The sequence below is a fragment of the Bartonella sp. MU37NMGALS genome (genome assembly GCF_042194015.1).
GTDB classification, from domain to species: domain Bacteria; phylum Pseudomonadota; class Alphaproteobacteria; order Rhizobiales; family Rhizobiaceae; genus Bartonella; species Bartonella grahamii.
Genome location: NZ_JBHIML010000003.1, coordinates 173,015 through 230,685, shown reverse-complemented (window position 1 = coordinate 230,685; position 57,671 = coordinate 173,015). Strand labels below are relative to the sequence as shown.

Sequence of the window (57,671 nt, the reverse complement as noted above, 5' to 3'; positions counted from 1 at the left end):
GATCAGCCAGCTTCAATATCCCCTTGTAAAAGATCTTTCCTTCTATCCTTTTTGCTATCAAATTCTGATTTTACAATTCCTAGCTCTCTTTTTTATACTCAAAATTGCCTCTGAAACAGGATACATTAATCGTAAAAAATATATAAAAGAGACGCATTATAACATTTTTTCTCATCGGTCTTAATACAAAATAACTGTTAACATACAATGCGCTAATACTTATCAGTCATACGTCCAAAACAGCATATAATTACGAAACAAATTCATAAAGTGAAGATTTTTCACAATCAATTGTTGTATTAATCTTTCCATAATGCATAAAAATGATGAAGCGGCCCTCGCCCTTTCCCCACTTTTAAAGCATTTGAAGCAGTTAAAGCGCCATGCAAATAATCTTTTGCTTGTTTAACAGCGCAATCCAGAGGTTGGGTAGGTAACAGAGCTGCAATAGCGGCAGAAATGGTACACCCTGTCCCGTGATCATGAGTGGCTGAAAGGCGAGAAGCTCCAAGCATAACAAGGTTTTCACGATCACAATAAAGATCTGGACTAGAACAATCGTAATTTTCTGTACTATTCTTGGTAAATGTATTCAAATGTCCCCCTTTTAACAGAACTGCATGGCACCCTAGCGCCAAAAGTCGTGGAGCATATTGATACATAGTCTCTAAAGACCATTGCACTTCACCTCCCAATAACAGTGCAGCTTCAGGCAAATTTGGCGTGATCAAAGTTGACATCGGCACAAGAACATCACGCATAATTTCAATTGCATCAGATTTTAAAAGAACATCACCACTTTTTGCAACCATAACCGGATCAAAAACAATGAACCGCGCTTTATGATAAGCAAGACGTTGTGCAATAACCTGTGCAATCTGAGCATTTGCAACCATACCAATTTTAACGGCATCAACATGGATATCCTCAAAAACAGAATCAATTTGATCTGCAACAAAAGAAGCATCTAATGTCTGAAAAGAACGCACACCCTGAGTATTTTGTGCAACAACAGCTGTAACCACACTCATACCATAAGTTTTCATAGCTGAAAAAACCTTCAAATCCGCCTGCATTCCAGCGCCACCAGAAGGATCTGTTCCCGCAATAGATAAAATCCGTGGAATAAAAAGTTTATCTTTTTGTAATTCCATCAACCTCTTTCCTTCTGTTTTTAAATATCGGAAAATAAGTTACCGAAAAAATAGATGTTTGAAAAAACATAAAGAAGATGTTTTCTCATGTGAGTTATATTATATATGAAGTCTTCTTATAGATATAAAATGGAAAATGTAGTGCTTATCCTTCGTTCTATTCTTTTTACGTTCGCTTTTTATACAACAACTCTCATACAAATGATTCTTTACGCTCCCGTTTATTTTTTAATGCCCCGCAAAAAGGCATGGATTGTCCCTAAAACATGGGCGCGCATTACACTCTTTTTGCAAAAATACATCGCAGGCACAAGTTATGAGATTGAAGGTTTAGAAAATCTTCCCAAAGGGGCCTATATCATTGCTCCAAAGCATCAATCGGCTTGGGAAACTTTCAGTCTTGTTCCCTATTTAGATGATCCCACTCTCATTTTAAAACGTGAATTGATGTGGATTCCATTGTTTGGCTGGTATATGGCAAAAACACAAATTATCCCCATTAACCGTACAACGCCCATCAAAGCCTTAAAAATGGTTATACAAAAAGCAAAAGAGAAAGTAAAACAAGGGCGCCAAATCTTGATTTTTCCGGAAGGAACACGCCGACAACCCGGTCAAGAACCAGATTATAAGTCAGGAATTGTCGCGCTCTATAATGAACTAGGACTTCAAGTTGTCCCTATTGCACACAATGCGGGTTTATACTGGCCACGCAATAATTTTCGACGCTATCCCGGAACAATTCGTGTCCGTATTCTTCCCCCGATAGAGGCTGGTTTAAGCAAACGTGATTTTCTAGATCAACTTGTCCAAAAAACTGAAAAAGCGTGTGATGAACTGCTTCTCCTAGCAGCTCAAGATCCTACCCCTCCCCCTATGCCACCATACGCTGTTCAGAAGCTTCAAAAACTAAATCATCATGAAACAATGCACTAATTGGTCAGAATAACGTATCACTTTGTATATTGAACGCAGCATATGGAAAAAAATAAGAAAGATACTTCAAACTTTCTAATTCAAAATTATAAAACACATGTACATTACAAGAAATGATCAATGTGTAAATTTTTTTTGAGAAAGAATTCTTCCTCTCTTTAAAATCATTAAAAAACATACATCACATTGATCTACAATGATCTTTTATAGCCATTCAACTTGAATGAGAACCCTGAATACCGTAAGATTCTCTCATTTCAAATCTATTCCATTTTGAATCAATTAAAACCATTTGCTTGCACATTACAAGCGAGGATGCCTCGTGTGAATAAAATGATATAAGAAAAGATTAAAATTCTTTTTACGAACCGTCTCAATCTCAAGTGCCAAGGGCTGTCCTAACAGGAGGACAAGAAAAATTTATGATTATGCCGATTTGTTTCTTCCTGAGAAACATAAATACCCCCAAATATCGGAAATCTTGTACAATCTTCATTATTTAAAAAGTATTTCTTGAAATACTGTAAGTCATCAAACCAGATTCAAGGGGAAAATAAAAATGAGTATTGGTTTTTATCTCCGAGACACAACGGATACAGCAATTAACCATCTTTCCTTCCTAACCTAGACTTAAAAGCTTTGTGTGCTACATTAAAACAATTCTAAATAACGAATAAGAGGGAACTCGATTTAAATTAATGCAACGTCTCTTCTATAATTTATTTTTTTCTGTGATTTTGAGTTTATTCAGCGCTGTTGCTCTAGCGCAGCCTTTTATTTCTGTTGATGTTACAACGGGGCATATCTTAAAACATAATCAAGCTTTTGAGCGTTGGTATCCTGCTTCCTTGACAAAATTAATGACCGCTTATGTTATTTTTCGTGCCATGAGCCGAGGGGAAATTTCACCAAACAAACATATCACCATCAGCGAATACGCCGCAAAAGCTCCCTCATATCGTTCAGGCTATAAAGCTGGTTCTGTACTCACACTTGATACAGCCTTAAGTATCACCATGGTTAAATCTACCAATGATTTAGCCATTGCCATGAGTGAAGCTGTTTCAGGTTCACAGAAAGATTTTGTACGTAAAATGAATAGCGAAGCTAAACGTTTAGGCATGTTTGGAACGCATTTTGCGAACGCAAGTGGTTTACCAGACCCTCAAAACTACTCCACGGCGCGCGATATTGCTCTTTTAGCCGTTCAAATACGTCGAGAATTTCCACAATATGCTCATTATTTTTCTATTCCAGCCATTGATTTTGGTAATAATCGAAAAATCCAGCATAACTCAAACAACCTCATTGGCCGTTTTTATGGAATAGACGGAATGAAAACAGGCTTTATTTGTGCCTCCGGTTTTAATCTTGTTGCCTCAGCCACCCGCAATAAACGTACAATTATTGCTGTCATTCTAGGTGCTAACAACATAAGTGAAAGAGAAGAAAAAGCTGCACAACTTCTTGAAACAGGATTTTTGCACCAAGGAAGACCGCAATTAACACTAGCAACATTAAAACCTTATGGGAGAAACATAACACAAGCCAACAATATGAGACAACAAACATGCACACCTGAAGCCATAAAAATGCATGCAAATTCATATGATGATCAAGGAAATATTATTCTCACTTCTCCTTTTATCACTGCTCCACCTTCTTTTTCTCATCCTTTATCAGTACACCTCATTCGTATGCCACAAACACCTAAAATAACAGTAAAGCCTCTAAGAAAACCTCATAGTTCGTATAAAAGACGCACAAATCATTCTATAAAAAAGCCATAAATCATAATCTACGATTAATTATAACACCTTGATTTATAATGATAATTAATTATTTTCACCTCATGTCATAACCACAAATATTGTAAGATTCTCTCATTTCAAATCTGTATTTGTTGAATCAATAAAAAACAGTCTCTTGCACATCACAAGGTGGATGAACATGTAGATAAAATAATTAAAATAAGGAATAAAAATTCCTCCTATAAGTCCTTTCAAGAACCAAGAATTATCATAACATTGACGCTAAAAAAGTGTATGATATACCATGTGCACTTAACCTTATAAGCGTAAAGATAGTGGTACAATGGATTCATAGGAGATTGACCATTATATCCCTCTTGGATACCATTATAAATTGATTAGACGTACTAAGATATGTTTTTTAAACAAAACCACGGTTGATGATTAATATGAAAATAAAGCGCATCCCTCTCACGCTTATTACTGGTTTTTTAGGCTCTGGCAAAACAACTTTGCTCAACCGTATGCTACAAGACCCGCTCTTAACAGAATGTGCTGTTATTATCAATGAATTCGGCGAAATCAGCATTGATCACCTTCTGGTTGAAAAAACGACAGAAGGAATTATTGAGCTTGCCAATGGTTGCTTATGCTGCAATTTACGCAGTGATCTCATCGATACATTAATTGATTTAATAAATAGCGTTCAGACAGGACAGATCAAACAACTCCATCATATTATCATTGAAACCACAGGGATGGCTGATCCCGCCCCTATTTTACAAATACTTTTAAGCCACCCGTTGTTTATTCAAACATTGTCTATAAATGCTGTTCTTGCAACATTTGATACATTAAGCACACTTTCCATATGTGAGCGCTACCCTGAAATATATAAACAATTAATATTTGCTGATAAAATTATTCTCACCAAAACAGACCTTATAGCCCAACAAACACCTTCAGATACGCTCCTTAACACACTTAAAACGATTAATCCTACAGCACAAATCATTGACGCCCATTCTGAAGATTTCTGTTCAAAGCTATTAATAAATAACACATTATGGGATAAAAAAGTAGAAAATACAAAACTTAAACAAAATCTTACGACTACCCCACATGATCATACCCCCCATAAAACCATTCGTACCTTTTCACTCAACTGTGAGGGTCCTGTTGATTACGCCACAATTGAAGCTTTTTTAGATATCCTACAAGAGCGTTATGGTACAAAACTATTACGTATTAAAGCAATTATCGCATTGCATGATAACCCTCATCGCCCACTTGTATTACATGGCGTACAAACATTTTTTCATCCTCCCATAAGATTGCCAGCATGGCCAAAAGGAATAAAACAAACACGTTTTGTCATCATTGCCGATGGTGTTGAAAAAGAAGCAATACAAAAACTCCTTAATGCTTTTTTTAATAAACCAGCAATAGATACTGCAGACAAAACAGCTCTCTTAGAAAATCCTCTAGTCATTCCAGGAATAAAATTTTAATTTTTTCTCCCCTTCAATGATATAACATTAAATTCATTGGTACCACCATCTTTATGCTTTTAAAGGAACAAACCGGCATCATCACACACTTTGCTAATCCCCAATATCGAACAACTCTTGGCACTTTAAATGGTTCATAAAAAGCGTTTTAGTCTTTTCTTGCACAGTTTTACCCCCGCGGCTATCCCCGTTTGTAATACGCAAGCAAATGGTTTTAATTGATTCAACATGGAACAGCTTTTAAATGTGAGAATCTTACGGTATCCAAGATTCTAATTCAAGTTGAATAACGCTAAAATCATTATAAATCAATACGTTATAAATTTACAAACATTCCTATTCAAGTTTATTCACATAATGGAATAAAAAAATAAGAGAATACACATTTTTAACAATGCTTGCTACACAATAATGACTCCCATAAAATTATTCGTACCTTTTCACTGGACAGCAAAATTCCCATAGACTACCACAATTAAAATTTTTAGCTCTCTTACAAAACCGCATGACGCAAAATGACCACGTAGTAAAACACTCCAGCGATATTACCCTTATCTGTAAAATAGTCGCCCTCACACAAAATAGAACATCATTGTATCGCGAACTCACGCTTTCGTTAAAAAAACCGTCTCTCAATACGCATCATCCCTATTTCAAAACGCTACCCACAAATAATATAATACAAAATTCTCCATAAAATGTATCAGCCCCATTCTTCATCTTTACTCCATAAATATGCAAGCTGGTAGCCTCATGCTCTTGCCAGTTGAAAATGCTTTGGAAAACCTTGGTACTTTAGAGTACTCATGAGAAATATCTGTACTCCTTTCTTTAAGGGTTTTATTCACATGCCAATTCAATTTTATGACGTGCAAAAAATGGTTTCGATTAATTCATCATAAACAGATTTTAAGATAAAAGAATCTGATGATATTGAGTCCCTCAACTCAAATTGCAAAATGATAAATTATTATAAATCAAATTGTTATGATGAAAAATTTAATATCCATCAATCTGTAATCAGATTGTTTTCTCTCTAAATGCGCTTCATCTGCAAACCACTTCATGTGATTCATTTCACAAACCGATTGGACAAATTCTTGGTTCTAAAATATTCTGCTCAACTCTATATTTACTCCAGTTAATTGAAATCAAAATCCCTGTTAAGGCAAAAAACCAAAATCAGACAAAGGCAATATCGCATTTTAAAATATGTGAATGTATCTTATATAACAGCATGATAAGACAATATTTTACAGCATGAAAGAATAAAACTCTTTGAAAGAAATAAAAAGAGAGGTACATTTTATGTTAACTTACTCTTCACTAAAAACGAAGATTGGCACCAGTACCGATGTGCAAACAATCCAACTTCTTTGAGAAAATTCCTCTTGGTTTCCCACTTCATCTGATTTACTTGCATAAGGCTCTATGAAAAAACTCTGCACTTTAAAAGATTGACTACCCACTTAGACACCTTATGCGTAAAGTTTTTGCATATCCTGTATCGCCATTTATAAGTAATAGTACGGTGCAGCAGGATACAATAACACTCACTGTATTAGAGAAACTGAAGTTTTATCAATGTCGCGATTAAAAACGTAACGTTTTCCATAAACTTCAACAGTTGGAGGCTGACGATTTTTTTCAAAAAAATCATAACCTTTCTTAAGCATAACCCAGAATTGATAATGAGGATCACTGCTATGACGTAACATATTATCCTCGGTCATGCGGAAAGGAAAAGCCTGCAACTGAAACTCTCTTTGTCCTCCTTTAAAAGCATCCCGTGCAAACGCATAAATCTGAGCCATGTTCTTATCACTCATAGAATAACAACCTGCGGAAAAGCAAGAACCATGCACCATAAGATTGCTTCCTGTACGACCATTTTCCTGATCATAAAGGTTAGGAAATCCTATATTAAAAGAAAGATAATATTTTGAATAAGGATTCATTTGGTTTGCGCTAATAGTGTAAAACCCCTCTGGTGTCTGAAAATCTCCTTCTTTATATTTAGGTCCAAGCTTACCAGACCATTTGCAAATGCCATAGCGAGCAACCAAGATAAAAGGCCCTGAACGAGATTGCTTCCAAACTTCAGCAAGATTTTCTTCCTTGAAAAATCGCATTACAATTGGTGCATAAGGATCAATATCGTATAAAGCCATTCTATTCTGGATTTCTTGTGGCAACGGCTGCTCAACTTTGGCACGAATAGAAGCTGGCAATCTTCCCCCACATGCCGTCAATATTCCCATTAAAAACAACACACACACAGCGAGGAATCTTCTAAATGTCATCGAATAAAACTCCAATCAATCCCCTCACAAAAAATAACCTATGTTAGAGATCGACCAATTTGAAGGTATTTTTCCCTTCGCTCTTGTTTAAGAGCTTCACCATCTTTTCCAGCCATAGCTTTTAACGCCTCTGAAATAACATCACCCGTTGCATCAATGACAATCTCTTTGCCACGATGCGCCCCCCCTAAAGGTTCCGAAATAATGCCATCAATAATCTTTAAGCGATACAAGTCTTGAGCGGTAATACGCATATTCATTGCAGCATCTTTTGCACGAGCTGGATCACGCCATAAGATAGAAGCTGCTCCTTCTGGTGAAATAACAGAGTAAATCGCGTGCTCCAACATATAAACTTTGTTGGCTGCAGCAATTGCTATCGCCCCTCCAGAACCGCCTTCTCCAATAACAACGGAAACCACAGGGACTTTCAAACGCAAAGTTGCAGCTGTTGATTGAGCGATTGCTTCCGCTTGCCCACGTTCTTCAGCGCTTACCCCAGGATAAGCACCTGCTGTATCAATAAAAGTGAGGAGTGGCAAACCAAAGCGGTCAGCCATTTCCATAATACGTACAGCTTTACGATATCCTTCTGGGCGTGCAGAACCAAAATTATAGCGCAAACGTGTTTGTGTATCGTGACCTTTCTCTTGACCGATATAAGCAACTGCTTCTCCCCTAAAACGTGCAAACCCAGCTTGAATAGCCTCATCTTCAGCAAACTTGCGATCTCCTGCCAAAGGTGTAACATCACTCAATAGGCGTTTAGAATAGTCCATAAAATGGGGACGATCAGGATGACGAGCCACTTGTGTTTTTTGCCACGGCGATAATTTTTTATAAATATCGCGCAACGCTGTTTGAGATCGCGCTTCAAGACGAACAATCTCATCGCTCATATCAAGACTGCCTTTTTCCTGAGAAATTTTTTTTAATTCAAGAATTTTCCCATCAAGATCAGCAACTGGTTTTTCAAAATCAAGATAATTATACATTTGTACCAACTCATTCAGTGTCACTTATACACTTATAATTTGCTTTATAAAGTCTTTTTCAAAAACATCACCTTATTCTTTAACGAGCCTTTTACTCATCGGCAAGTGGATGATGCTCATTAACTAAACGATAAAGTCCCTCTTCCAACACATGGGTATAAATCTGAGTGGTAGCAATATCAGAGTGACCTAACAAATGTTGAACTGCACGCAAATCGGCACCATTTTGCAAAAGATGACTAGCAAAAGCATGGCGCAACACATGGGGAGAAAAGTGTTTACTTTCTATTCCTGCTCTTCTAGCGAGATTTTTCAACTCCCGCGCAACAACTTGACGAGCAATATATCCTGTCTCGGAATTCGCAGGAAAAAGATAAGGACTTGCGACATCCTTTCCCTGATCACGTAAATTTAACCACTGCAAAAGAACTTGATATGCTTTTTTTGATAACAGCACCATTCGTTCTTTTTTGCCCTTACCACGAACCAAAATGCTGTATGCTTTCCCCCGAACAGCCTGCACAGGCAAACTCACCAATTCACTAATACGCAATCCTGTTGCATAAAGCATTTCACTCAATAGCTGAAGACGCAATGCACGCAGATAATCCTTAGACCCATAATCTGCTTGATTGACTTCTAACTGTGCTAAATCAAGCAATTTTATCACTGCATCTTCACTCATGATTTTGGGCAAAGGGCGCCCCTGACGAGGTGCATCAATATCATGAGAGGGATCATCTGCTCTCAACCCTTCAGCATAAAGGAATTGATAAAACTGACGCAAAGTCGATAAACGGCGTGCTTGTGACGATGCCGCAAAACCAAAAGTATGCATAAGCGACAAAAGGGCAATTAAATCTTCTTTTTGTGCTGAAAAAAGCGAAACAGAGTGTGAAGACAATTCGTCTTGTGCCCACTGCAAATCATGCTGATAAGCCGCAAGCGTATGAGGTGAAGCTCCTCTCTCCGCGCTCATCATCTCAAGAAAATGATCTATCACAGCACCACTTTTCATTTCATTGATTCGCTTCCGTAGAAAGATTCCATGAATCCAAGGGAACATCGATGTACATATCCACAGTTACTGGTTCAACCCAAACCACAAGAGCACCCATTATAATGAAAAGAACAGAAAGCAAAATGAAAAGAATCATCAAAAATCTGGTCAATGTTGGCATAAGATAATAACCTACCCAAAAATATTCTATCTCGTATTATGCCTCACAAAGATTAACAGGAATTGACTTTAAGATGGATAAATGCCGAAATAAAGTTATGAAAAGCAATCGACCAAAACGCGTCCCTATAACACAAATAAAGAATCAGCTCTTATCGTCCCTTGATAAAAAAGCACTTGTCCTTGTTGGTCTTATGGGAGCAGGCAAATCAGTGATCGGAAAACGCGTCGCCACCATGCTCCGTTTACCCTTTTATGATTCTGACCAAGAAATTGAAAAAGCTGCGCAAATGACAATCACTGAACTCTTTGAAATTTATGGTGAATCAGAATTTCGTGCTCTTGAACAGCGTGTTATTCTAAACCTCATGAAAAAAAGTCCCCTTGTTTTAGCAACAGGTGGTGGTGCCTACATAAACGAAAATATCCGAAAAACCATTCATCAAAATGGTATATCCATATGGCTAAAAGTCGATCTTGATATCCTCATGCAACGTGTCTCAAAGCACCCAACACGCCCCCTGCTTCAAACAGCCAATCCTAAAGAAACCATGCAAAAACTCATGGAACAGCGTTATCCTATCTATGCAAAGGCAAACTTAACAATTAACAGTCATAAAGAAAGCCGTCATACCGTAGCACAAAATGTTATACGATCTGTACAGCACTACCTATACACAGAAATTAACAATAGGGAAAATCAGCATGCAAACAAAGACCGTCACTGTTAAACTGGACAAACACTGTTATGATATCATCATTGGTCCGAGTCTGATTGCCCAAGCTGCTTCACAGATTAAACATGCTCTTAACAAAAAAGATCCTCATCCAACGCGCTTGGCACTTGTTACAGATACAAATGTTGCTTCCCTTCATTTGGAGATATTACAAGCAGAGTTAACAAAAAATAAAATTCATACTGTCCCTATTATTGTAGAAGCGGGAGAACAATCAAAATCATTTTCAACCCTGCAAGTTGTCATCGATCAAATTCTTGCTGCGCGTTTAGAAAGAGGCGACTGTGTTATTGCTTTTGGCGGTGGTGTCATTGGCGATCTAGCAGGATTTGCGGCAAGTATAATCCGCCGTGGTATGAACTTCATTCAAATGCCCACAACGCTTCTTGCACAAATTGATTCCTCCGTTGGTGGAAAAACTGGAATCAATAGCCAATATGGTAAAAATCTTATTGGTACTTTTTATCAACCGCAATGCGTTATTGCTGACACATGTCTTCTTGATACCCTACCACCGCGCGAATTTCGTGCTGGTTACGCAGAAATGGTCAAATATGGACTCATTAACCAGCCTAATTTCTTTGAATGGCTTGAAAAAAATGGACAAGAAGTCTTTTCTAATGGCCCTATGCGAACAGAAGCCATTGTCCGCTCATGCCAATTTAAAACCGCCATTGTAGCACGTGACGAACAAGAAACAGGAGAGCGCGCGCTCTTAAATCTCGGCCATACATTTGGACACATGCTTGAAACAGCAACGGCTTATGAATCAAAGCGTTTAATTCACGGTGAAGCTGTAGCAATTGGAATGATTCTAGCGCATCAATTTTCTGCTCAACTAAATTTGATAAACCCCACACTTACACAACGCATTGAAGCACACTTCAAATCTATAGGTTTGCCTACACAATTAAAGGATATCCCAGGGAAGTTACCAGATGCTGAAAGTTTAATAACTCTCATTGCCCAAGATAAAAAAGTTTCGCAAAACAATTTGACCTTCATCTTAACACGCGGACTTGGTCAATCATTTATTGCAAAAAATGTCTCTCCGGAAGCAGTTTTGACTTTTCTGGAACAAAAATTAGCAGAAATTCGTTAATTTATATTGAATATAATTGATTCGTTTTTATACTTCTATTAAAGGAATAAGTATGATGATGTCTGCGTAGCTCAGTAGGATAGAGCACAGGATTCCTAAAGAAATTGGGCATTTTGAGGAGAAATCCTCAAAGTGAATCTGCTCAAATTCGGGGAAAGCTTCATGGGAGACTATATGCCAATCCCGAGCCAAGTCTCTCTTCAAATGAGAGAAAGGTGTAGAGACTGAACGGGCAGCACCTAAAGAGCAAAAGCTTCAAGGTGAAGAGACAGTCCAGACCACAAACAGCCGTGAAAAGCTGGCGGTGAAAATCGAAGTGGTATGAATCCTGGGGTCGCAGGTTCGAATCCTGCCGTAGGCACCATCGTATCAATCAAATTATTCTTTGTGCGCAATATAGGAATATAGGGAAGCATCATGAAAAAAACTTTACATATTTTAGGATTTTTCACCGCTTTAAGTTTATCAATCTTCAGCTCAAACAATAGCTTAGCTGGTTCTTTTATCATTGAGGTACCAGACAATCCAGAGCCAAAAACAGAGACCATTACCTACCAGTGTGATACTGAAACAGGTAAAGAGCGCGTTGAGGCAGTCTATCTTAATGCTGACAATATTTCGTTGGTTGATTTCAAATGGAACGGTGATCGTGTCATTGCTGCTAATGTCATCGCGGCGACAGGAGCAAAATTTGCAGGAGCTCAGTATATCTGGTGGGAGAAGAACAAAGAAGTCATGCTTTATGACCTTTCTCAGGATCCAGAAGAAAAAAAACCTATCCTCTGTAAAGATGAGTCAACATTATTATTTTAAATAACACGGGAAATATTATGAAAAAAATTTCTTTTACTAAACAATTTTTCATTACTTTAAGTGTGTTCCTCCTAGGTTCAATTAATGCATTAGCAAGTTCTTTAGTCATTGAAGTACCAGATGATCCAGAACCAACAACAGAGACCGTCTCCTATCAATGCGATATGAGAACAAGCAAAGAGCATGTTGAGGCAACTTATCATAATGCTGGCAATATTGCGCTTGTTGATTTAAAATGGAACGGTAAGCGCATCATTGGTTCTAATGTAATTGCCGCTTCTGGAGGAAAATATGTAGGTGGTCAATACATTTGGTGGATAACTAAAAATGAAGCCATATTTTACGATCTTATTGATGATCCAAAAGAAGAAAAGCCCATCCACTGTGTAGAAGAAAAAAGCATAGAATAAGGAAGGTTCTTACATTTCAAGAACCGCGCTGGCTCTCATCGCTTGATGTTCCTTCTGACGTGGGTAACTTTTCCTCCGTCTGGTTTAATAAAAGAGCCAGCGGTTTTTCTGACTGTTCTTCTGAATGATGTCGATAAGCTGCTGTATGTGAGAGCAACATAGAAGCTACCGGTGCTGTTAAAAACAAAAAAAACATCAGCAACACTTCATGAAAAACAAAATAATGGTCCACAAATATTGAATAAAGAAATGAAGAAATAAGAATGCTACCAACGCCCCAACTCGTACATACTGAAAGCATATGCAAACGCTGATAAAAACTGGAAAAACGCAACAAACCTATCGTTGCGATCAGTGTCAATCCAGACCCTAATATTAAGAAAACCGTGATAGCAATAGCCACCACAAGCGATACGTCATCTTTCATTCAATAATCTCCCCCCGCATAAGAAACTTCGCTAAAGCGATGCTTGATACACACCCCAACAACCCAATAATGAGAGCAGCAACAAAATAAATGGTTGTTCCTGAACGGATATCGAATGTAAGAAACAAAAGAACAGTGGTTATATAAAGAGCATCCAAACCAACAATTCTATCCTGTGCCCGTGGACCACGAATCAACCGAAACAATGCGAAGATCACCGCCAAACTTAAAAAAAACTGTGAAAAGAAAAGCCCCCAATAAAGGATCACCATACTCATAAGAAAATCTCCAAAAGTAATTGCTCATACCGTTGTTTTATCAATCGTTGATAATTATATCCTTTTTTTAAATTTAAGACATGGAGCAAAAGCTCACCCTTTTTACTATTATAGGCAACCCAAGCCGTTCCAGGAGTTGCCGAAAGGATGCACGCTAAAATAGCCAAAGCAGTGCGATTATGAAGCAGAAGAGGCACTACAATAAAGCCAGATCGCTGTTTTCGAGACCTTTTTGTTAAAACAAACCAAGCGACCGAGATATTTGAGGATATAGAATCTATTAAGACTCGAAAAATAAGACGAAAAACCGCACTCCAACTTTTAATAGCAACCTTCTCCGGTTCAAGGAGCCGTATCATCCAACCACAAAACAAAGCGGTTATAATGGCTAAAAGCAATTGCCCTAAACTAAAACCATTTAAAATAAGCCACATAAGGACAATGACACCACTGAAAAAAAGAGAAGGACAAAAACGATTCATTTATTCATCTCCCTCTTTTCGAGAGAAAAATCCGTTAAAACGCTCCCAATATAATTCTGAGGTTCATACAAAGTCTTAGCAGTTTCAGACATATAATGACTAACAGGACCGGCTACAATTGTTATAAGAAAACACAAAGCAAGAAGAACAGCAATAGGTGCAAATTCTATCACCTGCACACGGGGAACGCGACCTTCAAGAGAAACCCAAAAAGTTCGAATCCCCGTTCGTGTCAGTGCAATCAAAGCTGCAAAACCAGAGAGGGTAACAAAAACCACAAAAAGCCAATCGTGATAAACCGGAAGAGAGGCAAAAAAATCCTCTCTACTATGGTTTAAAACTGCCATGAACATCATAAGTTTAGCAACAAAACCAGAAAAAGGTGGCAATCCAATAATCAAAATGGCACAAATACCAAAACAAGCCCCAAGAATTGCCAAGGTTACAGGGAAATATGTGCCAACTTCATCTTCTTCCTCCTCTTCATCATCACCATAAACCTCCATTGTGACAGCCAGAACATTAGCAGCCACATCTTGACAGCGTTCAACCAACTCTACCAAAAGAAAAAAAGCTCCCAGTGCTAAAGTTGAAGAAACAATATAAAAAAGAGCACCTGCTGTCAGTGCTGCATTGCCGATCCCTATTGCTGCCAACAATGTACCAGAAGAGACAAGAACACTATAAGCTACCAAACGCACTAAAACTTGACTCGCCAATACCCCAATAAAACCAAAAATCATAGTGGCCAACCCACCATAAAACAAAACGGTATGACCAAAATGGTTAAAATATTCACTTTCAGGACCAAACCACAGCAGCGTTAAACGTAAAATAATATAAATACCCACCTTGCTCAAAAGCGCAAAAGAAGCTCCAACAGGCGCTACTGCTGCACTATAAGTTGGCACCAACCAAAAATTAAGCGGCCACATACCAGCCTTAAGCAAAAAAGCAATACCTAGAAGTGCAACACCTATTTCGAACAAAACAATATCTGTAGAAGATATATATTTTATTTTAACAGCCAAATCGGCCATATTAAGAGTACCAGCGACTCCATAAATGAGTGCTGTACCAACTAAAAAAAGTAATGAAGCAACAAGATTAACCACGACATAATGCAACCCTGCGCGTACGCGTGCCTGACTAGAACCATGCAAAGCAAGCCCATAGGAAGCCGTTAACATAACTTCAAAAAATACAAATAAATTAAATAAATCACCGGTCAAAAAAGCGCCATTTATCCCCACCATAAAAAATTGCATCAGTGACTGAAAATGAGAACCCGCTTTGTACCAATAAGCCCGCGCAAAAACCAGTACGCTAGTCACCAACAAGCTTGAAAGTAAAAGCATCATGGCGCTTAAACGATCAAGGACCAAAACAATTCCGAAGGAAGAGGGCCAATTGCCAAGCCGATAAACATCACAAGCCGGCGCTATTTCAAGAGTACGTATAATTAATAAAACAGCAATAACGACCGACAATCCCGCCGAAAAAAGACTAATCAATGATTTAAATTTCGAACGCCGTTCATCATAGAAAAGTAGAGCAGCTCCAGTGATTAACGGCAAAAGAATAGGCAAAATAAGGAGATGATGCGCCCCTACTTCCATCACTGCACCTCACGTCCATCAACGTGATCTGAACCCGTTAAACCGCGTGAAACCAAGAGAATAACTAAAAATAAAGCTGTCGTTGCAAAACCAATCACAATTGCAGTTAAAACCAAGGCTTGAGGGAGAGGATCGACATAATTAGCTGGATTAATAACAGTAGTAGGATCAACAATTGGCGCGGCATTACTACGCGGTCTACTCATTGAAAACATAAAAAGATTGACACCATAGGAAATCAAAGACAAACCAAGAATGACTTGAAAAGTGCGTGGACGTAAAATAAGCCAAATTCCTGATCCAACAAGAATACCAATACCTAAAGAAAGAACAATTTCCATTAATTTTCCTTCTCTCTCAAAACAGGTTTCTTACCGATTCGGTAACTCCGAATTGACTGGTGTGCAAGCGCAATTAAAATGAGGACAGTTGCTCCTAACACAAGGGAAAGAACACCAAAATCAAACAAAAAAGCAGATGCTATGGGAACTTTTCCAATTAACGGAAAATGAATATATCGAAAAAAGGATGTTAAAAAAGGATATCCCAAAAACCAAGAGCCAATCCCCGTTACGACTGACAACAATAAGCCAAAGCCCATCCAACGCAAAGGTAAAACTCTCAAATGCGTTTCCACCCACCGAATATCGCGTGCAAGATATTGTAAAATAAACCCTATCGCCAAAGTAATACCACCGACGAATCCACCTCCTGGCAGATCATGCCCTCGCATGAATAAATAAACAGCAAAAGCGATAATAATCGGAAAGAGCCAACCCATGATAACAGCAGGAACAGCTAAATAATTCAATACTGTATCTCCCACATTTCGATTAGGCTGTGCCATATCAAAGGCTTTCTGGACACGTTGCTGAAAAGGTGCATCAATACTTTCAGGGGCAGGACGAAACCGTCGTAAAAGGGCAAAAACAGTGAGTGATACAACACCCAAAACGACAACTTCTCCCATAGTATCAAAACCACGGAAATCAACCAACAACACATTCACAACATTGCGACCACCAGCATCAGAGTAAGCCTTGGTGAGAAAAAAATCAGAAATCGTCGTACTTTGAGGACGTGTCATCACTGCAAAAGAGAGCCATGCTACACCAGCACCTCCCACAAGGGCTATGATAAAATCACGGATACGACGCAAGCGCACAAAAAAACGAACAGGCGTTGGAGTAGGATTATGTAAGCGTTTAGGCAACCACCGCAAACCAAGCAATAATAAGACGACTGTAACAACCTCAATAACTAATTGTGTTATTGCTAAATCAGGAGCAGAAAGCCATAAAAAGGTTGCACAAGTCATCAAACCGGCTCCCCCCGATAACATGAGTGACGCAAGACGATGAAACTTTGCTTGCCAAGCAACTAAAAGCGCACATAATCCGCCAACTAACCAAAGAGCGAGAAAAGGAATATCAACTGGAAAAAGCGGTAACGACCCCGCTGAAATGAAACCATCACACCAAAGTAAAAAACCAACAAATGCAAAACACACCCAAAAAATCCAGTGCAACTGTATCTGCAAACGGCGTGTTGACAAAATAGATTCCACCGCACGTGCCCATTTCCAAGAAATAATCACGAGAATGCGTTCAAAAATACGCGGTCCATTCAAGTGACGAAAAAAAGGCGCCCCATCATCACAGGATAAAAAATAACGATGCCCGACAGCATAAAGCAATCCGCCTCCTAATAGCGCAACAAAACTCATCACTAATGGAGTATTAAGCCCATGCCAAACAGCTAAACTATAAGGGATTGTCATTGGTCCTAAAACAGACACGACCGCGTTATCTAAAATAGGTCCTATTGTTAAATTAGGAAAAATACCAACTGCTAAACAAATAAACACCAAAAGCTCCATTGGTAAACGCATGAAATGCGGTGGTTCATGGGGAGTTTTGGATAAATTGACAGGTTTTGGTCCTAAAAAAACACCATGAATAAAGCGTATAGAATAGGTTACACTAAACAAACTAGCCAGTGTTGCTACATAAGGTGCAATCCAGTCGAGCCATGATTCCATATGCGTTTCAACAGCTTCAGCAAAAAACATCTCTTTCGATAAAAAACCATTCAACAAAGGAACTCCAGCCATCGCTGCACTTGCAACTAGAGCGAGAGTTGCTGTAACAGGCATAGAGCGATAAAGCCCTGACAATTTACGCATATCACGTGTTCCTGTCTCGTGATCAATAATACCAGCAGCCATAAATAAAGAAGCTTTAAAAGTAGCATGGTTAGCCATATGGAAGATCGCTGCAACACATGCAAGTGGACTACCAAGGCTTAAAAGCGTGGTAATCAATCCAAGATGACTAATAGTTGAGTAAGCAAGCAGTCCTTTCAAGTCTTGCTGAAACATGGAAAAATAGGCACCAAGCAGCAATGTAGAGATTCCTGAAAAGCCAACCAGCCAAAACCAAGATTCTGTCCCAGAAAGCACAGGCCATAAACGCACAAGCAAAAACAATCCCGCCTTTACCATTGTTGCTGAATGCAAATAAGCCGATACGGGGGTTGGAGCAGCCATCGCATTGGGCAGCCAAAAATGAAAGGGAAACTGCGCACTTTTTGTTAATCCCCCCAATAAAATACAAATAAGGACAGGACTATAAAGAGAACTTGACCGGATCATATCTCCAGACTGCAGCACCTTATCCAAATCAAAACTGCCAACAATATACCCAATCAATAAAACCCCAATAAAAAGGGCAAAACCACCAAAACCTGTGATTGTTAGAGCCATACGTGCACCCTCACGCGCACTTGCATTATGGTACCAATAGCCGATCAACAAAAAAGAAAAAATACTAGTGAGTTCCCAAAAAATAACCAAAAATACGAGATTGCCTGATAAGACTATTCCCGTCATTGATCCCATAAAGGCCAAAAAAAAGGAAAAAAAACGCGGTACAGAATCTGCTGGATCCATGTAATAACGTGAATAAATGACAACAAGCAGCCCAATTCCTGTAATGAGCAAGCAAAAAAGCCACGACAAACCGTCTATACGGAGAATCAAATCGCTCCCCCATTCTGGAAGCCAAGAAATATCTAAACGCACTACGTGGTTTCCGCTAACTTCCGGATAAAGCATTATTGTAAAAATAAGACAGAAAAGTGCAACAATCCCAGCAAACCACGCTTCATTATTTTTTGCTGTCGAACGAAAAAAGCCAATGATAGCACTTCCACCAAAGGGAAGCAAAACGAGCAATACCAACATTGCTTCCCGTGTTGTCATTCTTTCAACTCCATCCTGTCCTTAATATTTTGTCATCGACAAAACAAAAACTTATATTCTCACCCCCCATTCCACACTTAATGATAATAAGATTTAATAAAACTTAAAAGCATTTAAATTTAAAAAAACAATGCTTGCATGAAAATGCTGTACACCACACAAATTCTCTCTTTATTGTAAGAACAATAACGCCCACGACAAGAAGCAATTAAAATTTTATTTAATAATTTCTATCCTTTAAAAAAGCGTGATAAACACTGTTTACGCCCCCCGTGAAAAGGCTGAAAACTATTATCATTTTTATTATAAGAGCGATAACGCGCACGGCAAGATTCAATATGTTGTTTAAGCATCCATGGCTCTTTTTTTTCTAATTTTTCCGAAGAAGACGTTAAAAACACTTTTTTAGCATCTGGTACAACTTTTAATGATGCGCCTTTTGTGCTTAAGTGCCGTGATGTAACAAATGCCACTTCAGGATACCACCAATTATCACTATATTTACGATAACCACGCCGATAATGACGATAACCTTTAAAACCATTAAGTTCTCTACGCCCCGTAAAAATCAAAGGCACCGAACTATCTTGGACAGAAGTCTGAGTAACCAGTTTGGCTTTAGCATAACTCCTATTTTTCCCCCAATTAACAAGAGTAGTTGTTATAATGAAAAAACTGCTAACCAATACAAAAGCTAAAGCATAATATAATTTTTTTTTCATACTCATAACGCAAAACTCAAAATAATAAACAACAGTAATTACAGAAAGCCTTTCTCTTGCTAGACAGAAACAGATTCTTTTCTTAAGACTCTTTTTTCTTGAGACATTCTGTTACTCTTTGTACTAAACGTTGATCTTGGTAATAAGATCCTTCAAAAAAGAATGAATAAATGATGATAAAAACCCCCTACTATCTTATAGACAAATCGAAACTCATCAAAAACATGCAAACAATTTCTCGTTTACGGGAAATGTCTGGAGCTAAAATTTTACTTGCTTTGAAATGTTTTGCCACATGGAGTGTTTTTGATTTAATGTCTGAGTTCATGGATGGAACCACATCATCATCCCTTTATGAGCTGCGTTTAGGAAGAGAAAAATTTGGCAAAGAAACACATGCTTATTCGGTTGCTTGGGCCGATCATGAAATTGATGAAGCCTGTAGCTATGCAGACAAAATTATCTTTAACTCAATCCAACAGCTTCAACGTTTTGCCAACGCTACCAAAACCATCCAACGGGGTTTGAGGTTAAATCCAGGAATCAGCGCATCCAATTTTGATCTTGCTAATCCCTCCCGCCCTTTTAGCCGCTTAGGCGAAACCAATCAAAGCGCTATAAAAGAAGTTCTACCCCTCATCAATGGCCTGATGATCCACAACAATTGCGAAAATGCTGATTTTAATCTTTTTAATCAAATGCTTGGGTATATGGAAGAAAAATTTGCAGAACTTTTTTCTGCTGTTGACTGGATAAGCCTTGGTGGTGGTATCCATTTTACCGCTGAAAATTATCCTTTAGAATCTTTCGCAAAACGTTTAAAACAATTTTCTAAAACCCATGGTGTTACTATTTTTCTAGAACCAGGAGAAGCTGCTATCACCAAAAGCACCACATTAGAAGTCAGTGTTCTTGACACATTGTATAATGAAAAGAATCTTGCCATCGTTGACAGCTCAATTGAAGCACATATGCTTGATCTTCTCATTTATCGTGAAAATGCCAAATTAGAACCCAATCAAGGTCCCCATGAAATCATGGTTTGTGGAAAATCTTGTCTTGCTGGTGATATTTTTGGAACATTTCAATTTCAACAACCTCTTAAAATAGGCGATCGGCTGTCTTTTCAGGATGCAGCAGGTTATACAATGGTCAAGAAAAACTGGTTTAATGGCGTTACAATGCCTGCTATTGTTCTCAAAGAATGCGATGGTACACTAACACTTCAACGCCAATTCAGCTATAACGACTATCAGAAAAGCCTTTCATAAAGATCAACCATAAAAACGTCATACAACAGTATTAAAAAGGAGATGAACCTACAATGAAAAAAAATGTTCTCATTATTGGTGCTGGAGGTGTTGCACAAGTTGTTGCACACAAATGTGCTCAAAACAACGATATTCTTGGTGAAATTCACATTGCTTCACGAACACTCAAAAAATGTGAAGCCATCATTGCTTCCATTAAAGAAAAAAACACAATGAAAGAACAGGGTGTTCTCAAAAGCCATTCGCTCAATGCCATGAATGTAGAAGAAACTATAAAGCTCATCCAAAAGACCAAATGCGAAATTGTCATTAATGTTGGTTCTGCCTTTCTTAATATGTCTGTTCTTTCAGCTTGTATTGAAACCAAATGCGCTTATATAGATACAGCGATTCATGAAGACCCGTTGAAAATCTGTGAAACACCTCCTTGGTATGGCAATTATGAATGGCCTCGGCGTCAAGAATGTGAAAAAGCTGGTATAACCGCTATTTTAGGAGCAGGTTTTGACCCAGGTGTAGTGAATGCTTACGCAGCATTAGCGCGTGATAATTATTTTGATAAAATCACAGATATTGATATTATTGATATTAATGCCGGAAATCATGGGCGTTGGTTTGCTACAAATTTTGATCCAGAAATTAACTTCCGTGAGTTTACAGGACAAGTATGGTCATGGCAAAATAAAAAATGGACTTCCAATAAAATGTTTGAAGTCAGCCATGAATGGGATCTTCCCGTTGTTGGAAAACAAAAAGCCTATATGACGGGACATGATGAAATTCATTCATTATCAAAAAATCTCGATGTGGAGAATGTCCGTTTCTGGATGGGATTTGGTGAACGTTATATCACTGTTTTTACGGTTCTAAAAAACCTCGGACTCTTATCCGAACAACCAATTAAAACGGCAGAAGGTCAAGAAGTCGTGCCCTTGAAAGTCGTGAAAGCCGTCTTACCCGACCCTTCCTCTCTCGCCCCAGACTACACAGGAAAAACCTGTATCGGAGATCTTATTAAAGGCGAAAAAGATGGACACCTGCGAGAAATTTTTATCTATAATATAGCCGATCACAAACAAGCTTTTCATGAAACTGGAGCACAAGGCATTTCCTATACCGCTGGCGTACCAGCCGCTGCTACAGCCCTTCTCATTGCTACAGGCGAATGGGATGTTAAGACTATGGTCAATGTAGAGGAATTACCACCCCGCCCTTTCCTTAAATATCTTGATCGTATGGGGCTTCCCACTTTTATAAGAGAACAACAAGAGGATAAAAAATTAGAATTTTAAATTTATACCTATAGAAAGCATATGCTTGATTTTTTAAGTTATCAGAAAACTGCCCAATGAAAACAAACTTAATATTCTCATGTAATTATGGTTTTCAAAAAAATTTTAGCTATTCGTTATATTTTGGCAACATTACGATTTCTTAACAACCTTAAAGAAGAGACATATCATCTTTCTAAGACATAACAAGCAATGATCAAGAAAAACAGAGAAGCAAAAACTAATTTAATCACACTGTATAACTTGTCATTATCATCAAAAAGATAGTGTGATAAAGAAAAGATATAAAAATACCGCTCTTTTAAAAAAGAGTGGTATTTTGTAGAATATTCAATCCCTCCCCTCTTTATCTTAAATGACAAAGATCCTTAACCCACTCCAATCATTAAACAATTAAATTTCTTTGAGCGAATTCCTCTTGGCTTCCCTCTTCATATGATTCATTTTCATATATAAAACATTGATTTATAACAATAAATATCATTTTCAACTTGATTAATAACGCTGAAAACTGTAATATTCTCTTATAAAAACTCTCAAATAATAAAGAGCTTTAGCAATATTGAGAACTGAAAAAGTGCATTCTAACGTCAGCGTATACGTTTACTAAACATAAAGATGATGATGCACAAATAGGTCTTATAACAATTTGAATGAATTTTATATATTTCAAGAGGAACTTTACAGCTATACCATTCACGAGCACCATCGTGAAGTAGGTTTGCGCATTTTGAGAGATGTGTTCTTAAAACAAAGCACGCAAATAGGCTCAGAACCCTATCCTAAATATTTTATAATAGTATAAAAAACCACCCCATATGTAAAACTTTACATAAACCAAACAAACACCACCGCTCTAAACGATAATGCACAACAGGATAATCAATAAAAACTACACAACTGAATTTTAAAACAGTAATTATCGAAAAGCATACAACAAACGGAATATTTCAATATAATTGGTTGTATTCCTTTTTAAAGTTTTAAAATGTTGTTGTATGCTTCACAAATATTTTCTGCCTCCTATGCCTTTTAAAATGTACTTTTTAAAAGCTTTTTAAATATGAAGTGGTTTAGCAAATGTTGCCAAAGCTGCCTCACGCACGGCTTCTGATAAAGTAGGATGTGCGTGGCAACAACGCCCCAGATCTTCTGATGAACCACCAAATTCCATTAAAACTGCAATTTCATGGATCATTTCACCAGCACCAAATCCAAGAATATGCCCCCCTAATACCCGATCTGTTTTTTTATCAGAAAGGATTTTAACGAACCCATCACTCTTTTGCATTGCACGTGCACGACCATTAGCCATAAAAGGAAATTTGCCAACATTATATTCAATACCAGCAGTTTTTAGCTCTTCTTCTGTCCTTCCTACACTCGCAATTTCCGGCTGCGTATAAACAACACTAGGAATGACATCAAAATTAACATGCCCTTTTTGACCTGCCAAAATTTCTGCCACAGCAACGCCTTCTTCCTCTGCTTTATGCGCTAACATTGGCCCTTTTACGACATCACCAATCGCATAAATTCCTGGAACATTCGTCTGCCAATGAGCATCAATTGCAATAAATCCGCGTTCATCTAACTGAACACCAGCCTCTTGTAAGCCAAGCCCCTCCGTATACGGAGAACGTCCAGTAGCAATAAGCACAACATCAGCCTCTAAAGTTTCAGCTGCGCCACCTTTGACGGCTTCAAAAGTCACCTGAGCAGTTGAGCCGGATTGTGTAACAGCTGTTACTTTTGTTCCCGTTTTATATTCTATCCCCTGTTTTTCCATTAATTTCTGAAATTGCCGTGAAACTTCACCATCCATTGAGCCCAAAATTTTATTAAGATACTCAATAATGGTAACTTTAGCACCTAAACGGCTCCAAACTGATCCAAGTTCTGAACCAATAACACCAGCACCCACTACAATCATATGCTCTGGTACTTTTTCAAGTGAAAGAGCTCCCGTAGAAGAAACAATAGTCTTTTCATCAATTTCAACATTCACCCCTGGAATGCCTGAACTCTCTGAACCGGTAGCAATAATAATATTTTTTGTTTCAATTGTTTGTTTATTACCATCTCTGGCAACAACCTCCACATGACCCGCACTCAAAATTTTGGCTGTCCCAAAAAAAGTATCAACTTTATTTTTTTTCATCAAAAAAGAAACACCACTTGTATTGGCTGTCACCACAGCTTTCTTATGAACCATCATTTGTTCAAGATTAAGCTTAGATTTACCAATAGAAATACCAAGCGTTTCAAAACCATGCTGGGTTTCAGAAAACACTTCTGAAGCATGCAACAATGCTTTAGAAGGAATACAACCAACATTGAGACATGTTCCTCCTAATGTTGTACGCTTTTCAATAATCGCTACTTTAAGCCCCAGTTGTGCAGCCTTTATTGCTGCTACATAACCTCCTGGACCTGCTCCGATCACAGCCACATCATAAGACATCCGTTTCTCCTTTCATCCTGAAAACTGTATTTTACAAATCAAGAACAAGGCGTTCCGGATCCTCTAAGCTTTCCTTAACACGTACAAGGAAAGTTACAGCTTCTTGCCCATCCACAATACGGTGATCGTAAGAAAGCGCTAAATACATCATGGGGCGGATCACAACTTGGCCCTCAACAACCATTGCTCGCTCTTTAATCGCATGCATTCCCAAAATACCAGATTGTGGTGCATTCAAAATCGGTGTTGACATCAACGATCCATACACACCACCATTGGTAATGGTAAAAGTTCCGCCCTGCATATCAGAAACGGCTAATTTTCCATCACGCGCAAGACGCCCCAAACGCCCAATCTCTTTTTCAATCTCTGCCAATGACATTTGATCTGCATCTCGCACCACTGGAACAACAAGCCCTTTATCCGTTCCAACAGCAATTCCGACATTGACATAGTTTTTGTAAACAATATCTGTCCCATCAATCTCGGCATTAACAGCGGGAAGTTCTTTTAATGCATGACAAACAGCCTTGGTAAAAAAACCCATAAAACCAAGTTTAACACCATGTTTCTTTTCAAAAAGATCCTTATAACGCTTGCGCAAATCCATCACCGCTGACATATCAACCTCATTAAATGTGGTTAACATTGCTGCTATATTTTGTGCATCTTTAAGACGGCGAGCAATTGTTTGACGCAATTTCGTCATACGAACCCGCTCTTCACGTGTTTCTTGAACAGGAGTTGCCGAAGAACTCGTCGCAGAAGAAGAGGGTGTAGGAGCATTTGTACTTTGTTTTAATCCACCAAGAACATCTTCTTTAAGAATTTGTCCACGTTTTCCAGAACCTGAAATATCGCTTTTTGCAACATTATTTTCAGCCATCAATTTTGCTGCTGAAGGAGAAGGAGGCATTGTACTGCTCGAAGCAGGCTTCTCCGATTCAGATGAAGCTGCTGGAACAAGTGTAGCAGAAGGTGAAGATGATTGGGAGACACCAGCTTCTCCAGCTTCCACCACTCCTAAAAGAGCATTTACTTCAACCGTATCGCCTTCTTTTGCAATGATTTCAGATAATTTTCCCGCAACAGGAGAAGGAACTTCAACGGTTACCTTATCAGTTTCTAATTCAACCAAAGGCTCATCCATAGCGACAGCTTCGCCAAGTTTTTTAAACCATTTGCCAATCGTTGCTTCGGTAACCGATTCGCCCAAAGTAGGAACACGAATTTCAGTAGTCATAATATTTTTCCATACATCAGAGTAGTAATAAATTAAGAACCTAACGCGTCTTTAAGAAACGCAGCCAGTTGTTCAAGGTGTTTCACCATTAACCCAGAGGCCGGTGACGCACTCGCAGGACGTCCTGCATAACGAGCACGTGAATATTGCGCATTAATATGCGTCAAAACCCATTCCAAATAAGGCTCAATAAATGACCAAGCCCCCATGTTTTTTGGTTCCTCTTGGCACCAAAAAACTTCCGCCTGCAAAAAGCGCGACAACACATTCACCAAAACTTTAGCAGGGAAAGGATAAAGTTGTTCAACACGAAGGAGGTAAACATCATCAATACCCTTTTTTTCACGTTCTTCATAAAGGTCGTAATAAACCTTACCAGTACAAAGAACGACACGGCGAATTTTATTATCTTTTTGCAACTTAATGACAGAATCTTTGAGACATTCTGCATCATCAAGCAAAACACGACAGAAACTTGTTTCTGGCCCCATTTCATTGAGAAGAGAAACAGCTCGCTTATGACGTAAAAGTGATTTCGGTGTCATCAAAATCAATGGCTTACGGAAATCACGCTTAATTTGTCGACGCAAAATATGAAAATAATTTGCAGGGGTTGTACAATTAGCAACCTGCATATTATCTTCCGCACAAAGTTGAAGAAACCGTTCTAAACGTGCAGAAGAATGCTCCGGCCCTTGCCCTTCAAAACCATGAGGCAATAAACACACAAGACCAGACATACGAAGCCACTTACGCTCCGCAGAAGAAATAAATTGGTCAAAAATGACCTGTGCACCATTGGAGAAATCACCAAATTGCGCTTCCCAAAGCGTTAAACCACGTGGTTCAGCAAGAGAATATCCATATTCAAAACCAAGAACAGCTTCTTCAGAAAGCATAGAATTAACAACTTCATAAAGCGCTTGCCCTTTTTGTAAATGATTCAAAGGAATATAACGCGCCTCATTTTCTTGGTCATAAAGAACTGAATGACGTTGCGAAAAAGTTCCCCGTTCAACATCCTCACCGGAAAGACGAACCGGTGCTCCTTCCAAACAAAGCGAACCAAAAGCTAGAGCTTCAGCGGTTGCCCAGTCAACACCCTCACCGGTTTCAAAAATTTTAGCACGATTATTTAAAAAACGTTGAATGGTTTTGTGAACGTGAAAACCTGCCGGAATTTCGACAATTTTTTGACCAATTTCCTTTAAAATTTTTAATTCAACACCGGTTGTTCTAGAATGTTGCTCATCAGAACTACTAAAAGCTTTGAGTCCCGTCCAGCTTCCATCAAGCCAATCAGCCTTATTAGGCTTATAAGAAGCACTTGCTTCAAATTCACCTTCAAGCTTATCGCGCCATAATTTTTTTTGTTGCTCAATCTCTTCTAGAGAAATCACCCCTTCTGCTACCAATTGGTCACTATAAAGTTGAAGTGTTGTTTTATGATTACGAATTGCCTTGTACATAAGTGGCTGCGTAAAGGAAGGCTCATCACCTTCATTATGCCCATAACGGCGATAACAAAACATATCAATAACCGCTGGTTTATGGAAAATTTGGCGAAACTCTGTTGCTATTTTTGCAACAAAAACAACTGCCTCAGGATCATCACCATTCACATGGAAAATTGGTGCATCAATCATTTTTGCAACATCTGATGGATAAGGCGAAGAACGTGAAAAACGCGGAGATGTTGTAAAACCAATCTGATTATTGATAATCACATGAAGTGAGCCTGCAACACGATAACCTTTAAGACCTGAAAGACCAAAAGTTTCTTGGATAACGCCTTGTCCTGCAAAAGCAGCATCACCATGAATAAGCAGTGGCATCACTTTTGAACGCTCACTTAATGAGAGTAAATCAGTATGTGCAGGTCCCATAAGTTGATCTTGTTTAGCGCGTGCTTTTCCTATAACAACCGGATCAACAATCTCAAGATGAGATGGATTGGCCAACAGCGATAAATGAACTTTTTTACCATCAAATTCAAGATCAGCTGAAGTTCCCAAATGATATTTGACATCACCGGATCCCTCCACATCATCAGGCTTATAAGATCCCCCTTTGAACTCATGAAAAATAGCCCTATGCGGCTTGGCAAGAACTTGTGAAAGAACATTTAAACGACCACGATGTGCCATTCCTAAAATAACTTCCCTAACCCCTAAAGCACTACCACATTTGATAATCTGTTCAAGAGCGGGAATCAGCGCTTCACCACCATCGAGTCCAAAACGCTTTGTACCTTTATATTTAGTGTCTAAAAACTGTTCGAAACCTTCCGCCTGAATAAGCTTATTAAGGATAGCTTTCTTGTCTTGTTGTGTGAAAGAAGTTTTTTCATCTCGCCCTTCAATGCGTTCTTGAAGCCATGCTTTCTGAACCGGATCAGAAACATGCATATATTCCACACCGATTGTTGAACAATAAGTACGGTTGAGAATTTCAAGCATTTGTGGAATAGTTGCATATTCCAACCCTAAAACATTATCAATAAAAATGGGACGCTCATAATCAGCTGGAGTAAAACCATAAGCTTCTGGAGAAAGTTCCTTATAATCTTCTTGTTTTTCGGCCAATTGAAGAGGGTCAAGCCGCGCACGAAGATGCCCCCGTGCTCGAAAAGCACGAATCATTATAATTGCATGAACGGAATCACGTGTTGCACGAATAACATCTTGCTCACTGGAAGTTTTTCCCTTTTGTGCAGCACCTGTTATTGCTTTTTCCTTTAATTTATCACCAATATATTTTTCAAGAGAAGACCAATCACCATCAAGAGCAGAAACCAATTCTCCATTTGCCTTTACTGGCCAATGATCACTTTGCCATGTCGCCCCTTCAGCATTTCTGAGAACATCTTCTTTATTATCATGAAGTCCTTCAAAAAAAGCACGCCACTGTGAATCAACACTGGTAGGATCTTTTTCATATTGAGCATAAAGCTGATCTATATAATCCGCATTGCCACCATAAAGAAATGATGTCTGTGCAAAAAGGCTCTTTATTTCGTCCTGCCTTGCCATATACCTCTCCGGAACATCTATTCCGTCTCCTTATATCTCTTTTCGACCTTTTAATGCTTACAAAACAAGCAATGATTCAAACATTCAAAAAAATTTTACCTTTTTATACTCAAGTTTTTTCACCTGAATCTAAGAACTTTTTCTTATTCAGATGAAATTTTCTTTTAGCCCTTCAAAACTGACATCAAAGTCTTACCTATCTGTGATGGTGAAGGAGACACTCGAATCCCTGCTGATTCCATTGCCGCAATTTTATCTTCTGCTCCACCTTTACCACCAGAAATAACAGCACCAGCATGTCCCATTGTACGTCCTGGAGGAGCTGTACGGCCAGCAATAAAGCCAACAACTGGTTTTTTACGACCTTTTTTTGCTTCATCTTGCAGAAACTGTGCTGCTTCTTCTTCAGCAGAACCACCAATCTCCCCAATCATAACAATAGACTGAGTTTCATCATCCGCTAAAAACATTTCCAACACATCAATAAATTCAGTGCCCTTAACAGGGTCGCCACCAATCCCTATCGCAGTTGTTTGCCCGAGACCTTCCTGACTCGTTTGAAAAACGGCTTCATAAGTTAAAGTTCCCGACCTCGAAACAACCCCAACAGAACCTTTTCTAAAAATAGAACCAGGCATAATACCAATTTTACATTCATTTGGTGTAAGAATACCAGGACAATTAGGACCGATAAGACGAGACTTTGAGTTTTCTAACCGCGCCTTCACTTTAACCATATCCATAACGGGAATACCTTCCGTAATACAGATAATTAAACGAACTTCAGCTTCAATAGCCTCTATAATAGCTGCCGCAGCCCCTGCAGGCGGAACATAAATAACAGAAGCATCCGCGCCTGTTTTTTCCTTTGCTTCTGCAACATTAGCAAAGATAGGAAGAGTTTCGCCTTTTGAACCTTCCCATGTTTCTCCACCCTTTTTAGGATTAACACCCCCAACCATTTGCGTACCATGATAAGCAAGCGCCTGTTCTGTATGAAATGTTCCTGTTTTTCCTGTAAGCCCTTGAACTAGAACTTTTGTCTCTTTATTCACAAGAATCGACACGGCTTAAGCTCCCTTCACGGCTGCAACAATTTTTTGAGCAGCATCATCTAAATCATCAGCAGGAATAACATTCAAACCACTTTCATTGATAATTGCTTTACCCTGCTCAACATTAGTGCCTTCAAGACGAACAACTAAGGGAACCTTTAAACCAACCTCACGAACAGCAGCAACCACACCTTCAGCAATGACATCACAACGCATAATACCACCAAAAATGTTAACCAAAATGCCCTTAACATTTGGATCGGCCGTAATAATTTTAAAAGCAGCTGTCACCTTTTCTTTTGACGCTCCACCACCAACGTCAAGAAAATTTGCAGGCTCAGCTCCATAGAGTTTGATAATATCCATTGTTGCCATAGCAAGACCCGCACCATTAACCATGCAGCCAATTGTACCCTCAAGAGCAACATAAGCAAGATCATGCTTTGATGCTTCAATTTCTTTTGGATCCTCTTCTGAAAGATCGCGTAATTCTAAAATATCTGGATGACGAAATAGAGCATTATTATCAAAAGAAACTTTTGCATCAAGAACACGTAAACGACCATCTTTCATCACAATAAGCGGATTGATTTCTAAAAGGCTCATATCTTTTTCACAAAATGCCTTATAGAGAATCGGAAAAAGCTTTTCACCATCTTCTCGCGCACTACTTTGTAGTTTCAATGCATCACAAAGTCTTGCACAATCAACCGAAGTAACACCCTCTACAGCATCAATGGGAAGCGTGAATATTTTTTCTGGTGTCTCTTCAGCAACCGTTTCAATATCCATTCCACCTTCTGTTGAAACAACAAAAGCAATTCGACCAACGCCACGATCAACCAAAAGTGAAAGATAAAGCTCCCTTTCAATATCGGCACCATCCTCAATGTAAAGACGATTGACCTGCTTACCCTCTGGACCCGTTTGTTTGGTTACCAAAGTTTTACCAAGCATTTCTTGAACATTTGCAACAACTTCTTCAACAGATTTTGCAAGCCGAACACCACCCTTTGCATCAGGACCAAGTTCTTTAAACTTACCCTTACCACGACCACCAGCGTGTATCTGACTTTTAACCACATAGAGAGGTCCGGGCAATTTTTCCACCCATTTTTCAGCTTGCTCTACAGAATAAACAGCGACACCATTTGCAATTGGTGCTCCATATTCATGAAGCAGACGTTTGGCCTGATACTCATGGATATTCATGCATTTGTCCTTTTCTTTTATGGATCATTATTAATCCTAAAGTTTTAATATTCTAAATACTTAGTTTTAATGAATTAAATCTTGTTCAATTTACTTGAGACTAGGCACAAGAGCAATACAAGCTTTACAAAGCTTTTTAACTGCATTTACTGAATGATCAAAAGCATCTCTTTCTTCTTTATCAAGATCAATTTCAATGACTCGCTCAACACCACCTGCACCAATTACAACAGGAACACCAACGTAGGTATCATTAACCCCATATTCTCCTGAAAGATAAGCTGCAACAGGCACAACACGCTTAGTGTCCTTTAAATAGGCCTCAGCCATAGAAACAGCAGAAGCTGCTGGTGCATAATAAGCAGAACCTGTTTTTAACAAACCAACAATTTCTGCACCACCATCACGGGTACGCTGGATAATTTGATCAATTCTTTCCTGTGTCGTCCAGCCCATCTTTACAAGATCAGGCAAAGAAATACCACCAACCGTTGAATAACGCACGAGAGGAACCATTGAATCACCGTGCCCTCCTAAAACAAACGCTGTCACATCTTTAACAGAGACCTTAAATTCCTCAGATAAGAAATGACGAAAACGTGCTGAATCAAGAACACCAGCCATACCAACCACTTTATGTGTAGGGAGACCTGAAAATTTCTGCAATGCCCACACCATCGCATCAAGGGGATTGGTAATACAAATAACAAATGCTGAAGACGCGTATTTTTTAATTCCAGCTCCAACTTGTTCCATCACCTTTAAATTAATGCCCAAAAGATCATCCCGGCTCATACCAGGTTTTCGCGCAACGCCTGCTGTTACAATAACAACATCAGATCCTTCAATTGCTTCATAAGCATTAGCACCTTTTAAACTGATATCAAAACCGTCGACGGGAGAAGATTCGGCGATATCTAGAGCCTTACCTTGTGGCACACCTTCCGCAATATCAAATAAAACAACATCACCAAGTTCTTTAAGCCCAATAATATGTGCTAAAGTACCACCAATCATACCTGAACCAATGAGAGCTATTTTTTTTCGTGCCATTTTATTTTTTCCTAACTTTTAGATAATTCAGCGCACACCCATCAGCGTCCCTATACTGAATATTTTTGACTTCAACCATATTCAAACAATATCATAAAAAGGAGTAAAGAAATGAAATTTACAAATTTTTCTCCTTACAGAAACAACAAACCTCCGCTGAAACAACTATTAGAAAATTATCACGATGTATCGATAAAGTGAATTTAAAAAAAATACAACAGAATTATTACGTTTCTTTAATTTCAAAGAGTTATTGTTTTTACAGTTTACGTAAAGGTAAAAGTATAATCAATGCTTCTTCTTCAAAAGAAAATGTTCTTCCCAAAGTTTTAAATAATTGTGGCTTTGCATTTCAAAAAGACGTGACTGTGTTCTTTGAAATTCAAATGTTTCCGTAATCTGTGCATTCCCTTTATACAAATCCCCCACCTCTGCCGCTGCCGACATAAATAACCGTATGTGGCGCTCATAAAGAATATCAATAAGCAAAATAAACCGTTTTGTTTCATTGCGACATGTATCATCCATGACCGGTACATTATCAATAAAAATCGTATGATAACGCTCCCCTAATACCAAATACTCAGCCGCTGCCAAAGGCTTTGCACATAAATCTCCATAATCAAAGCGTGCACATCCTGCACCAACGCGCGGAATAGGAATAAGGCGCCCTTTTATAGAAAGCTCATCAGATATCTCCTTATGTCCTTGCAATACAAATGCCCATGCTTGATCCATGCATTCATCTGCTTTTTTTCCTAAAGGTGCTACATACACAGGCTGTAGATTTGATTTTTCAAGACGATAATCTGTTTTTGCATCAAGATTAACAACACGAACATATGCTTTCAAAACTTGAATAAAAGGCAAAAAGAGTTCACGATTTAAACCGTTACAATAAAGGTTATCCGGCGCCACATTTGAAGTCGCAATAAAGAAAATTCCTTTATCAAACAAAGCAGAAATAAGCCGCCCCAACACCATAGCATCAGCAATATCTGTTACACTAAACTCATCAAAACAAAGTACCTTTGCTTCTCGTGCAAGATCTTCAGCAACAGCTAAAATAGGATTATCTTGTTTAAATTTTTCACCCCCAGATGCTTGACGATAAAAATTAATACGCTCATGCACATCAGTCATAAAATCATTAAAATGAGCACGCTTTTTATGACCTTTAGGCAAACAAGAAAAGAACAAATCCATCAACATAGTTTTGCCCCGTCCTACTTCACCAAAAACATATAATCCCTGAAAAGAACCTTTTTCATCCCCTTGTTTTACAACACAAGAAATATTTTGTTTTTTTCTTTTAAATATTCTATTAAAGAAAGAGCAAAATTTCCAAGTCCAAGGACGAGAGATGTTTTGTTCCGCAATTTTTTTTAATAAATGATCAAAATATTCTGTTATAGCTAATTGAGCGGGATCAAAACAAACCTCTCCTTTAGAGACAAGCTCTTTATAACGTGTTGAAACGAGAATCATCCAAACAACCTTTTTCAAACCGTTCTCAATGAAGAATATAAATACTTTTCACGAATCTGTCCGTCTAGCTTAGTTTTTCATAAACGATCAAAAATGATTTAACGACTTAAAACAACGGGATGATCATCAAGTGTACGTCCCTCAAAACGATCAACATTTGAAGAGTAGAGAGCAAGGATAACACGTCCAGAGTTATTATAAAAATATAATCTTTTTCCTTTAACAGCCCACGATCTCACTTGAGAAGCAATTCCTGGACAGTGTAAAGGACCAGCACGGTACCCTTGTCCAAACTTTGTTTGCGGCGTTGCGATCCGGCAAACTTTACCCCCCATAGAAAGATTCCATACACCAGCAACACTTGCAGGAAATAAATCAGTAGCATTACTTGGCAATTCGAGACTAGCCATTCGTCCATCACTCTGAGAATCTCCCTTCTCATACATCGAAGCGTTTGCTGCCTCAGATATCGACGAAGAAGTAGATGACAGATCAGACACTTCCAATGTTGTCATTTGTTGAGATGGATAAAAAACTTCTAATGCGTTACTACCGTCATTACTGTCAAACCGTGTTGTTGAACATCCCCCTAAAAGCATTACAGTTGATAGTGCAACGAAAAACGAAATTTTTGAAAACGACATATCTGTACTCTCTCCCACGACAATAAATAAGTTCACAAAGAAATTAAGTGAATATTTGTTATAGTTACAAAGATAAATTAACAAATTAAAAAAATAGGTTAAAATCATTTATTTTAAACGAAATAATTTATGTACCCAATTTTATATTTATTAAACACTAGAAATTTATAAGATTTTCAGTCATATATCTCTTTATAAGTAATCATTAGAAATAGAGAAGTTTCATGAAAACGCCATTTAGCAAAATGGACGGTCTTGGAAATCAAATTATTGTTGTTGATATGCGTGAAAGCACTCATACTCTTACATCGCAAGCAATCCTCGCTTTGTCGGCAGATCCCGAAATGCATTTTGATCAAATCATGGCTATCCACACACCAACCCAGAAAAAAGCCGACTTCCGCATAGAAATATGGAATGCCGACGGATCAATGGCTAAAGCTTGTGGCAATGGTACCCGCTGTGTTGTTGCATGGCTTAAAAATCACAATTTTGGTGAAAAATTTCGTTTAGAAACTCCCGCTGGAATTATTGAAGGGAAATATCAAACCGATAATCTCATTTCTGTTGATATGGGATGCCCAAATTTCAATGCAAAAGAGATGCCTGTTTCACGTGAAATAGTTGATACCAATCACGTAGAAATTACGGCTGGTCCCCTAAAAGATGCTTGTCTCATATCCATTGGCAATCTCCATGCTATCTTTTTTGTTGAAAATGATATTCAACATATTCCATTAGAAAAATATGGGCCGAAACTTGAACATGATCCCCTATTTCCCGAACAGTGCAATATTTCCATTGCTTGCATAACGTCAAAGAAAAGTCTAAATTTACGGACATGGGAGCGAGGAGCAGGATTAACACAAGCATGTGGGAGTGCTGCCTGTGCAAGTGCAGTGGCTGCTTATCGTCGTGGTCTCACACAACGCCATATTGATGTAAACTTACCAAAGGGAACACTTAATATTTTTTACCGAGAAGACGATCACGTTATTATGATAGGACCAATAAAATATCAATTTAGTGGTTTTTTAAGCCCTCTAACAGGGTGCTATAAAAAGGATCACTCCTGATGGCAATAGAAATTGTAACTTTTGGTTGTCGACTTAATAGCTACGAATCGGAAATCATTCGCAAAGAAAGTACTTTTTCAGGGCTAGATCAGCTTAAAGATGGTGCTATTATCTTTAATACTTGTGCTGTCACTGCCGAAGCCGTACGACAAGCAAAACAAGCTATCCGCAAAGCACGACGTGAAAATCCTCATGCACGTATCATTGTAACAGGGTGTGCAGCCCAAACAGAAGGGCAAAATTTTGCCTCAATGACAGAAGTGGATCTCGTTTTAGGAAACGAAGATAAACTTCACGCCCATTCTTATCGTCAACTTCCTGATTTTGGTATTAACCATTCCGAAAAAGTGCGTATCAATGACATTATGGAAGTACAAAAAATTGCTCCACATATGGTCAGTGCAATGCAAGAGCGCACCCGCGCTTTTGTACAGGTACAAAATGGATGTGATCATCGCTGTACATTTTGCATTATTCCTTATGGACGAGGATCATCTCGCTCAGTTCCCATGGGTGCTGTCATAGAACAAATTAAAAAGCTGGTAGGTGAGGGTATCCAAGAAGTGGTCCTTACAGGTGTTGATCTTACAAGTTATGGTCACGATCTTCCTGGAAAAGCTACTCTAGGAAAATTAACTTCAGCAATTTTGCATCATGTCCCTGACTTAGCGCGATTACGCCTCTCATCTATTGACTCAATTGAAGCAGACGAAGAACTCATCAATCTTTTAGCTTATGAAACAAGGATCATGCCCCATTTGCATTTATCTTTGCAAGCAGGTGATAATATGATTTTAAAACGGATGAAACGGCGACACTTACGCGAACATGCTATTCAATTTTGCCAAGAATTGCGTGCCAAACGTCCTACAATGGTTTATGGTGCCGACTTAATTGCTGGTTTTCCTACAGAAACAGAAGAGATGTTTCAAAACAGTCTTATTTTAATCAAAGATTGTAATTTAACCCATCTCCATGTCTTCCCCTTTAGTCCAAGAGAAGGAACACCTGCCGCACGTATGCCACAAATCAACCGTAAAATAGTTAAGATGCGTGCTGAAAAATTACGTAAAGCAGGTGAGGAGGCTTACCAAAAGCATCTTGCTCATTTACAAAACAGTCTACAAACAATTCTCGTTGAAAAAGATGAAATCGGACGAACAGAAGATTATACTCTTGTACAAGTTAAAGGTGCAAAAGCAGGAACAATTGTTCAAGCCCTTATCGTTGATCATGATGGCGATAAATTGATTGCTATCCTTCCAAAATTAAACGCTGCTTGAGCAGGAAAATTCTTATGACGAAATCTTTTATAAAAAAAATATTCTCTTTTAACAAATCTCAAGAGCAGGAAATGGAACAACAGATTTCTATTCCTGATAAAAGCGGTGTAATGGAAGAAAATAAAGACAAAAATGAAAGGACAAAAAATAACCAAATCTCTATAGACACAGAAAAAGAAGAACAAACAAAAAATCGAGAGTCAACACTTACAAAATATGATGAAAAATCTCCATTTCTAGAATCTCATTCTGATAAAATTCCTCTTTCTGGTAAAATTATTGTCACAGACAACATCCGTGAAAAAAAGAATGAAGAAATTTTATCTGAACTTTCTGTTGAACAAAAAAGGATAGCGTGGTTTGGGCGCCTTAAAAAAAGTCTATCCCTTTCTTCACAACGCCTAAGCGGATCAATTGGCGACCTCTTTGTTAAAAGAAAACTTGATGAAGATACATTGCAAGAGCTCGAAGATATCCTTATCCAAGCTGATCTTGGAGTAGAAACGGCGACACGCATCACAAATACTTTAGCTTCCAGTCGTTACGGAAAAGATCTTTCCCCAGACGATATTCATACTATTGTAGCTAATGAGGTCAAAAAAGTTCTGGAACCTGTTGCAATTCCATTAGAACTTGATCTCAGCTATAAACCTCATGTTATTTTGCTGGTAGGTGTAAATGGAACTGGAAAAACGACAACAATCGGAAAACTTGCAGCAAAATTAACAGCAGGAGGATTAAAAGTTGTGCTTGCAGCTGGTGACACTTTCCGAGCCGCAGCTATTGAACAATTGCATATTTGGGGTAAACATACTGATTCTCCTGTTATTTCGACAAAATTGGGTGCAGATGCCGCTAGCTTAGCCTTTGATGCTTATGAAAAAGCAAAAAAAGCAAACAGTGATGTATTAATTATTGATACAGCAGGGCGTTTACAAAATAAATCTGAATTGATGGATGAGTTAGCAAAAATTATTCGTGTTTTAAAGAAACACACACCCCAAGCACCCCATACAATCCTTCAAACGCTTGATGCAACTACCGGGCAAAATGCACTCAACCAAGTAGGGATTTTCCGTGATATTGCTGGTGTTAATGGTTTAGTCATGACAAAGCTGGATGGAACCGCACGAGGAGGAATTCTTGTCGCTATAGCAGCAAAATATAAATTACCCGTTTATTTTATCGGTATAGGAGAAAATATTGAAGACCTTCAACCTTTTTCTGCTTCTGACTTTGCCGAAACTATCGCAGGAAAACATACATGAAACAGCCTTTATCTAACTCTAATTCACGCAATAATTCTGAAAAAAATATGAATAACAATAAGAAAAATCCCCTCTCACCAACACTTAAGTTCCTCTTAGAAATGGGGCCTTTGGTTGCTTTCTTTTTTGCCAATTATAAAGGAGAATGGTTGATAAAAAACATTGGATTTTTTCAAAATTTTAGTAAACCTATTTTCCCTGCAACAGCTATTTTTATGGTAGCGATTATTATTTCTCTAAGCTTATCATGGATCCTTGCAAGACAAATTCCTATTATGCCTCTTCTTTCAGGAATATTTGTTCTAGTCTTTGGATTTTTAACTCTTTGGCTTCATAATGATACTTTCATCAAAATGAAACCAACAATTATTAATAGCTTATTTGCGCTCATTCTCTTTGGTGGGATGTTTTTTAAAAAACCACTTTTACGTTATGCTCTTGATTCTACCTTAAAACTTGATGATTTAGGTTGGCAAAAACTTACCTATCGTTGGGCGTTTTTTTTCATTTTTCTTGCCCTTTTGAATGAAATAATTTGGCGTAATTTTAGCGATAATTTCTGGACAAGTTTCAAAGTATTTGGCGTCATGCCTATAACAGTCCTTTTCATGATTACCCAAATGCCTATAATTATAAAACATTCAAAAGGACTTTTTACAGAAGATGACAAATCTGATTCGTAAAAAATCACTACTACTGATTATTTTATAGATTCATCTCCAAACACTGTTTGGGAGAAAAGATATGTTGATTGAACAGTTTATTTGTCGAGAAGACAATTTCGGTGTACTCATTCATGATGAAAAAAGTGGTATGACAGCTGCAATAGATGCTCCTGAAGGTGAAGCGATTCATAACGCCTTAAAACGTCACAATTGGACACTTCAGACTATTTTTGTAACTCATCATCATCACGATCATGTAGCAGCCATAGCAGAATTAAAACAAGTTTACAACGCTATGGTTATTGGACCAGAAGCAGAGAAAGAAAAGATTAATCATCTTGATCAAACACTTCAACCTGATGAAAATCTTTTCTTTGGCACGCACCCGCTTTTAGCTCTTTCAACACCTGGTCACACTTTGGGCGCATTATCTTATTATTTTCCTGAAAAGAGTTTACTCTTTGCTGGAGATACACTTTTCTCCCTCGGTTGTGGACGCCTTTTCGAAGGAACACCTACTCAAATGCTCAACTCTTTAAAAAAGCTTCGTCAACTTCCCGATAAAACACTTATTTATTGTGGTCATGAATATACCAAAACCAATGCTCTTTTCGCATTAACACTTGATCCACATAATCAGAAACTTCGTCAAAGAGTAGAAGAAGTTTTTTTTCTACGTGCAAAAAACGCTATGACTTTACCAGTCACTTTAGGGCAAGAAAAAGCCACCAATCCCTTTCTCCGCTGGGATGATAGTGTGTTGCGAAGAAACCTTTCAATGGAAAAAGAAACAGATGAAAACGTCTTTGCTGAAATTCGAAGAAGAAAGAATAACTTTTAACCATGCTTAAGTTCGTATTACGTTTTTTCCTTCTTTTTCTTTTAGTGATACATACTCAACTAACGATGGCAGAGGAAAAGGAAACAGATAATCAATTCGATTTCCCGTATTTCATTGAAAATTACCCTTTAACAGAAGATTTTCTCTTAAAAATGGAACAAATTGTAAAAGAGTATGAAAATTTACCGCCAGAATTAATAAATATTTTAAAAAACAATAACATCACGCCTAAAGATTTTCATCTTGGTTGCAATGCGATTGTAATAACATTAGGAACGCTTGCTTGGAATCTTGAATTTGATAAAAAAAACGGCGTTTTTTTAAGCAATTTGGAATTTGGTAAAAAACATATGGATAGAATATCGATTGTTACAAGAAAAATTTGTAACGATCCTACTTTAAAAAATTGATTGAATTCATAAATGAATAAAAATTCGCTGAAATACGAAAAAGAAAGGATCATTTTTAATCATGTTTAAATTTTTAGTGTGTTTTTTCTTCATTTTTTCTTTTGTATCATACGCTCAAGAAAAAAAACAAGAAACAGATAATTCTTCTCTTATATCACCTCTCTTTGCAAATTATCCCTTAACAGAAAATCTTCTTTTAAAGCTGGAAAAAATTGAAAAAGAATGTAAAAACTTACTTCCAGAAATAAAAAATGATCTTATCACTTATGATTCTAGTATCCACTCTAGTATTGAAAACTTCACTACCTATATTTCTAGTAAACCAAAACTTTTGAATATTTTAAAAAAAAATGATATAAAACCAAAAGATTTTGCTGCTGGAACCTTAGCACTCAAAGAAATATCAGCGCTTCTTGCATTTGTACCTGAACAGGAATATTCTACTGAGAAAAATACTATCTTTTTAAACAATATTGAATTTGTTAAAAAACATTTTTACAAAGCAACAATTCTTTCAGAGAGCTGTGAAAAACTCATTTTGAGCAACTAATCAGTTATGAAACGTTAGAAAATATTATCCCATTAATCCAATTCTAATAAAGAAGTCAGTGTATTAAAAAAACACCGTGTTTTTATCATTCCTAATAATTGTGTTATTTCAATTATATTTACAAATGTTTTTCTATAAATAAAGAACAACAGATAAAAAATTTTTTATTGAAATTCAAAAAAGAAAGGATAATTTTTAGTCATGTTTAAATTTTTAGTGTGTTTTTTCTTCATTTTTTCTTTTATATCATACGCTCAAGAAAAAAAACAAGAAATAGATGGTCCTTCTTTTATACCATCTTTCATTGCAAATTATCCCTTAACAGAAGATCTTCTTTTAAAGCTGGAAAAAATCAACGCAGAATGTAAAAATTTATCTTTAGAACCAGAACAAACAAATACAAAAAGTGATCTCAGTACTTATAATGATAATATTGAAAAATACGCTGCCTATATTTCTAGTAAACCAAAACTTGTGAATATTTTAAAAGAAAATAATATGACATCAAAAGATTTTGTTGTTGCTCACCTAGCACTTCAAGCTACATTATATGTACTTACTGATGAGGAAAATTCTACTTATGAAAAAAACGTTTTACCTTCAAGCAATATAGAATTTGCTAAAGAGCATATGTATAGAATAATCAAAATTTTAAAAGATAACTGTTAGAAAATCTTTTTAGAACAATTAATTAACTTTGTAAACGCCGACAAATTTCATCTAATTGTTCTAATGAAGAGTAATGTATTTTTAAATCGCCACCTTTTTTACTATGTCGAATAATAACTTTCATTCCTATCACATCTGCAAGTAATTTTTCTAAAGATTTTGTTTCAGTATCTTTTTCCGTATTGGTACGCTTTTTAGCTTTAGGATTCGCTTTCTCATATGCAAGTATTTCTGTTTGGCGCACAGAAAGCCCTTCGCGAATAATTTTTTCGGCTAAATTCTGTGGATTATCAACAGTTATAAGACAACGTGCATGACCTGCGGAAAGTTGCCCATCAGTTAAGAATTGTTGCACTTTTTCTGGAAGTTTTAACAAACGAAGCGTATTTGCAACATGACTACGACTTTTTCCTATAACTTGCGCTAAATCTACTTGCGTATAATCATGTTCATTTAGAAGCATCTCATATCCCTTTGCTTCTTCAATAGGATTAAGATCGGCACGTTGAACATTTTCAATAATTGCCAATTCCAAAGCCGTTTTATCATCTACATCGCGGATAATAACTGGCAATTGGCTTAAATTGGCACGTTGTGCAGCACGCCAACGCCGTTCACCAGCGATCAATTCAAACCGATGAGGATAATCTCTTGAAGGTCTAACAATAACAGGTTGAACCACACCATGCTGACGAATTGATTGTGCTAAATTATCAAGTTCTGAATCGGTAAAATGGCGTCGCGGATTATGTGGATTGCACGAAATAGATTCAAGTGGAACAAATCGTTCAGAAACAGAAGAAACTGTATTGGACTCTGTAAATTTGTCAGTATTTGATGAACGTGTAAGATCGCTGTTTAAACTGATATCCCCAATTAATGCCGCTAATCCACGACCCAGTCTTTTTTTTGATTGATCATCATTCATAATTTTGCTCTTTAAATTTTTAGTTTATTTTTTTAAGCAGCAGCACGTGCTTGTTTTTCACGTTGAATCATTTCTGATGCTAGACGCAAATAAGCTTGGCTCCCAGCACATTTGAGATCATAAAGCAATACAGGTTTTCCAAAAGAGGGCGCTTCTGATACTCTTACATTTCGTGGAATAACAGTACGATAAACCTTATCTCCCATAAAAGAACGTACATCTTCAACAACTTGATTTGAAAGATTATTACGTCCATCATACATTGTTAGAACAATACCTTGGATTTCTAAAGATGGATTAAGTACGGATCGCACTTGTTTTACTGTTTCAAGTAATTGACTTAAACCTTCAAGTGCTAAAAATTCACACTGCATAGGCACTAAAACAGAATCCGCAGCCCCCATAGCATTAAGTGTTAAAAGATTAAGGGAGGGGGGACAATCAATTAAAATATAATTGAATTTTTTTTCCATTTCCGGATCATCATAGAGTGCTTTACGTAAGCGTTGTATGCGATCTTGTGATGAAGAAATTTCCATTTCCACACCTAAAAGATCAAGTGTAGAGGGAACTATATAAAGATTGGGTACTGCTGTTTTTAAAGCCGCCTGTGTAATTGAAACTCCCGAAACTAAAACATCATAAGAAGACAAAGGACGGTTATTACGATCAATCCCTAAACCTGTACTAGCATTACCTTGTGGATCAACATCCATAATAAGGACATTTTCACCTATAGCCGCTAAAGCTGTTGCAAGATTAATTGCTGTGGTTGTTTTTCCGACTCCACCCTTTTGGTTTGCAATAGCGATAATTCGTGTTTCGCTCATTTTGCTCTACCCTCTATATGATCGAATATGAGAAATTTCCAAAATAACAGAATTTTCATCAACTTTACTTTTATGTTTTAACAGATCAAAGTGCCAATTGGCAGAGGCATTTTTTATTTCTGTAGCGTAATCCCGACCTTTTTGCAAAAGAGCGATTGTTTTTTCTGTTAATAAAGGAAAAATAAGTTGTAGAAGACTATTGAGCGGCGCTAATCCCCGTGCCGTTATAATATCAGATACGGGAATTTTTTGATATACATCTTCAATTCTAGCGTGATAAACCGTTGCTGGAAGATTAAGTTGAGAAATAACTGTTCGCAAAAAAGCAACTTTTTTCCCATTACTTTCAACAAGATTAATATGTCCTACTTTTTTTTCTTTCAAAAAGATAGCAATCACAATTGCAGGAAAACCTCCTCCTGATCCTAAATCACACCAATGTAAAGAATGAGCATACAAAGGAAAAATTTGTGCTGAATCTAGAATATGCCGTGTCCATAGATCTGGTATTGTTGTAGCAGATATCAAATTAATATGTGCATTCCATTGAAGTATTAAAGACTCAAACTGAATTAAATTTTCCATCGTTTCACGTGAAACAGAAGGAACAATATTTAATAATTGTTGATATTTTTTTTCTGTAGAAAAATCCATTAAGCTGTTTTAGCCTTTTCACGTCGTTGACGTTGAATATATGTAATAATAAGCGATAACGCGGCGGGTGTCATGCCATCAATTTTTTGTGCATCAGCAATTGAACGCGGCGACACTTCTTGAATTTTTGATTTAAGTTCATTTGAAAGACCTGAAATTGCCTGAATATCAAGAGAAGAAGGAATTTCTAAACGCTCATCTCTCTGAAGAGAAGCAATATCTTGTGCTTGTTTATCTAAATAAACCGCATATTGTGCCTCAATTTCTAAAGATTCTGCTGTTTTAGAATCAACCGTTTGTAATTGTGGCCAAAAATCTGAAAGACGCTCTAAAGTCATATGAGGATACGCAAGAAAATCATAAGCGGAACGCCGAATTCCATCATGATTAACGTGTAATCCATGAGCAGAAGCTTCATTGGGTGTTAAAAAAAGATTTTGACATATTGATCGTGCTTGATCAAGGCGTTCTTGTTTTTTCTGATAACATTCCCAACGTATTTCACTCACAATACCCCATTTTTGTGCCAAAGGTGTTAAACGCGTATCAGCATTATCAGATCGTAAAGATAAACGAAATTCAGCACGTGATGTAAACATCCTATAAGGTTCACAAACACCACGTGAAACCAAATCATCAACCATAACACCAATATAAGCGGTAGAACGACTTATAAGTATTTCATCTAATTTACCTACTTTACGTGCCGCATTTAACCCAGCTAAAAGTCCTTGTGCTGCTGCTTCCTCATATCCTGTTGTACCATTAATTTGGCCTGCTAAAAACAAACCCGGTAAAGAACGTAATTCTAAGCTTCTCGTTAATTGTTGTGGATTAACAAAATCATATTCAATAGCATAACCAGGTTGCAAAACTACAGCATTTTCCAACCCTTCAATGGTTTTCAATAGAGAAATTTGTACATCTTCAGGAAGAGAAGTAGAAAGACCATTTGGATAAACAGTATCATCATTTAATCCTTCTGGTTCTAGAAAGATCTGATGTCCATCACGTTCTCCAAATTTCACAATTTTATCTTCAACAGAAGGACAATAACGTGGTCCTAACCCTTCAATATTTCCAGAATATAAAGCAGAACGATAAATATTCTCGCGAATAATTTGATGTGTTCTCTCATTTGTACGTGTTATTGCACATTCAATTTGTGGTTGTTCAATTTTCTCTGTTAAAAGAGAAAAGGGAATGGGATTTTCATCTGCTTGTTGTTTTGGAAGATGATCCCAAGAAATTGTTTTTTTACTCAAACGAGCAGGGGTTCCTGTTTTTAATCGACCAAATTTTATATGATAATTTTTTAAACGTTTAGCAAGTTGCACACTTGACTGATCTCCCATACGTCCAGCAGCCCATGTTTTATCACCAATATGAATAAAGCCATTTAAAAATGTCCCTGTTGTTAAAACAACAGCACCAGATAAAATTGTTCCTTGTTTTTTTAAAATAACACCTGATACACAATTATCTTTAACGACCAGATCAATAACTTCATCCTCAATAAGAGTAAGATTTTCTTGTTCTTTTAATAATTTTTGAATTGCTTTTTTATAAAGTTGTCGATCCGCTTGCGTCCGTGGTCCTCTTACTGCCGGTCCTTTACGTCTATTAAGTAGTCTAAACTGAATTCCAGCAGCATCTGCTGCTCTTCCCATGAGACCATCTAATGCATCTATTTCACGAACTAGATGCCCTTTTCCAAGACCACCAATAGCAGGATTACACGACATTGTTCCCAGTGCTGATATTTTATGTGTAACAAGCGCTGTTTTGGCTCCTACACGCGCTGAAGCTGAAGCCGCTTCACAGCCAGCATGACCACCACCAACAATAACAACATCATATGATTGCATTTAATTCATTCCGTAGAAAATATTCTAAGGTTTCACGTGAAACAGTATATAAATTACATAATCTTTATAATCTGTCTATTAAATAATCAATGTTTCACGTGAATCATTATTTACCAACACAAAACTCTGAAAAAATAATATCAAGCAAATCTTCAACATCAATATCTCCTGTAATTTTTCCAATAAAATCACTTGCACAACGGAGATGTTCTGCACGTAAACTGAGATCAAGAGAATGATAATTAAGAGAATATTCAATCTCTTTAACAGCCTCCTTTAATAATTGAAGTTGTCTTTTACGCGCCGGAACAATATTTCCAATTTCAGAAGCACGATGATGACAAAATGATTCAAGTTCTTTGATAAAATAATCAAAATTTAAACCAGTTAATGCGGAAAATTGTATAGACCAATGCTGATCATTTTTTTCATAAAGATCAAGCTTATTGCCAACACACCATATTTCAGCCGATGTTTCTGGTAAATCAACTTGCTCAGGATTTCCTATATCATAAACCAAAATAACTAAATCAGCTTCCCTAACATGCTGTTTAGCAACTTCTATTCCCATTTGTTCTATTTTATTTTCTGTTTTTCTAAAACCAGCAGTATCCGTTAAAAAAATAGGTAAACCACCAAGAATAATTCTCATTTCTAAAGCATCACGGGTTGTTCCTGCTTCTTCCGTTACAATAGCAACAGATCTTCCTGAAAGACGATTCATAATGCTTGATTTTCCAGAATTTGGAGCACCAGCAATAACAATTTTTAATCCATCACGTAAAATACTCGCACGCTCTCCTTCAATAATATATTCACGAATAGAAGTACAAAGATCCTCAACATCTTTCCAAACTTTATCAGATATTGCGTTGGGAATATCTGCTTCATCAACAAAATCAAGTTCTGCCTCAATAAAAGCACGCGCCTTCATAAGCTTATGACGCCAATTACGATAAAGCGTCGTTAAATGTCCACTTGTACCCATAACAGCTAAACGCCGTTGGCTTTCCGTTTCTGCTTCTATTAAATCAGCAAGACCTTCTGCTTGAACAAGATCTAATTTTCCTTCCATAAAAGCACGACGTGAAAATTCACCTGCTTCTGCAATACGGCATCCAGAAAATGTCGACAATTCATCGAGAAAACGACTAACAACGGCTTTTCCTCCATGTAAATGGAATTCTGCACAATCTTCCCCCGTAAAACTATGAGGAGCAGGAAAAAAAACAGTTAAACCAGAATCTAAAAAGCTCCCATCACGAGCAGTAAGATTTCCATAATGCATAAAACGTGCTTTAGGTAAACGACCACAAAGCGTTTTAACTATATCCACAACATGAGGACCAGAAAGCCTAATGACTGCAACCCCTGAAGGTAACAATCCACTCGAAACAGCAAAGATTGTATCCACAGGTTTTATCCTAATAAAAACTTTAATGACTCTACGTATTCATTGAATCAAAAAATTCACTATTGTTTTTTGTTTGCTTTAATTTATCAATCAAAAATTCAATTGCATCTGTTACATTCATAGATGCTAAAATACGACGAAGAACAAAAATTTTGTGTAAATCTTGTCGTTCTACCAAAAGTTCTTCCTTACGCGTTCCTGACTTTAAAATATCCATAGCAGGGAAAATACGCTTATCAGCAACTTTTCTATCAAGAACAATTTCAGAATTACCTGTTCCTTTAAATTCTTCAAAAATAACCTCATCCATACGACTTCCTGTATCAATCAAAGCCGTTGCAATAATGGTTAAAGATCCACCTTCTTCAATATTACGTGCTGCACCAAAAAAACGTTTTGGACGCTGGAGAGCATTTGCATCCACACCACCTGTTAAAACTTTCCCCGAAGAAGGAACAACTGTATTATATGCACGTCCAAGACGTGTAATAGAATCAAGAAGAATAACAACATCGCGTCCATATTCAACGAGGCGTTTGGCTTTTTCAATGACCATTTCTGCTACTTGTACGTGACGTATTGCAGGTTCATCAAAAGTAGAAGAAACCACTTCTCCTTTTACTGAACGCTGCATATCTGTAACTTCTTCTGGTCGTTCATCAATTAAAAGAACAATGAGATAACATTCAGGATGATTAGTGGTAATAGAATGAGCAATATTTTGAAGTAAAACTGTTTTTCCTGTCCGAGGAGGAGCAACAATTAACCCTCTTTGTCCTTTTCCCAATGGAGATATCAAATCAATCACGCGTGATGACATATCTTTCTCTGTAGGATCTTGTATTTCCATTTGGAAACGCTCATTTGAATAAAGAGGAGTAAGATTATCAAAGTGAATTTTATAACGAATCTTTTCAGTTTTTTCAAAATTAATTGTATTAATTTTAAGGAGAGCAAAATAACGTTCTCCCTCTTTTGGACTACGTATAGGACCTTCAATGGTGTCGCCTGTTTTTAAAGAAAATGACTGTATTTGTGCTGGTGAAAGATAAATATCATCGGGACCAGGAAGATAATTAGCGTCAGCAGATCTCAAAAAACCAAATCCGTCTTGTAAAACTTCAACAACACCCTCTCCTATAATTTCTACATCTTGTAGAGCAAGTTTTTTCAAGATAGCAAACATTAATTCTTGTTTGCGCATAAGAGAGGCATTCTCAACTTCTAATGTTTCAGCAAAAGAAACAAGTTCAACGGGATTTTTGCTTTTAAGTTCTTGTAGTTTCATTTTTTGCATGAAATATGCTCTTTGTAATTAAGGAGAAGATTATCTTAAATAATTTATGGAAATTTATGAACGAAATATTCTTAAGAAGAGAAATATTTTACACTCAATTTTTTTAATCTGCAAGTACCATTTATATGAAATTTATCCCTGTAATATTAAGTAATTATATGAAAAACTTGAAAAATATAAAATACAAATAGTATTTAATTTATTTTATAACAAAAATATAATTTAAGATTATAGCATTAATCAAAGACTATTCAAAAGTATTTTTTACAGAAATTTATATTAATAAATTTATATTAAAAAGGAGATTCTTCTTATTTATAACTGTGTTTAGTGTGGATTATTATTTATCCTCAATTTTATCCACACAAGGAACTGAAAAAAGAATAAAAATAACACTATCTTAAAGATATTATCCCCTCTTTTTTATAAGAGGTATAAAATTATCATAAGCATTTAATTTGTGCATAAAAACGGAGAATTTTTCCTAAATTTTAGTTTTACAAAAAACGGTAAAGATATATACACATATCTTAACAAGGAGTTAAAATTTTTGTGACAAAAGAAAAAAAATTCTTTCATTTACACATGCTTTCTGATGCAACGGGAGAAACATTAATCTCTGTTGGAAGAGCTGTAGCATCGCAGTATACAATGAGTCAGGTAACAGAGCATATCTATCCTATGATTCGTAATGAAATACAGTTACAAAAAGCTCTTGATGAAATACAACAAGAGCCAGGTATTGTTCTCTACACAATGATTGATGAAGAATTTAAACTTCTCCTTCAAAAAAAGTGTAAAAAAATAAAAGTTCCCTGTATTGATATATTGCATCCTGTTTTAAATGCTTTTCAGTCTTACCTTGGAATGCCAACACATTTACGTGCGAGCGCACAACATGATCTTAATGCAGATTATTTTCGCCGTATTGAAGCACTGGATTTTACAATAGAGCATGATGATGGACAGTCTTCCAGTAGCTTATCCGAAGCAGATGTGATCCTTGTTGGAATTTCAAGAACCTCTAAAACGCCAACAAGTATCTATTTAGCAAATCGCGGAATAAAAACGGCTAATGTTCCTCTTATTCCTAATATTGATTTGCCAGAATCCCTTTTAGAGGCAAAAAATTCTTTAATTATTGGTTTAATTGCTTCAGCTGAAAGAATCTCACATATTCGTCAAAATCGAGATTTGGGAGAAGGTTTTGCTCTTGATAGTTATACAAATCGTATCAACATAGCTGAAGAATTAATCTATGCAAAACGCATTTGCGAACGTTTTGGTTGGCCTATTATTGATGTCACAAGACGCTCTATTGAAGAAACTGCTGCTGCAATATTTGAACTTTTATCACGATTTCGTGAAGGAAAATGAGAGAAAATTCTCATGAACGCAGATACGTTAATATTAGCATCTCTTAGTTTTTATCGTGCAAAATTATTAAAAAAAGCAGGTTTAAATTTTTTCATTGAAGGAGCTTCTTTTGATGAAAGAGAAGTAGAAAAAAAAGCAAAAGAAAAAACATCTAAAGAACTCAGCTGTTTTCTTGCGAGTGCAAAAGCAAAAAATGTTTCAGATCGTTTTCCTGATGCTTTCGTTATTGGTTGTGATCAAGTGCTTGATTTGGAAGGTAAAGTTTTTCACAAAGCAACAAATATTAAGGAAGCACATCAACGTTTATGTGAGTTATCAGGAAAAACCCATTCTCTTCATAGTGCGGTAGCTTTATTTAAAAATGGTCAAAAAATTTGGGTTGAAGCTTTTAGTGCACATATGTCCGTCCGTTTGCTCTCGTCAGAATTTATTGAACATTATTTAGCACGCGTAGGAAAAGATGTTCTAAACAGCGTGGGAGTATATCAAATTGAAGGGGAAGGGATTCATCTCTTTGAAAAAATTGAAGGAGATTTTTTTACCATTGTTGGTTTACCTTTGCTGCCTCTACTCATAAAACTGCGTCATTTAGGAATTATTGATGGTTGACTTAACAATAAAAAAAATAAATTATCCGCGTGCTTTTGTTGTTGGTTCTCCAATTCATCATTCAAAATCGCCTAAAATTCACAATTTTTGGCTTAAACAATATGGTTTACAAGGAGAATATCTTGCACAAGAAGTAACATCTGAAAAATTCAGTCATTTTATTGCATCTTTACAAAAAATAGGTTTTTGTGGAGGAAATGTTACTTTGCCTTATAAACAGGAAGCTTTTCGTTTAGCAGATTATAAAGATGAGAGAGCAACAATGATTGGTGCTGTTAATACACTTTGGTATGAAGGAGATAAGCTTTGTGCCACGAATAGCGATGCCTATGGTTTTAGCGCTAATCTTGATGATTTTGCATCTGATTGGGGAGGAGAAACAGCTCTTGTTTTTGGAGCAGGTGGTGCCGCACGCGCTATCATATATGCCTTAGAAAAACGCGGATTTGAACAGATTTATTTGATTAACCGTACAAAACAACGCGCTGATAATTTAGCTCAGCATTTTGGAAAATCCATTAAAGTTTACGATTGGCATAAAATCCATGAAATACTTCATCAAGCTGATTTGATTGTTAATACAACCTCTATTGGCATAAAAAATCCAGAAGAAAAAAGTGATTCTTTTTTTTGCGATTTTCATAAAGCAAAAAAAACGGCGTTAGTAACAGATATTATTTATACACCATTAATAACTCCTTTTTTACAACAGGCAAAAGCTTGTGATCTCAAGACGGTTGATGGACTTGGGATGCTTCTACATCAGGCTGTTATAGGGTTTGAACAGTGGTTTGGAATAAGACCACAGGTAACAAAAACATTACGGACAGCTATTTTAGAGGATATGAGTGAAAAGAAAGAATGAAGATCATAGGATTAACGGGATCAATTGCTATGGGAAAATCAACAGTTGCTGATTTTTTCAAGCAAGCGGGTATATCTGTTTTTAGTGCTGATGAAGCAGTACAACGGCTTTATAAAAGTGAGCCAGTTTTGTCATTCATAGAGAGTATTTTTCCTGGTGTTGTTGAAAAAGGTGAAGTTAACCGTTTGAAACTCTCTGAAATTTTGATTGATGATAAGGAAAAATTACAAACATTAGAAAAAATAATTCATCCTTTGGTGCAAGAAAAAGAAAGGGAATTTATTGATATAGCGCGTAAACAAGGGAAAAAATTAGTTATTCTTGATATTCCACTTCTGTTTGAAAAAAATGGTGAAAGTCGTGTGGATAGCGTTATTGTTGTTTCTGCTCCACCAGAAATACAAAAAGAACGTGTAATGATTCGCCAAGGTATGAATGAGAAAAAATTTGCCTTTATCAATGCTCGACAAATGCCGGATGAAAAAAAACGAGAACGTGCTGATTTTATTATTTATACAGGGAAAGATTTAGAGAATACACGTCAACAGGTTTTTGATGTGATAAAAAAACTAAAGAATTGAAGTCATGCGGGAAATTATTTTTGATACAGAAACAACAGGTTTAGATAAAGAAAAAGATCGCATAATCGAAATTGGTTGTGTAGAAATGGTTGATCGTTATCTTACGGGGCGACAATTTCATGTTTATTTAAACCCTGAAGGCGTTATTATTCCTGATGAAGTTGTAGCAATTCACGGATTAACCAATGAACGCCTAAAAAACGAGAAAAGTTTTAGTGATATTGTTGATGAATTTCTGGAATTTATCAAAGGTGCGACAATGATTGCGCATAATGCGAGTTTTGATATTGGTTTTATTAACGCAGAATTAAAACGCGTCAACAAACCGCTTATCAGTGTTGATAATATTCTTGATACATTGGCTATGGCACGGCGTAAATTCCCTATGGGTCCTAATTCTCTTGATATTTTATGCAAACGTTTTGGAATTGATAACAGCCATCGTGTTCTTCATGGTGCTTTGCTTGATGCAGAGATTTTAGCCGATGTTTATATTGAACTGATCGGTGGAAAGCAAGGTGTATTGGGTTTTGATAACAGAAGGGGACTTGAACATATCCAGAATGATAAAGATACATCTTATGCAGTTAAAATTCGCCCACAGGCTTTACCTTCAAGATTGAGTCCGCAAGAAAAAAGGTTGCACGCTGATTTTATCAACAAGATAGGTGAAAAAGCTCTGTGGAATAACTTTAAAATTCATGAATAACATCATTTTTTCTCTAAAAAAATCACTATTTAAATTAAAGAATATGGATGTCAAAAAAATGGTCGTTGTGGGGAGGGGAACACCACAACGACCCTGTCGCTACATCGTACCTCAGCTATCATAGGAGGAGCAAAATGAAAGCTATTAATCCTGTAACAGCAAAGAAAAGCTCTAGGTACTTAATATAAAGTGCAACGACTTCATGTGTTATGAAAAGAAAAAATGGCTTTTTAGAGGCAAAATGAAAAAATAAAAATAAAAGTGAAAAAAAATATATACAGGTAATTTGTTTTTTAGCTGAAATGGAGAAATAGAATTGTCATGAAAGCAACAGATCATCTTTTTTTGGTTGACGGATCAGGCTATGTTTTTCGTGCTTATTATGCTTTGCCGCCTTTAAAACGTAAAAAGGATGGACTTCCTGTAGGAGCAGTAGCTGGTTTTTGCAATATGTTATGGAAATTACTTTGTGATGCTCGTAATACAGCTACTGATATTGTTCCAACACATTTTGCTGTTATTTTTGATTATTCATCTGATACTTTTCGGAAACAAATTTATCCTGAATATAAAGCGAATCGCGCTGAACCTCCTGAAGATCTAATTCCTCAATTTGCGCTAATACGCCAAGCAACGAAGGCTTTTAATTTGCCTTGTATTGAAAAGGAAGGCTTTGAAGCGGATGATTTGATTGCTACCTATGCAAAATTGGCAACAAAGGTTGGGGCAAAAACAACCATTATTTCTTCTGATAAGGATCTTATGCAACTCGTAAATACGCATGTATCTTTGTATGATGGAATGAAAGACAAACATATAGGTATCTCAGAAGTTGTAGAAAAATGGGGTGTTGCGCCTGAAAAAATGATTGATTTACAAGCATTAATTGGAGATTCAACAGATAATGTACCAGGTATTCCAGGTATTGGTCCCAAAACTGCAGCTCAGTTGTTAGATCAGTTTGATTCTCTTGATCTTTTATTGCAAAACGTAACAGAAATTAAACAAACAAAACGACGCGAAAACATTCAAGCTTATAGAGAACAAGTTAAAATTTCTCGTGAACTTGTTAGGCTTAAAACAGATGTTCCTATAGATAATGATTTAGATGATTTTGTTTTGGAGCCACAAGATGGTCCACGTTTAATTGCTTTTTTGAAAGCGATGGAATTTTCAACATTAACGCGTCGCGTGGCAGAGGCAACGTCATGCGATGCAGCTGTTATTGATGCCCTTGATATAGATGTTGAATGGGAAAAACTGAGCCACAGGCATGATTCTGATATCAATAATACTGAGCGCGCATCTCTTCATAATTTTTCTGAAAATTCTCCACAAGTTTTTGCACAAAAACGTAAAGATCAAGCGCTGACTCAAAAAATTACAAGAGATGCTTATACAACAATTCTTGATGAGGAAATTTTAAAAGATTGGTTATCACAAACACAAGAGCAGGGTTTTTTCGCTTTTAATACTGAAACAACATCTCTTGATCCGATGCAAGCAAAGCTTGTTGGTTTTTCACTCGCATTACAGCCAGAAAAAGCAGCTTATATACCTCTTGAACATTTTGATGAAGGAGAAGAGGACCTTTTGAGGGGCGGGCGCATTGCCTCGCAGATTGAGACCCGAAAAGCTTTAGCACTTTTAAAACCGATATTAGAAGATTCATCGGTGTTAAAAATTGGCCAGAATATAAAATATGATTGGTTGGTGATGAAGCAATACGACATTATGATAAGCTCTTTTGATGATACCATGCTTTTATCATATGCTTTTGATGCTGGAACATTAACCCATAATATGGATGATTTATCTGAACGTTGGCTTGAGCATAAACCAATTTCCTATAAAGATTTAACGCATAACGGAAAAAAAATTACTTCTTTTGCACAAGTAGATTTAAAACAAGCAACCCTTTATGCGGCGGAACATGCTGATATAACGCTACGCCTTTGGCAAGTATTAAAACCGCAACTTGTTGCTCGTGGAATGACAAAAATTTATGAGCGTCTTGATCGACCCCTTGTAGAAGTTCTTGCAAAAATGGAAGAACGTGGGATTCTTATTGATCGGCAGATTTTATTGCGTCTTTCAGGAGAATTGGCACAAGCTGCTTTGATTTTAGAAGAGGAAATTTACAAACAAGCTGATGAAAAGTTTAATCTTTCTTCGCCAAAGCAATTAGGGGATATCCTTTTTGGCAAAATGGGATTACCTGGAGGCGCTAAAACTAAGGGTGGACAATGGTCAACTTCTGCACAGACCTTAGAAGAGTTGGCTGCTGAAGGTCATGTTTTGCCGCGTAAAATTATTGAGTGGCGTCAACTTGCAAAGCTAAAATCTACCTATACAGATGCCTTGCCTTCTTATATTTTTTCAAAAACAGGGCGAGTTCACACGAATTATTCTTTGGCAATAACATCAACAGGGCGGTTATCATCATCAGAGCCAAATTTGCAAAATATTCCAGTGCGGACTGCTGAAGGGCGTAAAATTCGAACAGCTTTTATTGCTCCCAAAGGACATGTGTTACTTTCTGCTGATTATAGTCAGATTGAATTGCGCATTCTTGCACATATTGCGGATATAAAAGCATTAAAAGAAGCTTTTGCTAAAGGGCATGATATTCACGCTATAACGGCATCACAAATGTTTGGCGTTGCGATAGAAGGAATGCATTCAGATATACGACGGCGTGCAAAAGCGATTAATTTTGGTATTATTTATGGTATTTCAGCTTTTGGATTAGCCAATCAATTGGGAATTTCACGCCAAGAAGCGGGTCGTTATATTCAACTGTATTTTGAAAGATTTCCAGGAATTAAAGATTATATGGAGAAGACCAAAATCTTTGCACGTGAAAATGGTTATGTAGAAACAATTTTTGGACGTCGTATCCATTATCCAGAAATAAAAGCAAAGAATGTAAAAATTCGTTCTCTTAATGAGCGAGCAGCTATCAATGCTCCAATTCAAGGTTCTGCAGCTGATATTATTCGCCGCGCTATGATACATATGGAAGATGCTTTAAAAGAAGAAAAACTATCAGCAAAAATGTTGCTGCAAGTGCATGATGAACTGATTTTTGAAGTAACAGAAGAAGAAAGTAAAAGAACCATGGCTGTTGTTAAAAATGTTATGGAAAATGCTACAATGCCGGTTTTATCTTTATCTGTACCGCTTGAAGTAAAAGTCATGACGGCTCAAAATTGGGATGAAGCACATTAATTTTTTTATTTATTTTTAAGAATGTTGATTGCGTTGGAAAGATTAAGATAGGCTTTGATAGGCAAATGATCTGAAGCAATGCGTGCAAGCGGTGAATGATGATTTTCAATACTTGTTACCAATTGGTGTGGAAAAGAAAAAACTCTATCAAGGGCTAAAAAAGGAAAGCGAGAGGGAAAACTTGGTACAACTTCAAAAGTGCTATCAAAATAGGGGAAAAAATGATTTAAAGATGAGCCTTTTCCCATCCGCCATTCATTAAAATCTCCTATGAGGAGTGTAGGCATAAGGGAGCGTTTTTGGAAAATTTCAAGGAGCATTTTTGTTTGTTGTTTACGAGAGTAACGTAATAAGCCAAAATGAGCCGCAATAATACGAATAGGGCCTGCTGCCATTTCCAACTCTACAATTACAGCCCCACGTGGTTCAATACCAGGAAGAGTGACTTGTAAAGTATCACGTACATATCCCTTTCGCAAAAAGAGAGCATTCCCATGCCAACCATGTCCATGAGGTGACATAGTATTAAGAGGTACAGGAATCAAACCGGTTTCAGCTTTTAATAGCTGAAGATTAATCAAACCGATGCGTTCTCCAAAACGTCTATCTGCTTCTTGAAGAGCAAGGATATCAACTTGTAATTCAGTAATAACACGGACAATTCTTGTAGGATTAAAAATTTTATCAACACCTACACATTTATGCACATTATAGGAAGCAACGGTCAGATCATAATTACTATTTTTATTGATGATGTTTGATTGATGATGAGAACGGCTGTGAATTGCATTTAAAAAGGAGCTATGGAGTTTTTGTTGGATAAAACCGGTAAACCAAGGAAATTTTTGCTTATAGGGTATTTTTGTCATTTTGCGAAAAGAATAGTCCCTAAGAAACAAAGGGTAAAGACTTACACTAAAAACAAAAGAACCTTGTCTCTTTTAGAAACAAGGTTCTTTAATTAAGTTATGATTTTTGCAATCAATCACGGTTTGAGCCAAGAAATTGTAGCAAGAAGACAAACATATTGATGAAATCAAGATAAAGATTCAACGCGCCCATAATAACTTTACGTCCTCTGGTGTCGCTTTCATCTCCTTCATAATACATCAACTTAATGCTTTGGGTATCGTAGGCTGTCAAACCAGCAAAGATAAAAACACCAATTACAGAGATAGCAAATTGCAAAGCGCTTGATCCAAGAAAAATGTTCACAATCATGGAAAGAAACAAGCCGATCAATCCGATGAATAGGAATGAACCGATTGTTGTGAGATCACGCTTTGTTGTGTATCCATAAAGTGAAAGAGCTCCAAAAGTTGCGGCGGAAATGACAAAGGTTTGCACAACACTTTCTGTCGTATAGCGCAAAACGATTGAAGACAGTGAAAGACCAACCAGAGCAGCATAACCAAAAAAGAGGCTACGAGCAGCGTTTGTACTCAATGTATTAATTTTAAAACTGAGGAATAAAACTGCCATGAGTGGTGCAAACATAACAATGTAAGAGAATGGCGATGTATAAAATGTTACTCCAAATGATGTTAGATAAACACTGCTATTGATCTGAGCTGCTGCTTGGCCCATATCCGTTGTCGTTGCTAATGATACAATTGCATAAGCGGCAGCAGCTGTAATAAGCAAACCAATGGCCATTGTATTGTAGACACCCAACATATAGTCGCGTAATCCCTGATCAATTGATGCATCGGCATGAGAAGCAGGTGCCGAACGTAAATCTTTAAAATTAGCCATAATATAAAATCCTTTAGCATATGTTCCGTCAGGTACAGGGCTTTAAAAGTATCTCTGTCATTATACAGATAAGCTTGGCATAAGCTTTAATTTGGCAAATACAAAAAACCCTTAAGAATCACTGACAGAATTCCAGTATACCTACTCTTATTATGGCGATTTATTTAAAAATTACAAGAGATTTATATAAGCAAGGAACCTTACAAATTGGTAAGGAAATGGTTCATTTTAATAAAAAATGTTTCCATTTTTCGCCATATTTTTACAAGATAATAAAGACTACACTCAAAAATTTTTATTATTCACAGAAACTATGTAATACAATCCTTTATAAAATATCCACTATTTTTGCGTT

General features: G+C 37.0%; 50 protein-coding genes. 23 read left to right on the top strand and 27 right to left on the bottom strand.

Features of this window, described 5'->3' with window-relative positions; all coding sequences use genetic code 11:
- Positions 1-299: 299 nt before the first annotated feature.
- The gene (gene thiD / locus ACFIJP_RS03480; protein WP_375625553.1) at positions 300-1,154 is read right to left on the bottom strand and encodes a bifunctional hydroxymethylpyrimidine kinase/phosphomethylpyrimidine kinase; all 855 of its coding nucleotides are present in this window, start codon (positions 1,152-1,154) and stop codon (positions 300-302) included.
- Between the two features lie 129 nt (positions 1,155-1,283).
- Between thiD and ACFIJP_RS03475 the strand changes: the two genes are divergently transcribed.
- The 3 genes from ACFIJP_RS03475 (at position 1,284) to ACFIJP_RS03465 (ending at position 5,352) form a co-directional block, all read left to right on the top strand.
- Positions 1,284-2,090 (top strand): lysophospholipid acyltransferase family protein, encoded by an 807-nt coding sequence (locus ACFIJP_RS03475; protein ID WP_375625552.1) that lies wholly within the window; start codon positions 1,284-1,286, stop codon positions 2,088-2,090.
- Between the two features lie 698 nt (positions 2,091-2,788).
- A complete protein-coding gene (locus tag ACFIJP_RS03470; RefSeq protein ID WP_375625551.1) occupies positions 2,789-3,880 on the top strand; it encodes a D-alanyl-D-alanine carboxypeptidase family protein in 1,092 nt (363 codons plus the stop codon).
- 410 nt (positions 3,881-4,290) lie between these two features.
- Entirely contained in the window at positions 4,291-5,352 is a 1,062-nt protein-coding gene (locus ACFIJP_RS03465; protein WP_375625550.1) for a CobW family GTP-binding protein, read from the top strand.
- A gap of 1,553 nt (positions 5,353-6,905) precedes the next feature.
- Here the strand turns inward: ACFIJP_RS03465 and ACFIJP_RS03460 are convergent.
- The 3 genes from ACFIJP_RS03460 to ACFIJP_RS03450 form a co-directional block, all read right to left on the bottom strand.
- Entirely contained in the window at positions 6,906-7,655 is a 750-nt protein-coding gene (locus ACFIJP_RS03460; RefSeq protein WP_375625549.1) for a L,D-transpeptidase family protein, read from the bottom strand.
- 38 nt (positions 7,656-7,693) lie between these two features.
- On the bottom strand, positions 7,694-8,650 hold the full coding sequence (locus tag ACFIJP_RS03455) for an acetyl-CoA carboxylase carboxyltransferase subunit alpha (RefSeq protein ID WP_375625548.1): 957 nt from the start codon (positions 8,648-8,650) through the stop codon (positions 7,694-7,696).
- A gap of 91 nt (positions 8,651-8,741) precedes the next feature.
- Positions 8,742-9,668: a site-specific tyrosine recombinase XerD gene (locus ACFIJP_RS03450; RefSeq protein ID WP_375625547.1), complete on the bottom strand. Its 927-nt coding sequence runs from the start codon at positions 9,666-9,668 to the stop codon at positions 8,742-8,744.
- Positions 9,669-9,928: 260 nt separating this feature from the next.
- Here ACFIJP_RS03450 and ACFIJP_RS03445 point away from each other — a divergent pair, with 260 nt between their 5' ends.
- From ACFIJP_RS03445 to ACFIJP_RS03430, 4 genes are all read left to right on the top strand, one after another.
- Positions 9,929-10,561, top strand: a complete 633-nt coding sequence (locus ACFIJP_RS03445; RefSeq protein ID WP_375625560.1) for a shikimate kinase — start codon at positions 9,929-9,931, stop codon at positions 10,559-10,561.
- Positions 10,536-11,669, top strand: a complete 1,134-nt coding sequence (gene aroB, locus ACFIJP_RS03440) for a 3-dehydroquinate synthase (RefSeq protein ID WP_375625546.1) — start codon at positions 10,536-10,538, stop codon at positions 11,667-11,669. Before ACFIJP_RS03445 ends, aroB begins: the two co-directional genes overlap by 26 nt.
- A gap of 417 nt (positions 11,670-12,086) precedes the next feature.
- The gene (locus ACFIJP_RS03435) at positions 12,087-12,482 is read left to right on the top strand and encodes an MliC family protein (RefSeq protein WP_375625545.1); all 396 of its coding nucleotides are present in this window, start codon (positions 12,087-12,089) and stop codon (positions 12,480-12,482) included.
- A gap of 17 nt (positions 12,483-12,499) precedes the next feature.
- Positions 12,500-12,892 (top strand): MliC family protein, encoded by a 393-nt coding sequence (locus ACFIJP_RS03430; RefSeq protein WP_375625544.1) that lies wholly within the window; start codon positions 12,500-12,502, stop codon positions 12,890-12,892.
- Positions 12,893-12,908: 16 nt separating this feature from the next.
- Here the strand turns inward: ACFIJP_RS03430 and mnhG are convergent, their stop codons facing one another.
- From mnhG to ACFIJP_RS03395, 7 genes are all read right to left on the bottom strand, one after another.
- Positions 12,909-13,319, bottom strand: coding sequence for a monovalent cation/H(+) antiporter subunit G (mnhG, locus tag ACFIJP_RS03425; RefSeq protein ID WP_375625543.1), 411 nt, complete (start codon positions 13,317-13,319; stop codon positions 12,909-12,911).
- Positions 13,316-13,597 carry a K+/H+ antiporter subunit F gene (locus ACFIJP_RS03420; RefSeq protein WP_375625542.1) on the bottom strand — a complete coding sequence of 94 codons (282 nt, stop codon included), beginning with the start codon at positions 13,595-13,597 and terminating at the stop codon, positions 13,316-13,318. The genes mnhG and ACFIJP_RS03420 overlap by 4 nt, the downstream gene beginning before the upstream one ends.
- Complete coding sequence (locus ACFIJP_RS03415) at positions 13,594-14,079, bottom strand: Na+/H+ antiporter subunit E (RefSeq protein ID WP_375625541.1); 486 nt, start codon at positions 14,077-14,079, stop codon at positions 13,594-13,596. The genes ACFIJP_RS03420 and ACFIJP_RS03415 overlap by 4 nt, the downstream gene beginning before the upstream one ends.
- Entirely contained in the window at positions 14,076-15,698 is a 1,623-nt protein-coding gene (locus ACFIJP_RS03410; RefSeq protein WP_375625559.1) for a monovalent cation/H+ antiporter subunit D, read from the bottom strand. The genes ACFIJP_RS03415 and ACFIJP_RS03410 overlap by 4 nt, the downstream gene beginning before the upstream one ends.
- A complete protein-coding gene (locus tag ACFIJP_RS03405; RefSeq protein ID WP_015857096.1) occupies positions 15,698-16,039 on the bottom strand; it encodes a Na+/H+ antiporter subunit C in 342 nt (113 codons plus the stop codon). The genes ACFIJP_RS03410 and ACFIJP_RS03405 overlap by 1 nt, the downstream gene beginning before the upstream one ends.
- Positions 16,039-18,960 (bottom strand): monovalent cation/H+ antiporter subunit A, encoded by a 2,922-nt coding sequence (locus ACFIJP_RS03400; RefSeq protein WP_375625540.1) that lies wholly within the window; start codon positions 18,958-18,960, stop codon positions 16,039-16,041. The genes ACFIJP_RS03405 and ACFIJP_RS03400 overlap by 1 nt, the downstream gene beginning before the upstream one ends.
- Positions 18,961-19,190: 230 nt before the next feature.
- Complete coding sequence (locus ACFIJP_RS03395; protein ID WP_375625539.1) at positions 19,191-19,688, bottom strand: BA14K family protein; 498 nt, start codon at positions 19,686-19,688, stop codon at positions 19,191-19,193.
- 167 nt (positions 19,689-19,855) lie between these two features.
- Here ACFIJP_RS03395 and ACFIJP_RS03390 point away from each other — a divergent pair, with 167 nt between their 5' ends.
- Together ACFIJP_RS03390 and ACFIJP_RS03385 are read left to right on the top strand one after the other, a co-directional pair.
- Positions 19,856-20,953 (top strand): carboxynorspermidine decarboxylase, encoded by a 1,098-nt coding sequence (locus ACFIJP_RS03390; RefSeq protein ID WP_375625558.1) that lies wholly within the window; start codon positions 19,856-19,858, stop codon positions 20,951-20,953.
- Between the two features lie 53 nt (positions 20,954-21,006).
- On the top strand, positions 21,007-22,245 hold the full coding sequence (locus ACFIJP_RS03385) for a saccharopine dehydrogenase family protein (RefSeq protein WP_015857100.1): 1,239 nt from the start codon (positions 21,007-21,009) through the stop codon (positions 22,243-22,245).
- Positions 22,246-23,302: 1,057 nt separating this feature from the next.
- Here ACFIJP_RS03385 and lpdA read toward each other — a convergent pair.
- The 8 genes from lpdA to ACFIJP_RS03345 form a co-directional block, all read right to left on the bottom strand.
- Positions 23,303-24,709 (bottom strand): dihydrolipoyl dehydrogenase, encoded by a 1,407-nt coding sequence (lpdA, locus tag ACFIJP_RS03380; protein ID WP_375625538.1) that lies wholly within the window; start codon positions 24,707-24,709, stop codon positions 23,303-23,305.
- Positions 24,710-24,740: 31 nt separating this feature from the next.
- Positions 24,741-25,952 (bottom strand): 2-oxoglutarate dehydrogenase complex dihydrolipoyllysine-residue succinyltransferase, encoded by a 1,212-nt coding sequence (gene odhB, locus ACFIJP_RS03375; protein WP_375625537.1) that lies wholly within the window; start codon positions 25,950-25,952, stop codon positions 24,741-24,743.
- A gap of 32 nt (positions 25,953-25,984) precedes the next feature.
- Positions 25,985-28,984 carry a 2-oxoglutarate dehydrogenase E1 component gene (locus ACFIJP_RS03370; RefSeq protein ID WP_375625536.1) on the bottom strand — a complete coding sequence of 1,000 codons (3,000 nt, stop codon included), beginning with the start codon at positions 28,982-28,984 and terminating at the stop codon, positions 25,985-25,987.
- A gap of 164 nt (positions 28,985-29,148) precedes the next feature.
- A complete protein-coding gene (gene sucD, locus ACFIJP_RS03365) occupies positions 29,149-30,051 on the bottom strand; it encodes a succinate--CoA ligase subunit alpha (protein ID WP_375625535.1) in 903 nt (300 codons plus the stop codon).
- Between the two features lie 3 nt (positions 30,052-30,054).
- Positions 30,055-31,251, bottom strand: a complete 1,197-nt coding sequence (gene sucC, locus ACFIJP_RS03360) for an ADP-forming succinate--CoA ligase subunit beta (protein ID WP_375625534.1) — start codon at positions 31,249-31,251, stop codon at positions 30,055-30,057.
- Between the two features lie 90 nt (positions 31,252-31,341).
- Entirely contained in the window at positions 31,342-32,304 is a 963-nt protein-coding gene (gene mdh / locus ACFIJP_RS03355) for a malate dehydrogenase (RefSeq protein WP_375625533.1), read from the bottom strand.
- Between the two features lie 288 nt (positions 32,305-32,592).
- Positions 32,593-33,792: a cell division protein ZapE gene (gene zapE, locus ACFIJP_RS03350; protein WP_375625557.1), complete on the bottom strand. Its 1,200-nt coding sequence runs from the start codon at positions 33,790-33,792 to the stop codon at positions 32,593-32,595.
- Positions 33,793-33,890: 98 nt separating this feature from the next.
- Positions 33,891-34,436 carry an AprI/Inh family metalloprotease inhibitor gene (locus ACFIJP_RS03345; RefSeq protein WP_015857108.1) on the bottom strand — a complete coding sequence of 182 codons (546 nt, stop codon included), beginning with the start codon at positions 34,434-34,436 and terminating at the stop codon, positions 33,891-33,893.
- 224 nt (positions 34,437-34,660) lie between these two features.
- Between ACFIJP_RS03345 and dapF the strand changes: the two genes are divergently transcribed.
- From dapF to ACFIJP_RS03305, 8 genes are all read left to right on the top strand, one after another.
- Positions 34,661-35,512: a diaminopimelate epimerase gene (gene dapF / locus ACFIJP_RS03340; RefSeq protein WP_375625532.1), complete on the top strand. Its 852-nt coding sequence runs from the start codon at positions 34,661-34,663 to the stop codon at positions 35,510-35,512.
- A complete protein-coding gene (gene mtaB / locus ACFIJP_RS03335) occupies positions 35,512-36,795 on the top strand; it encodes a tRNA (N(6)-L-threonylcarbamoyladenosine(37)-C(2))-methylthiotransferase MtaB (protein WP_375625531.1) in 1,284 nt (427 codons plus the stop codon). The genes dapF and mtaB overlap by 1 nt, the downstream gene beginning before the upstream one ends.
- A gap of 14 nt (positions 36,796-36,809) precedes the next feature.
- Positions 36,810-38,063 carry a signal recognition particle-docking protein FtsY gene (gene ftsY, locus ACFIJP_RS03330; RefSeq protein WP_375625530.1) on the top strand — a complete coding sequence of 418 codons (1,254 nt, stop codon included), beginning with the start codon at positions 36,810-36,812 and terminating at the stop codon, positions 38,061-38,063.
- Positions 38,060-38,746: a septation protein A gene (locus ACFIJP_RS03325; RefSeq protein ID WP_375625529.1), complete on the top strand. Its 687-nt coding sequence runs from the start codon at positions 38,060-38,062 to the stop codon at positions 38,744-38,746. Before ftsY ends, ACFIJP_RS03325 begins: the two co-directional genes overlap by 4 nt.
- Positions 38,747-38,807: 61 nt before the next feature.
- Positions 38,808-39,569 (top strand): hydroxyacylglutathione hydrolase, encoded by a 762-nt coding sequence (gene gloB / locus ACFIJP_RS03320; RefSeq protein WP_375625528.1) that lies wholly within the window; start codon positions 38,808-38,810, stop codon positions 39,567-39,569.
- Positions 39,570-39,634: 65 nt separating this feature from the next.
- Positions 39,635-39,979, top strand: a complete 345-nt coding sequence (locus ACFIJP_RS03315) for a hypothetical protein (protein WP_375625527.1) — start codon at positions 39,635-39,637, stop codon at positions 39,977-39,979.
- Between the two features lie 61 nt (positions 39,980-40,040).
- On the top strand, positions 40,041-40,529 hold the full coding sequence (locus ACFIJP_RS03310; protein WP_375625526.1) for a hypothetical protein: 489 nt from the start codon (positions 40,041-40,043) through the stop codon (positions 40,527-40,529).
- A gap of 201 nt (positions 40,530-40,730) precedes the next feature.
- Positions 40,731-41,198, top strand: a complete 468-nt coding sequence (locus ACFIJP_RS03305) for a hypothetical protein (RefSeq protein ID WP_375625525.1) — start codon at positions 40,731-40,733, stop codon at positions 41,196-41,198.
- 22 nt (positions 41,199-41,220) lie between these two features.
- Here the strand turns inward: ACFIJP_RS03305 and ACFIJP_RS03300 are convergent, their stop codons facing one another.
- The 6 genes from ACFIJP_RS03300 to rho all read right to left on the bottom strand — a co-directional run bounded on the left by ACFIJP_RS03300 (position 41,221) and on the right by rho (position 48,189).
- Positions 41,221-42,126 carry a ParB/RepB/Spo0J family partition protein gene (locus ACFIJP_RS03300; protein WP_375625524.1) on the bottom strand — a complete coding sequence of 302 codons (906 nt, stop codon included), beginning with the start codon at positions 42,124-42,126 and terminating at the stop codon, positions 41,221-41,223.
- A gap of 32 nt (positions 42,127-42,158) precedes the next feature.
- Positions 42,159-42,956 carry a ParA family protein gene (locus tag ACFIJP_RS03295; protein ID WP_273722360.1) on the bottom strand — a complete coding sequence of 266 codons (798 nt, stop codon included), beginning with the start codon at positions 42,954-42,956 and terminating at the stop codon, positions 42,159-42,161.
- 6 nt (positions 42,957-42,962) lie between these two features.
- On the bottom strand, positions 42,963-43,610 hold the full coding sequence (gene rsmG / locus ACFIJP_RS03290; protein WP_375625523.1) for a 16S rRNA (guanine(527)-N(7))-methyltransferase RsmG: 648 nt from the start codon (positions 43,608-43,610) through the stop codon (positions 42,963-42,965).
- On the bottom strand, positions 43,610-45,478 hold the full coding sequence (mnmG, locus tag ACFIJP_RS03285; RefSeq protein WP_375625522.1) for a tRNA uridine-5-carboxymethylaminomethyl(34) synthesis enzyme MnmG: 1,869 nt from the start codon (positions 45,476-45,478) through the stop codon (positions 43,610-43,612). The genes rsmG and mnmG overlap by 1 nt, the downstream gene beginning before the upstream one ends.
- Positions 45,479-45,584: 106 nt before the next feature.
- A complete protein-coding gene (mnmE, locus tag ACFIJP_RS03280; RefSeq protein WP_375625521.1) occupies positions 45,585-46,892 on the bottom strand; it encodes a tRNA uridine-5-carboxymethylaminomethyl(34) synthesis GTPase MnmE in 1,308 nt (435 codons plus the stop codon).
- A gap of 31 nt (positions 46,893-46,923) precedes the next feature.
- The gene (gene rho, locus ACFIJP_RS03275; protein WP_375625520.1) at positions 46,924-48,189 is read right to left on the bottom strand and encodes a transcription termination factor Rho; all 1,266 of its coding nucleotides are present in this window, start codon (positions 48,187-48,189) and stop codon (positions 46,924-46,926) included.
- A gap of 552 nt (positions 48,190-48,741) precedes the next feature.
- Here rho and ACFIJP_RS03270 point away from each other — a divergent pair.
- The 6 genes from ACFIJP_RS03270 to polA all read left to right on the top strand — a co-directional run bounded on the left by ACFIJP_RS03270 (position 48,742) and on the right by polA (position 55,561).
- Positions 48,742-49,566: a pyruvate, water dikinase regulatory protein gene (locus ACFIJP_RS03270; protein ID WP_375625519.1), complete on the top strand. Its 825-nt coding sequence runs from the start codon at positions 48,742-48,744 to the stop codon at positions 49,564-49,566.
- A 12-nt stretch (positions 49,567-49,578) separates the two neighbouring features.
- Positions 49,579-50,175 carry a Maf family nucleotide pyrophosphatase gene (locus ACFIJP_RS03265; RefSeq protein ID WP_375625518.1) on the top strand — a complete coding sequence of 199 codons (597 nt, stop codon included), beginning with the start codon at positions 49,579-49,581 and terminating at the stop codon, positions 50,173-50,175.
- Positions 50,168-51,040: a shikimate dehydrogenase gene (locus ACFIJP_RS03260; protein WP_375625517.1), complete on the top strand. Its 873-nt coding sequence runs from the start codon at positions 50,168-50,170 to the stop codon at positions 51,038-51,040. Before ACFIJP_RS03265 ends, ACFIJP_RS03260 begins: the two co-directional genes overlap by 8 nt.
- Entirely contained in the window at positions 51,037-51,621 is a 585-nt protein-coding gene (coaE, locus tag ACFIJP_RS03255) for a dephospho-CoA kinase (RefSeq protein WP_375625516.1), read from the top strand. The genes ACFIJP_RS03260 and coaE overlap by 4 nt, the downstream gene beginning before the upstream one ends.
- Before the next feature lie 4 nt (positions 51,622-51,625).
- Positions 51,626-52,330: a DNA polymerase III subunit epsilon gene (gene dnaQ / locus ACFIJP_RS03250; protein ID WP_375625515.1), complete on the top strand. Its 705-nt coding sequence runs from the start codon at positions 51,626-51,628 to the stop codon at positions 52,328-52,330.
- A gap of 321 nt (positions 52,331-52,651) precedes the next feature.
- Positions 52,652-55,561, top strand: a complete 2,910-nt coding sequence (gene polA, locus ACFIJP_RS03245) for a DNA polymerase I (RefSeq protein WP_375625514.1) — start codon at positions 52,652-52,654, stop codon at positions 55,559-55,561.
- A gap of 5 nt (positions 55,562-55,566) precedes the next feature.
- Here the strand turns inward: polA and ACFIJP_RS03240 are convergent, their stop codons facing one another.
- Complete coding sequence (locus tag ACFIJP_RS03240) at positions 55,567-56,430, bottom strand: endonuclease/exonuclease/phosphatase family protein (protein WP_375625513.1); 864 nt, start codon at positions 56,428-56,430, stop codon at positions 55,567-55,569.
- A 112-nt stretch (positions 56,431-56,542) separates the two neighbouring features.
- Positions 56,543-57,316 (bottom strand): Bax inhibitor-1/YccA family protein, encoded by a 774-nt coding sequence (locus ACFIJP_RS03235; protein WP_375625512.1) that lies wholly within the window; start codon positions 57,314-57,316, stop codon positions 56,543-56,545.
- Positions 57,317-57,671: the final 355 nt, after the last annotated feature.

Coding starts and splice junctions, on each gene's coding strand:
- thiD (WP_375625553.1), bottom strand. CDS start 1,154: ATGGAATTACAAAAAGATAAACTTTTTATTCCACGGATTTTATCTATT.
- ACFIJP_RS03475 (WP_375625552.1), top strand. CDS start 1,284: ATGGAAAATGTAGTGCTTATCCTTCGTTCTATTCTTTTTACGTTCGCT.
- ACFIJP_RS03470 (WP_375625551.1), top strand. CDS start 2,789: ATGCAACGTCTCTTCTATAATTTATTTTTTTCTGTGATTTTGAGTTTA.
- ACFIJP_RS03465 (WP_375625550.1), top strand. CDS start 4,291: ATGAAAATAAAGCGCATCCCTCTCACGCTTATTACTGGTTTTTTAGGC.
- ACFIJP_RS03460 (WP_375625549.1), bottom strand. CDS start 7,655: ATGACATTTAGAAGATTCCTCGCTGTGTGTGTGTTGTTTTTAATGGGA.
- ACFIJP_RS03455 (WP_375625548.1), bottom strand. CDS start 8,650: ATGTATAATTATCTTGATTTTGAAAAACCAGTTGCTGATCTTGATGGG.
- ACFIJP_RS03450 (WP_375625547.1), bottom strand. CDS start 9,668: ATGAAAAGTGGTGCTGTGATAGATCATTTTCTTGAGATGATGAGCGCG.
- ACFIJP_RS03445 (WP_375625560.1), top strand. CDS start 9,929: ATGAAAAGCAATCGACCAAAACGCGTCCCTATAACACAAATAAAGAAT.
- aroB (WP_375625546.1), top strand. CDS start 10,536: ATGCAAACAAAGACCGTCACTGTTAAACTGGACAAACACTGTTATGAT.
- ACFIJP_RS03435 (WP_375625545.1), top strand. CDS start 12,087: ATGAAAAAAACTTTACATATTTTAGGATTTTTCACCGCTTTAAGTTTA.
- ACFIJP_RS03430 (WP_375625544.1), top strand. CDS start 12,500: ATGAAAAAAATTTCTTTTACTAAACAATTTTTCATTACTTTAAGTGTG.
- mnhG (WP_375625543.1), bottom strand. CDS start 13,319: ATGAAAGATGACGTATCGCTTGTGGTGGCTATTGCTATCACGGTTTTC.
- ACFIJP_RS03420 (WP_375625542.1), bottom strand. CDS start 13,597: ATGAGTATGGTGATCCTTTATTGGGGGCTTTTCTTTTCACAGTTTTTT.
- ACFIJP_RS03415 (WP_375625541.1), bottom strand. CDS start 14,079: ATGAATCGTTTTTGTCCTTCTCTTTTTTTCAGTGGTGTCATTGTCCTT.
- ACFIJP_RS03410 (WP_375625559.1), bottom strand. CDS start 15,698: ATGGAAGTAGGGGCGCATCATCTCCTTATTTTGCCTATTCTTTTGCCG.
- ACFIJP_RS03405 (WP_015857096.1), bottom strand. CDS start 16,039: ATGGAAATTGTTCTTTCTTTAGGTATTGGTATTCTTGTTGGATCAGGA.
- ACFIJP_RS03400 (WP_375625540.1), bottom strand. CDS start 18,960: ATGACAACACGGGAAGCAATGTTGGTATTGCTCGTTTTGCTTCCCTTT.
- ACFIJP_RS03395 (WP_375625539.1), bottom strand. CDS start 19,688: ATGAGTATGAAAAAAAAATTATATTATGCTTTAGCTTTTGTATTGGTT.
- ACFIJP_RS03390 (WP_375625558.1), top strand. CDS start 19,856: ATGATAAAAACCCCCTACTATCTTATAGACAAATCGAAACTCATCAAA.
- ACFIJP_RS03385 (WP_015857100.1), top strand. CDS start 21,007: ATGAAAAAAAATGTTCTCATTATTGGTGCTGGAGGTGTTGCACAAGTT.
- lpdA (WP_375625538.1), bottom strand. CDS start 24,709: ATGTCTTATGATGTGGCTGTGATCGGAGCAGGTCCAGGAGGTTATGTA.
- odhB (WP_375625537.1), bottom strand. CDS start 25,952: ATGACTACTGAAATTCGTGTTCCTACTTTGGGCGAATCGGTTACCGAA.
- ACFIJP_RS03370 (WP_375625536.1), bottom strand. CDS start 28,984: ATGGCAAGGCAGGACGAAATAAAGAGCCTTTTTGCACAGACATCATTT.
- sucC (WP_375625534.1), bottom strand. CDS start 31,251: ATGAATATCCATGAGTATCAGGCCAAACGTCTGCTTCATGAATATGGA.
- mdh (WP_375625533.1), bottom strand. CDS start 32,304: ATGGCACGAAAAAAAATAGCTCTCATTGGTTCAGGTATGATTGGTGGT.
- zapE (WP_375625557.1), bottom strand. CDS start 33,792: ATGATTCTCGTTTCAACACGTTATAAAGAGCTTGTCTCTAAAGGAGAG.
- ACFIJP_RS03345 (WP_015857108.1), bottom strand. CDS start 34,436: ATGTCGTTTTCAAAAATTTCGTTTTTCGTTGCACTATCAACTGTAATG.
- dapF (WP_375625532.1), top strand. CDS start 34,661: ATGAAAACGCCATTTAGCAAAATGGACGGTCTTGGAAATCAAATTATT.
- mtaB (WP_375625531.1), top strand. CDS start 35,512: ATGGCAATAGAAATTGTAACTTTTGGTTGTCGACTTAATAGCTACGAA.
- ftsY (WP_375625530.1), top strand. CDS start 36,810: ATGACGAAATCTTTTATAAAAAAAATATTCTCTTTTAACAAATCTCAA.
- ACFIJP_RS03325 (WP_375625529.1), top strand. CDS start 38,060: ATGAAACAGCCTTTATCTAACTCTAATTCACGCAATAATTCTGAAAAA.
- gloB (WP_375625528.1), top strand. CDS start 38,808: ATGTTGATTGAACAGTTTATTTGTCGAGAAGACAATTTCGGTGTACTC.
- ACFIJP_RS03315 (WP_375625527.1), top strand. CDS start 39,635: ATGGCAGAGGAAAAGGAAACAGATAATCAATTCGATTTCCCGTATTTC.
- ACFIJP_RS03310 (WP_375625526.1), top strand. CDS start 40,041: ATGTTTAAATTTTTAGTGTGTTTTTTCTTCATTTTTTCTTTTGTATCA.
- ACFIJP_RS03305 (WP_375625525.1), top strand. CDS start 40,731: ATGTTTAAATTTTTAGTGTGTTTTTTCTTCATTTTTTCTTTTATATCA.
- ACFIJP_RS03300 (WP_375625524.1), bottom strand. CDS start 42,126: ATGAATGATGATCAATCAAAAAAAAGACTGGGTCGTGGATTAGCGGCA.
- ACFIJP_RS03295 (WP_273722360.1), bottom strand. CDS start 42,956: ATGAGCGAAACACGAATTATCGCTATTGCAAACCAAAAGGGTGGAGTC.
- rsmG (WP_375625523.1), bottom strand. CDS start 43,610: ATGGATTTTTCTACAGAAAAAAAATATCAACAATTATTAAATATTGTT.
- mnmG (WP_375625522.1), bottom strand. CDS start 45,478: ATGCAATCATATGATGTTGTTATTGTTGGTGGTGGTCATGCTGGCTGT.
- rho (WP_375625520.1), bottom strand. CDS start 48,189: ATGCAAAAAATGAAACTACAAGAACTTAAAAGCAAAAATCCCGTTGAA.
- ACFIJP_RS03265 (WP_375625518.1), top strand. CDS start 49,579: ATGAACGCAGATACGTTAATATTAGCATCTCTTAGTTTTTATCGTGCA.
- ACFIJP_RS03260 (WP_375625517.1), top strand. CDS start 50,168: ATGGTTGACTTAACAATAAAAAAAATAAATTATCCGCGTGCTTTTGTT.
- coaE (WP_375625516.1), top strand. CDS start 51,037: ATGAAGATCATAGGATTAACGGGATCAATTGCTATGGGAAAATCAACA.
- dnaQ (WP_375625515.1), top strand. CDS start 51,626: ATGCGGGAAATTATTTTTGATACAGAAACAACAGGTTTAGATAAAGAA.
- polA (WP_375625514.1), top strand. CDS start 52,652: ATGAAAGCAACAGATCATCTTTTTTTGGTTGACGGATCAGGCTATGTT.
- ACFIJP_RS03240 (WP_375625513.1), bottom strand. CDS start 56,430: ATGACAAAAATACCCTATAAGCAAAAATTTCCTTGGTTTACCGGTTTT.
- ACFIJP_RS03235 (WP_375625512.1), bottom strand. CDS start 57,316: ATGGCTAATTTTAAAGATTTACGTTCGGCACCTGCTTCTCATGCCGAT.